Raw genomic sequence first — 47,272 nt, 5'->3', positions numbered from 1 at the left:
CAATGGGTCCTGAGCCTAGTTTCGAGGTGTGATGATGAAAATTGCTGTGCTTGATGATGATCCCGTCCAACTGCAAGCCATCGCACAGGTCGTAGAAAATGCCGGTTTTAGTTGTACCCAATTCTCTCGCGGCCAAGCTTTGATATCGGCACTGCGCCGCGACACATTTGATCTGTTGGTTGTCGACTGGAACCTGCCTGACAAATCCGGCCTCGAAATCCTGACGTGGGCGCGAAGCAACCTGACGCCGCCGCCGCCCATGTTGCTTGTGACCAGTCGGGCCGATGACGAGGACATTGTCGCGGGTCTCAATGCAGGTGCCGACGACTACCTGCCCAAACCTCTGTCCCCTGTGGTTCTGGAGGCCCGCATCCGTGCCTTGCTGCGCCGCGTCTATGATCAGAGCCAGTCCCAGAGCGATACCGAAACTATTGGCGATGTGGTGTTCAATGCCACCACTACGACTGTCATCCGCGATGGTCAGGCGATTCCCATGACGCCCAAGGAGTTCGCCTTGGCCCGCCTGTTGTTCCGGAATCTGCACCGTGCCCTGTCGCGCACCTATCTGCTGGAAAAGATCTGGGGCAACGATCCGGACCTGAACAGCCGCTCGCTGGACATGCACATCTCGCGGGTGCGCACCAAATTGTCACTTCGCCCGCAACAGGGTTATCGTCTGACACCGGTTTATAGCTACGGTTATCGTCTGGAACGCAGCTCTACACCGTCGGTGTCGAACGATATGGCTTCCGTGCAATCGGGAGCTATGGAGAACTAGGCTTATGACGAAGTCCCCCTGGCTTTATCGCAGCGCTCTGGGTGCAATGGCCGCGCTATGCCTTGCCCCGTCGGCCATGGCCCAATCGACAACCGTGGTCGAGCCGCCAATGACCTATGTCGTTCGCGCGGGGGACACCCTGATCGATCTGGCGCGCAAATATATGACGCGCCCGCAGGACCACCGCGCCTTGCAGCGCGAAAACCGCGTCGCCAATCCGCGCCGGTTGGCAACCGGCCGCACGCTCGACATTCCCGTTGACCTGCTCCGCACCCGCCCCGACACGGCAACGCTGGAATCCTATCGGGGGCAGGTCGAGGTCTTGCGTAACGGCCAAAGCCAGGCGCTGTCACGGGGGCTTATCCTGCAGGAAGGGGATCTGATCTCTACGGGCGGCAATGCCTTTGCGCGCATCAACCTTTCGGACGGCAGCCATGCGGTCGTGCCGTCCAACAGCCGCATCCAGCTTGAACGCCTGCGCCGGTTTGAAATCAATAATGAACCGGACCACCGCTTGACCGTGCAGGCTGGACGTCTGGAAAACAGCGTCAATCCGCGCCAGCGTCCCGGCACCTATCGTGTCACCAGCCCCGCAGCGGTTTCTGCCGTTCGTGGCACGCAGTTCCGTGTGGCCTATGACGAGGCCTCGGGCCTGGGCTCCACCGGTGTGCTGGAGGGCCAAGTGGCCATCGCCGCCTCCGCGGGCGGTGATGCCGCCTTGGCTGGCGCTGGCGAAGGCACCGTTGTCGATCGAAACACACCGGGCGTACGCGTGACCCCCCTGCCCGCCACCCCTACCCTTATCGCTCCGGAAACCATCCAGACCGGCACCAACGTCGTGTTTAAAGCCACCCTGCCTGCGGGGGCCAGTACCCTGCGCGGGCGTATCGGCAATGATACAGGCAGCACCGATCCGGTCGCCGAGGCCGAGGCGCGCGGCGATACCCTCACCTTCGAGGACATCGATGAAGGCCGCTGGTTCATCCGCCTGACAGCGGTCACCGCTGAAGGACTGGAGGGGCGCCCACGCACCTACGATTTCATCCGTGCCCGCAACGGTCTCGAGGGTTTGGCTCTGGCACAGGGTAACGAGGGCGATGTGCGCACCTATCGCTTTGGCTGGCGTGCCGTTGGCGAAGGCGAAGCCCGCTTCCGCTTCCAGCTTTGGCGGGTGGATGCCGAGGGTGAACAATCCGGTCCGTATCTGGTCGATCAGCCGGACCTCAGTGATCCTCATTATACGCTGACCGACCTTCCGCCCGGTGACTATGCGTGGCGCGTAGAAGGGGTGCGTCACCGCTTTGGTCAACGCCTGTCGGTCTGGTCCGAGCCCGAGCTGCTGACCCTGAGCCGCTAATCGCGCTTAGGTTGGGAGGGGCCGGATGACGAAGACCCATCGGAAAGGCCGCGCTGCCTTCGTTCTGCCGCGTAGCGATGTCGGCTCCCGCGTCGCTACGCGCGTGTTGGCCGAATGGGCGGTGACGGCCCTGATTTCCATGGCCGTTGTGATTTGGCTGTCGCTCGCCAATCTGACCGAACGCACCGACCACGTACTGTATGACACCTACAGTCGCATGGCTCCTGCAGATGCCACCGACCAGATTGTTGTCATCGGCATTGACGATCGCAGTTTGAATGCCATCGGCCCGTGGCCGTGGCCGCGTGATGTACATGCCCGACTGATACAGGCCCTCCACCACGCCGGATCCGGCCCCGTCGCCTATGATGTGCTTTTTATGGAGCCACGAGAGGGCGACGAGGCACTGGCCGCAGCCCTGGGCGAGGCCGGCAATGTGCATCTGCCTGCCCTGCTCAGTGCGCCCGGTTTCAATGGCGCGGCCTATCAACTGGATCGGCCCGTTGCACCTGTGGCTGCGGCAGCGGCAAGTCTGGGCCATGTCATGCTGACGCCCGATCAGGACGGAACGGTGCGGCACCTGCCGCTCTGGCTGACCGCAGGCGACCACAAGATTGGCCATCTGGTTCTCCCCTTGGCGCGTTCCGTACGCGGTGACGACGCCCTCACGCCTCCAGATACGCCCGCCGTCGATGCTCTAGAGGCGCGCGCGCCATTGCTGATCCGCTATCCGTCACCCGATGCGGGTTACAGGGTGGTGTCGTTTGTGGATGTGGTGAATGGCGAGATCGATCCGGCATTTCTGCGTGATCGACTGATCCTTGTCGGCGCAACCGCTCATGGCATGGGCGACCGCTTTGCCACCAGCCTCAGTCACGACAGCAGCCTCACGCCCGGCGTCGAGATTCAGGCCGCTCTGTTGCAGACCGTAGTCGAGCAATCGGCTCCGCGTCCGGTGCCGATGTGGCTGAGAACGACGCTGGCGCTTCTGCCGCTAACGCTCATGCTGTTCGGCTTTGTCACCTTGCGGCCCGGCGGAAACACGGTGCTGGGGGTCGGGTTGTTGCTGGCCACTCTGGTGGCCTCGGCCATGGCACTGAAAGCGGGCTGGTGGTGGCCGCCCATGTCAGCCATCTTCGGCGTTCTGATTGCCTGGCCGCTATGGAGCTGGCGCCGTCTGGCCGCCGCTTACGGCTATATGCAGGCCGAACTGGCCAATCTGCGCGATGACAGCGACAGCCGTCAGCTGGCTCCCCTGTCGTCCGCGCCCGTATGGAAGAGCGGTGATGAGGTCTCGCGTCAGGTACGGGCGCTCAGTACAGCTTTGAAACAGCTGAAAGACTTTAACCGCTTTATCACCCAGTCAGTCCGCTCTCTGCCCGACGCCGCCGTCATCGCCGATATGGATGACAAGGTGCTGGTCGCGAACGCCAGAGCCCGCAAACTGTTTGGCGAGGCCGTGTTGAAGGACGCCACCTTGGCCACCCTGTTCAACGCCCTCGGCCACAAGGACTGGCGACACCTGATGTCCGGCGAAGAGGGCCATGACGACATACAGCTGAACGACGGCCGCGCCCTTCAGGTGGCCACGGCTCCTCTGACCGATGTCGAGGGACAGTCGGCCGGTAATATTGTGCGCTTTGCGGATGTCACCCAGTTGCGTGCTTCCGAACGCCAGAGAGAGCGTACGCTGCAACTGCTGGGGCATGATATGCGCGCGCCTCAGGTGTCCATTCTCACCCTTCTGGACAACGCCAAAAGACCGGAGGACTTCGAAAACCGCATCCGCGCCAATGCCCAACAGACGCTGAGCTTGGCGGACGGCTATGTGCAACTGTCGCGCGCCGAAAGCCATATGCTGCGTTTCGAGGTGGTAGACTTGGGCCTGCTGTTGACCGAAGCCGCCGACATGATGTGGCCGCAAGCCGCCGCCAAGGGCGTCGATCTGTCCAGCCCCGAAGACGGATATGACTATCTGATCGAGGGCGATGCTTCTCTATTGCGCCGCGTGATGATCAATCTGATGGACAACGCCATTCGCCACACGCCCACTGGCGGACGGGTGCGCTGCGATCTGTTCCGTCGGGGTGATGACATCACCATGACCATTGCCGACGAAGGCCCCGGCTTCGATCCCGAAGCCAAGAGCCGCATGTTCCAGCCCTTTCAGGGTGGCAATATTGCGGGGTCGGGACTGGGTCTGGCGTTTGTGCACACGGTCATCCAGCGGCACGGCGGTCGCATCAGCCTTGATGCGCCAACGGGTTTACCTCAGGTGGAAACCGGCAGCTGCTTCTATATCACCCTGCCGTCCGCCCCGGGTGCCGAGGCATAGTCAGTCCGGCTGTTGGCCATGCATGACGGCGTCGGCGGCAGACGCGGCCAACTGGGCTAACAGCTCAGGCGATGTCACCGCATCATCATGGCGCGCGGAAACCTGCGCCGTCCGACGCTCTGCCCCCTCGATCTGGCTCATGACCACGGTCAGGGTATGCAAGTTTCTGCCGCGTCGGGCACCGCTGCGACGGGGGGCTTCTGTCCATTCCCCGGCATGGGCCTGCGCATCGCTAAAGCCGCCGACAGTGACCGGACGGACGGCCAAGGCCGCCTCGACCAGCCAGCCCGTCTCGGCCACGGAAGCCCCTTGAGCTTCCAGTGCCGTGCGCACAGCATCGACGGCTCGGGGGTCCGCATCCTCGGTCAGTATCTGGACCTGTTTGACATCCGTCGGCTGAAGCGGTGCCCGTTCCACAGTCAACTCCGGCTTGGACGCACAAGCAGAAAGCGCAACGGCCAAGCCGAACACTGAAACCAGGCAGAAATCGTTACGGTGAAGTCGGATCATAGAATGTATCAAACTATCAAATGGCAAAGCTGACAAGCGGCGCACGGTTATGCGTGACAAGTCATAAGGTTCCCGCGTTCACAGAAACGTGAAACAGGCCGAAGGTGACGACAGTTTTCGCCACAGATCGAACTTAATAGTAAAGAACTGAGACTATTTTCAGAACAAACACAGGAAAACGCGATTAATTCTCGTTAAAGATATCAACGATATATTCACAGCTAAGCTCACATTTTCGACCATCTTCGAAGTAGCTGACAGCATGATTTCTGTATCATCTAATGGCTTAGCTTGAAATCACCTGGTCACATCACCCATCAATAGGGCTGTTCCTGTTTGTCGAGGGTTTGGCGAATGAAGCTATCGCGACGCGGATTGATCCTTGGTGGTTCGGCTGTACTGGCGGGATGTGCCTCGGTGCCCCCTGCACTGGATCCCCGCCTTCAGGCCTATGCGGCCTATCCGAGTGCGACGCCTCCACCGCCTGCGCCAGTGACTGCCGTAGCGGCACGCGGGCCGGTGATCGACCCCTATCGCATCGTACGCCCGGACCTGATGGCCCGCGCCCGCGCCGCACTGGACACTCACGGTCACCGCATTCCCCTGCGCGATCGCATGTATCTGGTCGATTTCCAGAAGTTTTCCGGCGAAGAGCGACTTTATGAAGTCGACCTGCTGGGCGGTTGGGTGACGGCCTATCGTACCAGCCACGGGCGCGGTTCCGATCCGGCACACTCCGGCTATGCCGAGCGTTTCTCCAATGAGCCGGAAAGCTATATGTCGTCCATCGGAGCCTATGCGACCGCCGGCCCTTCATGGGGGCCGCAGCAAGGGCCGAACGTATTGCTGGATGGGCTGGAGTATTCCAACAATCTGGCCCGCCAACGCGCCATCATCATCCACGGCGCAGACTATGCCGAGCCCAGCTTCCTGCAAACCCAGGGCAAGCTGGGCCGCTCCTACGGCTGCTTCTCCTGCAGCCATGCCGACCTTCAGGCTCTGCGTGAACGCATGGGCGAAGGTCGCCTGCTGTTCGCGATGAACTAAAGAAAAAGGGGAAGGCCGAAACCTTCCCCCTTGATCCTATTCGCGACCAATGGCGCGCCAGCCGATGTCGGTGCGATTGAACCCGCCCGGCCAGTCGATCTTGGCAATCGCCTCATAGGCCCGCTCGCGCGCCTCGGTCACGTCCTTGCCATAGGCACAGACGTTCAGCACGCGGCCGCCAGCGGCGACAAGCTGGCCGTCATCGCGGCGCTTGGTGCCGGCGTGGAAGACTTGAACGTGCGGGCCAAAGTCCTGCTCGGCCCCACGGATGATCGACCCTTCCAGCGGGCTGTCCGGATAGCCCTTGGCGGCCATCACCACCGTGATCACCACACCCGGTTTGAACTGCGGAGCCGGAGCCTGCGACAGGTCGCCCTTGGCGCAGGCCAGCAACAGCGGAACGATGTCCCCGTCAAAGCGCATCATCAGCACCTGACATTCCGGATCGCCGAAGCGAGCGTTGAACTCGACCACCTTGGGGCCTTGTTCGGTCGCCATCAGACCAGCGTACAGTACGCCCTTATAGGGAGTGCCTTCCTCGGCCATCTTCTGGATGGTCGGCTGAACGATCAGATCGTTGGCCTTTTGCACAAAGTCCGGTGTGAACACAGGCGCGGGCGAATAGGCCCCCATGCCGCCGGTGTTCGGGCCCGCATCGCCATCGAAAGCGCGTTTGTGGTCTTGGGCACCGCCGAACAGAACGGCGCGCTTGCCATCAGACAGGGCAAACAGGCTGCCCTCTTCGCCGTCCATGAACTCTTCGATGACCACGCGCGAACCGGCGCTGCCGAAACGGCCACCCAGCATGCGCTCGATCTCGGCCTCGGCGTCCTGACGGTCGGGGCTGATCGCCACGCCCTTACCAGCCGCCAGACCATCGGCCTTGATCACATAGGGCGCGCTATAGTTTGCCAATGCCGCCTTGGCCTCGGCCACATCCTCATAGACGCCATAACCCGCGGTCGGGATGTTGTGACGGGCCAGAAACGCCTTGGAAAACGCCTTGGAGGTTTCCAGCTGCGCCGCCTTGGCCGACGGGCCAAAGCACGGGATGTTCAGACGAGCCAGTTGATCGGCCAGACCTTCAGCCAGCGCCGCCTCGGGGCCGACCACGACCAGATCGGCTTCGATCTCGCGCGCCAGAGCCACCAGCCCTGCCACATCGGTCGCCTTCACATCGGGATGCAGCTCCCCGAGGGCTTCCATGCCGGGGTTGCCCGGCGCGATGACAAGCCGCGACAGGCGCGGTGACTGGGAGATTTTCCAGGCCAGGGCGTGCTCGCGCCCCCCCGATCCGACGAGCAAGATTTTCATACTCGCCGAATGGCTGTCTCTGGTCCGTCAGTCAAGTCACCGCGCTCGGCCAAGACCGGATTAGCGCACCACCGCCTTGGGCAGGGCCACCAGTTCGGCGGATGTCAGATCGGTCTTCAGGTCCTGATCGGTGCTATTGGGCGCGGTGTAGGCCGTCACCTTGTCGATAGGCAGTTGCACCTTCACATCGTTCTGGCCTTCCAGCTCGACGATCAGATGGGTCACCTTGCCCTGCGCATCCATCAGCAGGCTCTCGACTTCGCCCAGTTGGACACCCGCACCCGACACCAGATCGGCATCCTCCAGCGCCTTGCGCGTCATACCCAGTGCGAGGGCAGTTTCCGCTGTCGCTGTATCAGCCTGTTGTTCGGTGACAGGTTGCGCCGCACCACCTGCGGCAGGCGCCTGCACCACGTCATCGGTGCGGTTGTCGCCGCAGGCTGCCAGAGCCAAAGCCGCCGTACTGGCCAGAATCAATGTCATGGATCGCATGGGTGAAGTCCTTGTTGTTTTCTGTTCCGCTTGCCCTGATCCAACGAAAGGGCCGCACACACCGTTCCCGTTCGCCTCGCATCAGGTTAGGCTAGGGCCATGAGCTCCGATGATTACGCCTTTGAGGGTGCCGCGCCGGTCGAGCAGCCGGTCGCGCGCGACAACAATCCGCCGCTGTCCATCTCGGAGCTGAGCTTTGCGCTGAAGCGCACGCTGGAAGACCGCTTTGGTCATGTGCGTATCCGGGGCGAAATCTCCAAGGTCACGCGTCACTCGTCCGGCCACGTCTATCTGACGCTGAAGGACGACAAGGCGGCGATTGACGGTGTGATCTGGAAGGGCGTGGTCCGCACGCTCTCGGCCCAGCCGGAAACCGGCCTTGAGGTCATCGTCACCGGCAAGATCACATCCTACCCTGCGCGATCCTCCTATCAGATCGTCATTGAAAGCATGGAGCCGGCGGGCGCAGGTGCGCTGCTGGCCCAGCTGGAGCGCATCAAGGCGCGCCTGCGTGAAGAGGGCCTGTTCGAGCCGTCGCGCAAAAAGGCCCTGCCCGCCTTTCCCGCCACTATCGGTGTGATCACCAGCCCGACCGGCGCGGTCATTCGCGATATCCTGCATCGTATCAGCGACCGCTGGCCGTGCCGCGTCATTGTCTGGCCGGTGATCGTTCAGGGCGAGGCGGCCGCCAAACAGGTGTCCAACGCCATTCGCGGCTTTGATGCCATGACAGCGGACGGAGCGATCCCGCGCCCCGATCTGCTGATCGTCGCGCGCGGCGGTGGCTCGGTGGAGGACCTGTGGGGCTTTAACGACGAGCAGTTGGCCCGAACCGTGGCCGAGGCCCGTATCCCCATCATCTCGGCTGTGGGGCACGAAACCGACACCACCCTGATCGACTTTGTCTCCGATCGCCGCGCGCCTACGCCGACGGGTGCCGCCGAAATGGCCACGCCTGTTCTGGCCGAACTGCAATGGGGCCTGTCAGACCTTGAGACTCGCCTGCGCCGTTCGGGCGCGCGCCTGCTGGATGATCGCCGCACGCGCCTGTTGTCCGTCGCGCGTGGCCTGCCCAGCCGCCCCGAAGACCTGCTGGCCCTGCCGCAGCAACGGCTTGATCTGGCCTCCAGCCGTCTGGGCTCTGCCCTGCATCGCAACGCCAGCGTCCACGAAAAGCGCCTGACACGGGTGTCCGCGCGACTGTCGCCCGCCTTGCTGCACCGCCCGATCGAGCGCCGCGATGATCGTCTGCAAGCGGTGGCCCAACGTCTGGGTGCCGCCCTGCAACGCAACGCCACCCATCACGAACACGCCCTGTCGCGCGTAGCCGGAAAACTCAGCCGCGCCTCGTTGGATCGCAAGATGGAATATGTGGGCGAGCGTCTGGGGGCCATCGACCTGCGCCTGCGCCCTGCGGTGGAGCGCCGTTTAAGCCGCGATCAGGATCGGCTGAACGCCCTCAGCCGCGCGCTGGCGGCTAATGACCCTGCCCGTCCCAAGCCCGGCTTTGCCCGCGTCGAGGATTCAGACGGCCAGTGGATCACCTCAGCCGCCAAACTGGCCGAGGGCCAGCAGGTGTCTCTGATATTCGGCGATGGCCAGCGACCGGCGGTGATCGGCACAGGCGGCACGGACACCGCGCCTCCCGCACCTCAAACTACGCCAAAACCAACCCCAAAGCCCGCCAAGCCCAAGCCTATCCCGCCGACCGAACAGGGCACCCTATTCTAACGGGCCGATAACGGACGGGCGCGATCCAGAATTTGCCGCACCTGTTCGCCGTCCAGCGCCTCGATCACGACCTCGCGGCCATTGACGACCGAGCGCACCGTCTCGGCTCGCAGCATGGAGTTGAGGATAGCCTCTTCGGTCGCCTCGGCCACGGCAACGAACAGCGGCGACATCCGGTCGTTTGGCCAGTCTTCATAATTGGCCAGCCCCTCGCGACGCTCGGGGGTACGGCGCACGCTCTCAGCCGTCGAAAAGGCGATGGCGTAGTCGCCCGAGCCATTGGAATAGGCCGCCCCCGTGCGCGCCAGTCCCGCAAAGGTTCGCTCGGCCAACCTCTCCAGATTGCGGTCCGACAAGGGCGCATCTGTCGCCACGATGATCATGATGGAACCGTCCGGCTTTTCGGCCTCCACAGCGTCCTTCAGATAATAGCGTCCGATTTCAGCCCCCACCGGCACGCCGTCGATGGTCAGCAGCCCGCCATAGTTGGACTGCACCAGCACCCCCACCGTATGCCCGCCAAGGCTGCGCGGCAGACGACGCGATGAGGTTCCGATCCCGCCCTTGAAGCCAAAGGCGATGGTGCCCGTACCAGCGCCCACCGCACCCTCGGCCACAGGGCCTGTGCGCGCCGTGGTGATCGCCTCGATCACGTGTGCAGGCGTGACATGCAGGCCGCGAATGTCGTTCAGACCGCCGTCATTGGTCTCGCCCACCACAGCGTTGACCGAGCGGATGTCCTCATGCCCCGGCTGGTCCAGCGTCCATCGGATGATGCCTTCCATGGCCGCCGCCACCGACAGGGTATTGGTCAGGACGATGGGGGTTTCCAGCTCGCCCAGTTCCCTGATCTGGGTAGCACCCGCCAGCTTGCCATAGCCATTGGCGACCTTCAGCGCCGCCGGAACGCGGTCGCGAAACACATCTCCGCCGTGCGGGATAATGGCGGTTACGCCGGTGCGCACGCCTGCACCGTGGTTCAGCGTCACCTGCCCCACGCGCACGCCCTCGACGTCGGTGATGGCATTCAAGGGACCTGTCGGCAGCACACCGGGCGCTCGGCCCCAGTCCCGGACCGACGGCTTAAGTCCCGCATCCTGCGCCATCGAGGGGCTCGTTGTGAGGACCGCGACTCCAGCCATCAGGCCTGCCCATGTTGAACGTTTCATCTGTCCCCTCCTGCACCTAGAGTGGCCTTTCGGATGACACCGATTCGTCATCCGTCCCTGCCCTCCCATACTCACCCCTCCATGACCCAAGTTTTCGCAAACGACAAAGCCGCCGTCCTGCATTTTGGCGATGGCGAGTTTCTGGTGATGTCTCCCGGCACCCATGTGCGCTGCGCCGTCACGGGTGAGGCGGTTCCGCTGTCGCGTCTGCGTTACTGGTCGGTCGAGGCGCAGGAAGCCTATCTGGGGCCATTGCAATATCTGCAGGCCAAGGGCGTTGTAACCGGATGACGGGGCTGGCCAATCTTCACGTGCTTGTGGTGGACGATAATCCGAACATGCGGACCATCGTCTCGACCATGCTTCGCGCTGTGGGCATTGGTCGTGTGTCAGAGGCCGAAAGCGGGCCGCAGGCTTTGTCGTGGTTGCGACAGTCTTCGGTCGATATCGCCATCGTCGATTTCCGGATGCCGCCGATGGACGGGGTGGCCCTGACGCGGCATTTGCGCCACGACGACGATAGCCCCAATCCCTATCTGCCAGTGATTATGATGACCGGCCATTCGGAGCGCAGCCGCGTCACTGGTGCGCGCGATGCGGGCGTCACTGAGTTTGTGGCCAAGCCGGTAGACAGCGTGTCTTTGTTCAAACGGATCGAGGCCGTGATCCTGCGCCCCCGCGCCTTTGTGCGGTCAGGTGACTATTTCGGGCCGGACCGGCGACGCCTCAACGCCGCAGACTATACTGGCCCCTTCCGCCGCACCACCGACACCGAAGTGGTTATCGACGCCTTGCCTTAAGGCTTTAAGCCCTAAGCCTTCTCCTCGGCGATCACGCGGTCATAGACCTTTTGCGGCCAGCGCTTGTGGACCCAGAACCAGTCCACCGGATTTTCCCGCACGCGGTCCTCGACAAAGCGGTTAGCCGCCTGAATGCCTTCCAGAATGTCGGCATTCTTGTCGCCGGAATCGGCAATGGCGATCGGCTCATGCGCCGTTACGCGGAAACGCGCGCCCTTCAGACGCACCACCGACAGCGGCAGCATAACGGTGCCGAATTTGCGGGCCAGACGCGCCGCGCCCGGCGAGGCGTTCACCGGCTCTCCGAAGAACTCGACCTCGGGGCCTTCATTGTATTTCTGGTCCACCAGCAGGGCGATGGAATCGCCGCGCTTCATACCCTGCACCAGCTCGCGCGTGCCGTCGCCCTTGGGCGCAAACAGGCGGATGCCATAGCGGGCGCGCGCCTCGCGGATCTTGGCATCCACGTAAGGGTTGTTGGCCGCGCGATAGGTCACCTGACACGGTACGCCCGCGTGCATGATGACCGCTGCCATGACTTCGAAATTAGCGATGTGGCCCGAAATCAGCACCACCGGCTTGCCGCTGTCACGCACCGCATGCAGCCGCTCCAGCCCCACCACTTCGACACGCCCGCTTTCAGGCGTCAGGCGGTCCATCACCGCCAGTTCGGCAAAGGTGCGGCCCGTCAGTTCCCACTGGTCGCGCGCCAGACGCTGGCGCTCGGCCTCCGGCATATTGGGGAAGGCGATCTTGAGATTACGCAGTACTGTCTTCTGGGTCCCCGTCAGAGGCCCCAGAACACGCAAGAGGCCACCGCCGAAGGCCGATGCACCATCGACCCCCAGCAGACGCAGCACGAAGAACAGACCCGAAAACGCGGCGGACTGAATCCGCCATATCAGGTCCTGACCGAAGGAAACTTCGGGCTTTTTATCACCAGGCAATCGTCAATCCGCCGTCCACGACAAGCGTCTGGCCTGTCACATAGGCCGACGCGGGACTGCACAAATAGACTGCCGTGCCGGCGATTTCATCCGGCATCCCTATTCTTTTCAAAGGTGCCGGTTCGGTGACCGACTTTAGGGTTTTCTCGTCTTCCCAAAGATATCGAGCAAAATCAGTCTTTACGAGGCCGGGCGCGATGCAGTTCACCCGCACATTGTGTGGCCCATATTCAACAGCCAAATTGCGCGCCAACTGCATATCGGCTGCCTTGGAGACGTTGTAGGCCCCGATCAGGGCGTTGCCACGCAGGCCGCCGATGGACGAAATGATCAGAATCGAGCCGTCCTTACGCTCCAGCATCTCGGGCGCGACCATCTGGATCAGCCAGTGGTTGGAGACGATGTTGTTCTGCAAAATCTTGCCGAACTGGTCGTCGGAAATACCTGCCATCGGACCGGCATAGGGGTTGGTGGCGGCGTTACAGACCAGAATGTCGATCTGGCCGAAGGCGGTGCGCGTGTCGTCCACCAGACGCTTCAACTCTTCCTTCGAGGCGATGTTGGCCGGAATGGCGATGGCGCGGCCTTCGCCGTATTTCTCATTGATGGCGACAGCCACCTCTTCGCACGGCCCCGCCTTGCGCGACGAGATCACCACCTTGGCCCCGTGTTCGGCCAGACGCTCGGCAATCGCCTTGCCGATGCCCTTCGACGAGCCGGTAATAATCGCGACCTTCCCCGACAGATCGAACAATTCCATAACGTATCCCTCCAAATACGGCTTAGCTTATTTGTTCCCACGTTTTCCTAGTGGTAAGCCATAGGCATTGGTTACCTTGTTTGTGGCCTGAATCCACCACGAAAGGCGCGCCCGGAACCGTTCATGCAGAAGATCACAGGCGGATTGCTGTTTTTCGGTTGCCTCTTCCTCTCCTGCGCCGTGGGGGTGGCGATCTGGCGCGCCGGATTGGGCGGCGGGGCGGGCCTTGCCGCCACACTGGGATCACTGGGCCTGCTGGCGGCCACCTGCGCGCTGGCTATCGGGGTCAATGACCGCCGCGCCCTGCGCCGCGAGATGGCCAAGGTGCGCGAGGCCCACCGCCTGCTAGCCGATGCCATGGAAAGCACCCAGGGCGCGCTGACCGAACTGGCCCAAGCCATCGAACAGGGCCCGCTGTCGCGTACCGATGCCCTGTCGGGCGAGGTGCGTATGCTGGAAGATCTGGTCCAGCAGATGAATGCCTCCATCGAAGAGCGCCTGTCGGTTGGTTCTGGGCTGGCCCGCCTGAACGGTCAGGCGGCCTCGCCGGTCAACACCCTGCTGGAGACCGTGCACGATGCGCTGAGCGAAAACCGCGTCGATCTGTACCTTCAGCCCATCGTCACCCTGCCCCAGCGCCGGACCGTCTTCTACGAAAGCTTCACCCGCCTGCGCGATGCGTCGGGACGTATCATGCTGCCGGCGGAATATATGTCAGTGGCCGAGGGCGAAGGTCTGCTGCCGGCGATTGACAATCTGCTGCTGTTCCGCTGCGCCCAGATCGTACGCCGTCTGGCCCGTCAGGATCGGAAGGTCGGCGTCTTCTGCAACATCTCTCTGGCCTCTCTGGGCGACGAAACCTTCTTCCCCCAATTCCTTGATTTCCTCAGCCAGAATCAGGACCTGAAGGAATCCCTGATCTTCGAACTGGGTCAGGCTGTGTTCGACGCGCGCGGCGCGGTCGAAGCCCGCAATATGGCCAAGCTGGCCGATTTGGGCTTCCGTTTCTCCATCGACAAGGTGCAGACGCTGGACCTCGACTTTGCCGACCTGCAACGCTCGGACGTGCGCTTCCTCAAGGTATCGGCGGACCTGCTGATCGAACAACTGCTGGACATGGACGGGGCCGTGCCCCTGCCGTCACAGCCGGATATTCAGGCGGCGGACTTCTCCCCGCTGGTGCGCCGCTATGGCCTCGAACTGATCGCCGAAAAGGTCGAGAGCGAGAAACAGGTGGTCGATATCCTCGACCTCGATGTGCCGATGGGTCAGGGCCACCTGTTCGGTGAGCCGCGCGCCATCAAAGAAACCGTGCTGGCCGAAACCGACCCGCCGTCGGACTTTGTGCGGGCCACCCTGACCACGGCCCAGCGCCGCGTGCGCCACTAGGTCTCGCCTTCCCTGCGCGGGGTTGCTACATGGCTGGCCATGACCTCCCCGATTTCACTGTCCCATCTGTCGGCTGTGGCCGATGACTATGACGTTCTGCTCTGCGACGTGTGGGGCGTGATCCATAACGGCCGTGAAAGCTGGCCCGCCGCCTGTGAAGCCCTGACCCGCTTCAATGAAAAGGGCGGCCATGTGGTGCTGATCTCCAACTCGCCGCGTCCGGCCAGCGATGTGATCGCTCAGCTGGATGGCCTGAACGTGCCGCGCTCCAGCTGGAAGGCCTTTGTGACCTCGGGCGATGCCACCCGCGCCGAACTGGCCAAGCGCGCCCCCGGCCCGGCGCTCGCCATCGGTCCCGCCCGCGATGCCACCACCTATGAAGGCACCGGCCTCGATCTGGCCGATAGCGCCAACGACGCCGCCTTTGTCTCGGTCACGGGACTGGTCGATGACGCCACCGAAACGCCCGAAGACTACCGCGACCTGCTGACCCCCGCCGCCCAGCGCGGACTGGAAATGATCTGCGCCAACCCCGACCGCGTGGTCCAAAAGGGCGACAAGCTGATCTATTGCGCAGGCGCGCTGGCCGACCTGTACGAAGAACTGGGTGGCAAGGTCACCATGGCGGGCAAGCCGTTCGCCCCCATCTATGACCTCGCCCTGATCGAGGCGGAAAAACTGCTGGGTCAGCCTGTGGATCGCCGCCGCGTGCTGTGCATCGGCGATGGCGTGATTACCGATGTCCTCGGTGCCCAATCACAAAATCTCGATTGCCTGTTCATTGCGCAGGGAATTCATGGCGATAAGGCCAAGGGCAGCGACGGTACGCTTGACCCGCAGGCCGCAAAAACCCTACTGAGCGCTGAAAATACAACCGCGCGTTACGCCGCTCTCGACCTCGCGTGGTAAGGCGCACCGGTCGCGCTCCTTCTTCAGACCATCCGGTCTCGCCATTTAAGTTCACCTGACGTAAAGCACCGCTTATGAGCAATCTGGTCCAAGGTCACCCGTCGGGCGGCTACATTCTCGAAGAGCTTCACGTCGGTATGTCCGCCGAGAAACTCGTTCCCGTCACCGAAGAGCGCATCCAGCTGTTTGCCGATGCTTCGGACGACTACAACCCCGTCCATCTGGACGAGGCTTTTGCCTCAAAGACCGCCTATCGCGGCCGCATTGCCCATGGCCTACTCAGCGCCTCGTTCGGCTCGGCTGTCGTCGGCACGGTGCTGCCGGGTGCGGGTTCGATCTACATCTCGCAATCGCTGGCCTTCCACTATCCGGTGCGCATCGGCGACACGGTTCGCATCGTGATCACGGTCATCGACGTGGACGCCGAGTCGGCCCGCGTGCAGCTGAACTGCGAAGGCTTTGTCGAGGACAAGCTGATCATGGACGGCATCGCCACTGTGCGCGTACCGCGTCGTCGCAAGCCGTCTGCACGCTAAGCGGAGCGTTCGGGCGTGACGATCGAGGTCATTCGCGACTGGCGCGGCCTGACGGAGGCCCAAAAGGGGGCCGCCGTGGCCGTGGGCGCTTTCGACGGTGTGCATCGCGGCCATCAGGCGGTCATCGCCGGTGCCCGCGAGGCGGCCCAGCGTCTGGGCGTGCCGCTGGGCGTGGTCAGCTTTCATCCGCACCCGCGCCGTCTGTTCCAGCCCGATGTCGCCCCGTTCGCCCTGATGACGCCGGACCAGATGGCCCGCGCACTGGACGAACTGGGCGTAGACCGCCTGTATCTGCTGCCGTTCGACCGCGACATGGCGGGACTGACTGACGAAGCCTTTGCCCGTCAGGTACTGGCCGAGGGTCTGGGCATCAAACACGCCGCCGTCGGCTTTGACTTCACCTTTGGTAAGGGCCGCTCCGGCTCGCCCGATCTGCTGACCCAATACGGCCAGTCGCTGGGCTTCACCGTCTCGGTGACCGAGCGCAAGGACGATAGCGACGGCTTGAAACTGTCTTCGTCTGCCGTTCGCGAGGCCTTGAAGGCCGGCGATATGGCGCGCGCCACCGCCATTCTGGGACGTCCGTTCGCCATTTCAGGCGAAGTAATCCATGGCGACAAGCGCGGCCGCACCATCGGCGTGCCGACCGCCAATATCGCCATGCCGAACTATATGCGTCCGGCCTATGGCGTGTACGCCACCCGCACCCGCCTGCCTGACGGGCGCGTGATCAATGGCGTGGCCAATCTGGGCGTACGCCCGATGTACGAAATCGAAGACCCGCTGCTAGAGGTGTGGCTTTTCGACTTCAACGAAAGCCTCTACGGCCAGACGGTCGAGACCGAACTGGTGGCCTTCCTGCGCGGCGAGATGAAGTTCGACGATCTTGACGCTCTAAAGGTCCAGATCGACGCCGACGCAAAGGCCGCCAAGGCCGCTCTGGTTTAACGCCTGCCCTTAACCCTGTGCCGCCAGCGCCGCTTCGCGGATACGCCCGACCATAGAGTTCAGCCCGTTGGCACGTTGACGCGTCAAGGCTGACGGCAGCCCCAGACGGTCCAGCGCCGCCTTAGCGTCAAAGCCCAGAATCTCGTCCGCCGTGCGGCCCGAATACAGGCGCAGCAGCAGGGCGATATTGCCTTTGGACAAGGCACTGTCGGAATCGGCATCAAAGAACAGCAGATCGCCCTCGCGGCGGCTGTTCAGCCAGACCTGAGCCGCACAGCCGGGCACCTTATTGGCCTCGATCCGCGCCTCTTCCGGCAGCGGGGCCAGATCCTTGCCCAAATCGATCACATATTCGATCCGTCCTTCCCAATCGCCCAGCAGATCGAACTCTTCGATCAGTTCATCAAGGACGGATTGGATGGAGGTGTCGGCAGCTTGGGTCATGGCCGTTCCCCTAAACCCCGCGCGGCGCGCACACAACGCCCCAAAAGCATGAAGACCGCTTCGCTTGCAGCGAGAGTGGATTTGGGCGCAAGGGCGCGCTCCGCTATTCTGCACTGCTGATTCCGGCGGTTTCGTCGGCATCGAACCCATTTCAGGTGATCCACCGCTTTGAACTCCCACCCGTCGCGCGTTTCTGTGGCCCAACAGGCCGTCAGCCAGTCGGCCAGCACCCAGTGGATGCGGGCCCGACAGCGCGTGCTGTGGCATGTGTTGTGGGGCGTGGGTTTCCTAGCGCTGGCGGCCATTTCGCTGGCTATGGGCGAGCCGTTGCGGATCACTCTGGGTCTGGCCGTCTCTGCGGTACCGGTACTGGCCGTGCTGGGCCTGCTCCACCTTAACGAAGGGGCCACACCGTGGCCCCAGCGCGCGCCCGGGCCACCCGCCTGGACATTGGTGCTGTGGATCGCCGCCCCCATTATCGCCTCGGCCCTGTCCGGCGGGCTCAGCGGACCGCTGGCGGGTATCAGCTTTGCCCCTCTGGTCGGCGGCTTGGCCCTGCGCAGCCAAGGGACCGAGCGCTCGGTGATAGGCGGTTTTATCGCCGTCATCGCCGCTATTATCGTCGGTGCGATCAGCGCCCTGTGGCGGGAGGTAACCACGCCCGACGCCTTCCTTGCGGCGGGTACGGGCGTAATGGTCGCCGCCTTTGCGCTGGTGGCGGCGCTCAATACCCGCAACACCGTGCCGGTCGTACCGCTGGCACTGGCGCGGATGGAATCGGCTCTGGCCGACCAGCCGGGGCTGACGCTGGTGCTGACTCCCAATGGCAAGGCGCTGGCGGCCTATGGCTCCGCCCCGCCCGCCATCGACATTGATGCCCTGTTCAAACAGGTCGATGCCCAAGGCGGGCTGATTGAATCCGTCCATCCGCCCGATCGCCCCGCCGTGCGCGCGGCCCTGTCCCGCGCTCAGGCCGGTCTGGCGGCGCAGGTGCGCTTCACCCCGCGCGGGGCTCTGGACCGCCGCGTCCTACTGATCGTGCGCCGTATGCAGGGCGACAGCCGCCGCCTCAGCGCCCTGATGCTGGACGCCACCTTGCAGCATGCCCGCGAGACCGAACTGGACGCCGCCCGTCAGGAAGCCGTCGCCTCTGCCGACAGCCGCGCCCGCTTCATCGCCCATATGAGCCATGAGCTGCGTACGCCGCTCAATGCCGTGCTGGGCTTTTCAGACGCCATGCGGCACCGGATTTTCGGCCCCCTGCCCGACCGCTATGCCGACTATGCCTCCTCGATCCATCAGGCCGGCAGTCACTTGCAGGACATGATCACCAATGTTCTGGACGTGTCGCGCATCGATGCCGACCGGTATGAGCTGGACCTGTCCGAGATCGACGCGCGCGATGTGGCCGACGCCGCCATGGCGCTGGTGCGGATTCAGGCCGAGGACAAGTCGATCCGCCTGATCGCCAACCTGCCTGAAGAGCCGCTGAAGCTGACGGCGGACGGCCGGGCGGTGAAACAGATACTGGTCAATCTGCTGGGTAATGCGGTGAAGTTCACGCGCGAACAGGGCCAGATCGTTCTGGATGCCGCCATCGCTGATGGCTGGCTGACCATCAGCGTCGCTGACGATGGCGTCGGCATTGCACCCGACGATCTGGCGCGTCTGGGCAAGCCCTTCGAGCAGGCGGGGGATGCCAAGCAAAAGGCGCTGGGCACCGGCCTTGGGTTGTCACTGGCGCGGGCGCTGTCCGAACTGCACGGCGGCACTCTGACACTGGACAGCACTCTGGGCGAAGGCACCACCGCGCGCCTTCGCCTGCCGGTCAAACCCGCTTAGTCGCGAGCGACCTGAAAGCCTGCAAACGACTGTTTCACCGGCATCAGTTCGATGCTGTTGATGTTCAGATGCGAAGGCAGGTTGGCCACCCAGAACAGGGTCTCGGCGATGTCCTCGCCGGTCATCGGATCGGCACCGGCATAGAGGGTATCGGACGCCGACTTGTCGCCGCCCGTGCGCACCAGCGTAAACTCGGTCTCGGCCATGCCCGGCTCGATCGAAGTCACGCGCACCCCCGTGCCGTGCAGGTCCGAGCGCAGGCCCAGCGAGAACTGGCGCACAAAGGCCTTGGTGCCCCCATAGGCGTTGCCGCCACGGTACGGATAGGTCGCCGCCACCGAGGAAATGTTGATGATCGCGCCCTTGCGTTCGATCAGGCGCGGCAACATCCGGTGGGTAATGGTCATCAGGCCGGTAATGTTGGTGTCCACCATCTGCTGCCATTGGGCCAGATCGGCCTCTTGCGCAGGCCCGGTACCCAGCGCCAGACCGGCATTGTTAATCAGCAGGTCAATATTCTGGAAAGCTTCGGGCAGACCATCCAGCGCCGCATCGATGGCGTCGGCGTCGCGGATATCAAAGGCGCACGGATGCACCACATCGGCCCCCAGTTCCGCCACCAGCGCTTCAAGGCGCTCGGCACGGCGGCCGGTGGCGATCACCTTCCAGCCATCCTTGGCAAAGCGGCGGGCGGCGGCCAAACCAAAGCCTGCGGTGGCACCGGTGATCAGAACTGTACGGCTCATGCGTCTGCCTCTTGCTGCTTGGCTTTCAGCGCGGCCAGACGCGCCTTTTCGCGCTCCTCGGCGGCGCGGATGCGGGCCTGTTCGGCGGCGATCTTGGCGTCTGTGCCGATGTGGGCACTGCCGCGCTGCCTGGCCAGTTCGATCTGGCGCTGGCGCTCTGCATAGGCGGCGCGACGTTCCTCGTCACGCTCGTCCCAGCAGCGCTCGCACGAAACGCCCTCGACGAATTTCGGCGACTTCAGCCCCTCGGGGCTGACCGGCATACGGCAGGCGCGGCACAGGGTGTGTTCACCCAGTTTCAGCCCTTGGCCCACCGAAACCCGCTCGTCAAAGACGAAGCACTCGCCTTCCCACAGGCTTTCCGGCTCGGGGATTTCCTCGAGGTATTTGAGAATACCGCCCTCGAGGTGGTGCACCTCGGGAATGCCTTCGGACTTCAGATAGGCCGTCGCCTTTTCACAGCGGATGCCGCCGGTGCAGAACATGGCCACCTTGGGCGGGTTCGGGCGGTTGACCAGATTACGGCCTTCCTTTTCGAACCAGTCGGCAAACTCGCGGAAGGTCTTGGTGTTCGGCTGGATCGCGCCCTTAAAGGTGCCGATCTCGAACTCATAGTCATTGCGCGTATCGATGATGACCGTGTCCGGATCGCTGATCAGGGCGTTCCAATCCGCAGGCTTCACATAGGCCCCGACGCCGTTGACCGGATCGAGATTGGGCAGGCCCATGGTCACGATCTCTTTCTTGATCCGCACCTTCATGCGGTAGAAAGGCATCTCGTTCGCGCCCGAATATTTCAGCTCCAGCCGGTCAAAGCCCGGCTCGGCATGGATGCCGTTGACCACGCGCAAAATCGCGTCGTGCGGTCCGGCAATCGTACCGTTGATACCTTCGTGCGCCACCAGCAGGGTGCCGCGCACCTCTTCACCGCACAGAGCAATCAGGCGCTCGCGCAGGGCGGCAGGGTCGGCCACCGGCGCAAAGCGGTACAGGGCGGCCACCAGAACGGGATAATCTTGGAAAGGGGTCTCAGTCACGCTGGCCTCTATAGTGCGTTTGCGCATTAAAACCCATCCCGCATGCCACCATGGCTTGCCTTCTTCGTTCAGTCGTTATCGATTAGCGGGATGATGGATTTGATGGCGCGCGATTTGAGTAGATTTCGGAAGGACGTTTCATGGTCGCAATGAAGTCCTCGCCCCTCGCGCCGCTCAAACTGCCACTGTTCCGGGCCATCTGGATCACCAGCCTGATCACCAATTTTGGTGGCCTGATCCAGTCGGTCGGCGCGTCATGGATGATGACCTCCATCGCCTCCACTCAAATGACGGCGCTGGTGCAGGCCTCGGTGGCCCTGCCCATCATGCTGCTGTCGTTGGTGGCCGGCGCATTGGCCGACACCATGGACCGGCGCAAGATCATGCTGGCGGCACAGACCTTTATGCTGCTGGTCTCGGCAGGTCTGGCTTTACTGACCTATATGGGCTGGATCACGCCGTGGGTTCTGTTGACCTTTACCTTCCTGATCGGCTGCGGCGTGGCCTTCAATGGTCCGGCATGGCAGGCCTCGGTCGGGGATATCGTGCCCCGCGAACAGTTGGCACAGGCCGTCACCCTGAACTCCATGGGCTTCAACATGGCCCGCAGTCTGGGGCCCGCGCTGGGCGGGGCGGTAGTGGCTATCGCCGGTGCCGCTGCCTCGTTTGCCGTTAATGCCGTATCCTACATCGGCCTGCTGGTGGTGCTGTTCCGTTGGAAGCCGGAACGCCCGCAACAGACCCTGCCGCGCGAGGGCCTGCTGCACGCCATGGCGGGCGGGGTGCGCTACGCCCTGCTGTCGCCGCGCATCGTGGCCGTGCAGGTGCGCGCCCTGATATTCGGCATAGGGGCCAGCGGTCTGCAGGCCCTGATGCCCGTCATTGCCCGCCACGAGGTCGGCGGCGGCCCGTTGGTCTACGGCATCCTGCTCGGCTCGTTCGGCATCGGTGCCGTGGGCGGGGCGCTGTTCGTGTCGGAAATCCGTGCCCGCTTTAAAGCCGAGACCGTGGTGCGGGTGTGGATTCTGGTTTTTGCCGCCGCGTCTTTGGGCGTCGCTTTTGCACCGACCATTTTCCTGACCGTTCCAGCCTTGCTGCTGGGGGGTGCGGCATGGGTGACGGTGCTTTCGACCTTTAACGTCACCGTGCAGATGTCGGCCCCGCGTTGGGTCGTGGCGCGGGCACTGGCGCTCTATCAGATGTGCGCCTTTGGTGGCATGGCCGTAGGCTCATGGCTGTGGGGCAGTCTGGCCCAGAACTATGACATCACCCTTGCGCTCAGCATTGCGGCAAGTGTGCTGCTGGTCTGCGCCCTTCTGGGACTGCGCGCGCCGCTGGCCAATGGCGAAGAGCTGAACCTGACGCCGCTGGATCGCTGGAAAGAACCCAGCACCGAACTGCAGATCGAACCGCGCAGTGGGCCGATTGTGGTGTCCATCGCCTATCGCATCCGCAATGAGGACGTGCCGCGCTTCTTGCAATTGATGGAAGAGCGCCGCCGCATCCGTCGCCGTGACGGAGCCTTCCAGTGGCGGCTGATGCGCGATCTTGGCGATCCCGAAATCTGGGTCGAAAAGTACCAGACCGACACCTGGATGGACTATGTGCGCCACAACCAGCGCATGACCCATGAGGATTCAGCCGTCGGTGTCGCCATCCGCGCGCTGCACCAGGGCGACAGCCCGCCCAGCGTGCACCGCCTGATCCAGCGCGCGACCGGCAGTGTCTCGACACATCTGCATGCCCAGAGCACCTATGGCGAGCCGCTGACCGACCCGACGCGTTCGAGCTGATGCAGCACACAACAAAAGGGCCGCGCTTCACCACTGGATGAAGTCGCGGCCCTCTAAAGCCGTGCGTCAGTCATATTGGGTTAGAGAAAACCGAACACGAAATGCACCGCTGTGGCGACGCCCACCAGGATGGCGAAGCCGCACAACAGGCCAACGGCCGGATGAAGAGGTTTGGATACTCGCGCGCCGCGTTCAAATGACAGGGCACGCGGCTTTCCGGGGTGTACCAGAGCCATGACGTTTCCTTTCCCTATGCGGCGATGACCATCGTGGGCCACCGTCTCGCTAGGAAAGCGTCGCCTAAAGACCTTTCGTTGCATAGGGGCATTCACACCATCGTGAACGGTGACTTTACGGGCCTTTTCCGCTAACCCCCGCGGTCAGAGGATTTTTCATGTCAAAATTGACCATTGCCGAAGAGGCTGGCCGCCGCCGGACCTTCGCCATCATCGCTCACCCGGACGCCGGTAAAACCACCCTGACCGAGCACATCCTGCTGGCCGGTGGCGCGCTGCGCGCCGCAGGGGCCGTCAAGGCACGCGGCGAGAACCGCCGCGCGCGCTCGGACTGGATGAAGATTGAAAAAGAGCGCGGCATCTCCGTGACCGCCTCGGTCATGACCTTCGAGCACGAAGGCAAGATGTTCAACCTGCTCGATACGCCGGGCCACGAAGACTTCTCGGAAGACACCTATCGCACCCTGACGGCTGCCGACTGCGCCATCATGGTGCTGGACGCCGCCAAGGGCATCGAGCCGCAGACGCTGAAGCTGTTCGAGGTTTGCCGCCTGCGCGACATTCCGATCATCACCTTCATCAACAAGCTGGACCGCGAGTCGCAGGACCCGATGGCTCTGCTGGACGAAATCGCCTCGCGCCTTCAGCTTGATCCGGCTCCGATCTGGTGGCCCGCAGGCTCGGGTAACCGTCTGCGCGGTCTGGTCGAGGTCGGCACCGGCCGCTTCCAGCCCTATGCCAAAAAGGCCGCCGGTTCGGACGAGGATCCCGAACATCCGCAAGCCCTGCCGCTGACCGAGGCCGCCCAGTATTTCGAACAGGGCGAGCACGAGGAAGTCACCGAAGCGCTCGAACTGGTCGAGGGCGGCTATCCGGCCTTTGATCGACAGTCCTTCCTCGAAGGCCATATGACCCCGATCTTGTGGGGCTCGGCATTGCGCCACTTCGGTATCGAAGACCTGCTGCGCGCCATCGGCGAATGGGCCCCTGCCCCCAAGATCATGCCAGCCCGCAAGGAAGCGCCGCCGGAAACCCGTAACGCGCCCGAACCCATCACCATCGAGGTCGATCCGGGCAAGACCGAGGTCACCGGCTTCGTCTTCAAGGTTCAGGCCAACATGGACCCGAACCACCGCGACCGTATCGCCATGTTCCGTATGGCGTCGGGCTCGTTCAAGCGCGGCATGAAGCTGAAGGTGCAGAACACCGGCAAGCAGTTGTCGGTCAACGCGCCGATGATGTTCTTCGCCTCCGACCGTGAACTGGCCGAAGAAGCCTATGCGGGCGACGTGATCGGCATCCCTAACCACGGCGTCCTGCGCGTGGGTGACAGCCTGTCGGAAAGCGGCCTCGTGCGCTTCGCGGGCTTGCCGAACTTCGCGCCGGAAATCCTGCAGCGCGTGCGCGTGAAAGACCCGCTCAAGGCCAAGCACCTGAAGAAGGCGCTGGAAGGTCTGGCCGAGGAAGGCGTGACCCAGCTGTTCCGTCCGGAAATCGGTGCGGACTTCATCGTCGGTGCCGTGGGCCAGCTTCAGTTCGAGGTTATGGCCGACCGTCTGGGTGCCGAATACAACCTCGATGTCATCTTCGAGCCGTCGCCCTATGCCGAAGCCCGCTGGGTCGTCGGCGAAAAGGCCGACCTTGAGGATTTCGCCTCCAAATACCGCCCGCAAATGGCGACCGACATCGACCAGAACCCTGTGTTCCTCGCCAAGTCGTCGTGGGAAACCGGCTATGTCGGAGAGCGCTTCCCGAAGGTGACCTTCTCCAAGACGCTGGAACGCGGTTGATCGCATCAGGGGAGGCTCCGGCCTCCCCTTTTTCGTGCGCGCGACAATAGACGCCCGAAAATCGGCGGCGCGGCATCGTGTATGGAGTACAACAGCGATATGTTGTTCGACCTGCCCAGCGATGATGTTCTGTATGACGCCCTTGTCGCCCGCGATGACCGGTATGACGGGCAGGCGTTTGTCTGCGTGCATTCGACGGGGATTTTCTGTCGGCTGACCTGTCCGGCGCGTAAGCCGCTGCGCGCGAACTGTACGTTCAGGGCGACCGTTGGCGAATGTATGGAGGCGGGCTTCCGGCCCTGCAAACGGTGTCACCCTGTCAAGGCTGCGGCGCAGAATGAGCCGGCCATCATCGACCTTCTGGCCCGTCTGGATGACCAGCCACAGCGGCGTTGGTCAGAGCAGGACGTGGCCGATCTGGGCTATGATCTGTCCACCGTGCGCCGGGCCTTCAAACGCCATTTCGGCATGACCTTTCTGGAGATGGCCAGACAGCGCCGTCTGCGTGAGGGCTTTGAAACCCTTGCTGTCGGAGGATCGGTGATGACGGCCCAACTGGATGCCAGTTTTGAATCACCCAGCGCCTTTCGCGCAGCCTTTGCCAAGCTGTTGGGATGTGCGCCGGCCGATCTGAAATCAGACGGAGCCATGCGGGCGACGTGGATCCCCACCGCCCTTGGCGACATGATCGCCATTAGCAGCGCCAGTCACCTGCACCTGCTGGAGTTTGTCGATTGCAAAGGCCTGCCCGCCGAACTTCGCAAAATGCAGGCCAATACGCCGGGCGGACTGGGCATCGGCCGCTTTGCGCCCGCCGAACAGGCCGAGGCCGAACTGACCGACTATTTCGCCGCCAAATCCGCGCGGTTCGAAACGCCGCTGTTCATGCACGGCACCGACTTCTTCAAGCGCGTCTGGACCGCATTACAAACCATTCCAGCAGGCGAGACCCGTTCGTACGGTGATATCGCCCGCCAGATCGGACAGCCGACCGCTGTGCGCGCCGTGGCCCGCGCCAATGGCTCAAACCAGATCGCCCTGATAATCCCCTGCCACCGCGTGATCGGGGCCGACGGCTCCCTCACCGGCTATGCGGGCGGTCTGTGGCGCAAGCAGCGATTGATCGAGATCGAGCGCGCCTTGAAGACCAAGGCCGCAGCCTAGGCTTTCGGACCGAGTGCCCACCATCTCTGGAAGAATGGCAGGAAGAACTGCACCAGAGGACCGATGCACAGGGCAAAGGCCACAGTGCCGACGCCGACCACGCCACCCAGCATCCAGCCGGACGCCAGCACGATAATCTCGACCAACAGACGCGATACGCGGATAGACCAGCCGAACTTCTGGTTCAGCCCCATCATCAGCCCGTCGCGCGGGCCCGTGCCCATACCCGCGCCGATATAGGCCGCCGATCCCAAACCGGTCAGCACCACACCCAGCATCAGTGCGCCGATACGCAAAGGCCAGCCATTCAGGTCCGGTATCACCGCCATAAAGGCGTCCAGCGACAGACCGATCATCAGGATGTTCAACAGGGTGCCCAGCCCCGGCCTCAAGCGCAGCGGCACCCACAACAGCATCACCACCACGCCGGAGAAGATGCTGATCACGCCGATGCTGAGGCCGGTCAGGTCCGACAGGCCTTGGTGGAACACATTCCACGGATCGAGCCCCAGATGGGCCCGCACCATCAGCGCCGCCCCTAGACCAAACGTCCACAGCCCGAGATTAAGCTGCACCAGCCGCAGCCACCATTGTTTCGTCTTCAACCCAATACTCCTACGCGGTGCCTAGACCGAAACAGAGGAAACCGGCGCGACCACATCCCGTCGCTCCAACCCCAGTGTCATAATCAGCATGACCAGACACAGACCCGAAGTGACACACAATCCCAGTGTCACCGAGACGTCCAGTCCCCTGGCGAACATCACAGGAGCCGCCGTAATAAAGCATGACCAATGCACAAGCGCAGGGTGAACAAATGTTACTGCCACCACCGGCCGTATCGGCAAATCTCTAGGCCGTGCTATACCAAGCTTAGCCAAGACGGCTTTTCACATGTCGCCGAACGTGTTGTGGTAAGGCGAACCGGTGCTGTTGTGCGTGGAGTTCCACATGTTAGCCGCCGTCGCGTCTGCCTTGCTTTTGATGTCTTCCCAGTCCGCGACCGGCGAAGGCAGGCCGGCCGCGCCTTTGGTTATCACCTATGAAACAGCCCTGCGGTGCGCGGGTCTGACCCAGGCCGCCAGCGAGCTGAGGGGCGGCGAGACAGCCGAGGGCCATGCCCTGTATGACGACGCGCTCTTTTGGTCGCTGACAACCATCCAGCTGGCCACAGCGCAAGGTCGCAGCCCCACCGCCACCGAAGACGATATGCAGAAGGCCCGCATCGGTGCCGTGCGTCGCCTGTCATCAGCGCATGACGACACGCTTCGCGACCTGCGCCGCTGTCGCCAACAGGCACCGTCCCTGAACGGTGGCACCCGCAGTCAGTAAAAAACCTGAGGTATTCCAAAATCGAACCCGAAGGCTGGCGCTGCGTTTGCTTAGCCATGGTGGAGGCCTGAGGACGGGTCTCGATCCGGGACAACGGATGCAATGTTCGAGTTTGGAAGAGATTTAAGGCGGCTGTTTGAAAAGGCCCGTGACAGCTATGACCTGGGATGGTTGGAGCTGGTCAGCGTCGGTCTGGTCGAAACAGAGGCCCGTCATCAAAGCACCGACGCGGGCCGCGTCTCGTGTTCGCGCCCGTATGAAGCGTGGATGCGTGCCGCCGCCCTGTGGCGTGAACACGCCCGCCGTACGGGATCCACAGACAGCCTTCGCCGCGCCGAGCAGGCCAGTCGTGATGCCGCCAAGGCCGCCCAGACCGAAGATCAGGCCATGCTTGCCGCGCTGGACGTGGGCCAGACGTCGCTTCTGGTATTTGACCTTTATGGCGCACCGCGTCGTCTGACGGGTCTGCTGTCCAGTCTGGAGCGCCTACCGCAAGCCCGTCGGGCCGATACTGCCGCCCAGATCGAAGCCCTGAAAGCACGCCTTAGCGCCCGTCAGGCCCGCCTCGCTTCCAGCCCGGAACAGATGGTTGAAGCAGCCAACCGCTTGGCAGAAGCGATGGATGGTCTGACACCCGAAATGGCTTTGGTGTGCGACGAGTTGAAACTGGAGCGCGCCTCCCTCTCGCTGGAAGCGGGCATACTGGCCCGCAATGCACGCCTGCTGGATCAGGCGGGCCGTGATCTGCGCCAACTGGTCGAGCAGGCCAAGCCGGATGAGCGCCCTGTCAGCCGCGCCCGCGCGCTGGCGCTGTGCGGCACAGGGATGGCGGCGCTGGCTTCCATCGCCGGCGACCATGAGGCCCGTTCGCAAGCCCACGCCTTGTTCGATGCTGCCGCCGATCAGTTCTCCTCGGACCACAGCCCTCTGGACTGGGCCGCGATCCAGCTTCTGCGCGCCGACCGCGGCCCGATGCCGGAACAGCAACTGAACGAGGCCTGTGCCCTGACCAATATGCCGGGATTGATCCTCGGAGCCCTTATACGCGAGCGGGCAATGGCGCATGCCATCAATCGGGCAGAAAGCCATGGAGACACGCCTACGCTTCAAGCCCTGCGGCTGGACACAGTGCAGCGGCTGGCGCTTACCATGGATGAGACCTTGCCGGTCGATTGGGCTGCAGACCAGATCACCCTGTCGCGCATTGCTCTGGCCCTGACCGCCCGCAATCCCTCAGGGGCGCGTGATCTGGGCATGGCCCTGTACGAGGCCGCCGATGCGGCGTCTTCGGTTGGCGCACCGGCGCTGGCGCAGCGCGCACGCGAACTGATGGTGCTGACCACCACGCATTAGGGGATGTTTCCCCGACGCTTGTGACAGGGTTTTCGCAGTGCACACCTTGACCCCGCCCTTACGGCTGCCTAGCTGACAGGCTTGCCGAAAGGGTAGCTCAAGTGACTGACCAAAACGCCGATCCCGTCCACGCCTTCATCGACTCCGCCGTGAAGGATCATGACGTCGTCCTGTTTATGAAAGGCACGCCGGATTCGCCGCGTTGCGGTTTCTCGTCTCTGGCTGTGCAGATCCTCGATCACGTGGGCGTCGCCTTCGTGGGCGTTGACGTGCTGCAGTCGGAATCCCTGCGCGAAGGCATCAAGACCTACACCGACTGGCCGACCATTCCGCAGCTTTATGTGAAGGGCGAGTTCGTCGGCGGTTCCGACATCGTCCGCGAAATGTTCCAGTCCGGCGAGCTTCAGGCCCTGATGGCCGAAAAGGGCATCGCCCGGGTCGAGGACTAAGCGATGGCACGGGCCGTACTGGAACCACGCGCAGACCGAGAGGTCTTTGTCGTCCCGCTGGACGTGCGGCCCGAGCACATTGACGAAAATGGCCACGTAAACAATGTGGTCTATGTCGGCTGGCTTCAGGATGTGGGCACCGCCCACTGGAACGCCCGCTTTGACGACCAAACGCGCGCCAAATGGTCGTGGGTCGCCCTGCGCCACGAGATCGACTACTTCCGTGGCATTCTGCCGGACGCCAAGGGCATTGTGGCCCGCACCTGGGTCGGTGACCCGCAGGGCCCGCGCTTTGCCCGCTATGTCCGTATCGAGGATGCCGAGGGCAAGGTCTGCGCTCAGGGCATTTCCGAATGGTGTCTTGTCGAGGCCAAGACCCTGCGCCCGACGCGTATTCAAGCCAACATGCTGGCACCGTTTTCGGCCTGAGGCGCTACAAAGCAGGGGGCGCGTCCCCGCGCCCTGACGTCTCGTAAAGCTATACAGAATGGCCAGCCTTAGCTGGAGCGGCCGCGTCCCTGCACAACCACGTCCTTAAGCCGGAACGGGTTGTTGACGGTCACCGCCGTGCCATGCGGCAAACCCAGCTCCTCGAAGGTCCACTGAACTTCCAGACCATCGGGCATGGGATTGTTGCACTGGTCCTCGTTGAGACGACGTACCGTCAGGATCGAGAAGTCGCGCGCACGGGTCAGATAAGGCACCAGATCCGACTTGGTGGTGCATCCGTTCGACGTCACACGGACAATGGCCAGATCGTCGGTAAAGGCCGCGCCGTGGATCGGTTCCAGCGTGCCGGGCATGGGCGCGATTTCAGACGACAGGGTCGCGCAGGCCGACAGGGCTGCAGTGCCACCGACGACCACCATCAGGCGCGCGGTGCGGGTCAGTGAGCGGAAGCTCAGTTTCGTCATATCGGCCTCCCTCCAGAACGCGCACGGCCAAGGTCAGAATGACCTCATTCGCACAAGAAAGGAACAGTGATTTTTTACAAAGAAAAGAAGGCCCCGCCGAAGCGGAGCCTTCTCCGAACGATTTTCCCGCCGAAACGGGATTTCGTTACTGATTACGACGAATAGTATTCGACGATCAGGTTCGGTTCCATCTTCACCGGATACGGCACGTCGGCCAGTTCCGGCACGCGCACGTAGCGCACCGAGAAACCGCGGTCACCCAGTTCCAGATAGTCCGGGATGTCACGCTCGCCCGACTGCTGGGCTTCCAGCACCAGAGCCATGTTGCGCGACTTTTCCTTGACCTCGACGACGTCGCCGGCCTTCACGCGGTAAGAAGCGATATCGACCTTCTTGCCGTTGACGGTGACGTGGCCGTGCGAGACGAACTGACGGGCAGCCCAAACGGTCGGCACGAATTTGGCGCGGTAGACGATAGCGTCCAGACGCGATTCCAGCAGGCCGATCAGGTTTTCCGAGGTGTTGCCCTTACGACGGTTGGCTTCAGCGTAGATCGCCGAGAATTGCTTCTCGGTGATGTTGCCGTAGTAACCCTTGAGCTTTTGCTTGGCCTTCAGTTGCAGACCAAAGTCCGAAACCTTCGACTTACGACGCTGGCCGTGTTGGCCCGGGCCGTACGAACGCTTGTTGACCGGCGACTTGGCGCGGCCCCACAGGTTTTCACCCATGGCGCGGTCGATTTTGTACTTGGCGCTATGACGCTTGGACATAGTCTACTCTCTTATATGACGCGGCCCGGTCCCTCCCCTATTGGAGGGACGATCTCAACGGCGGTTCACGCATCGTCCGTGTTCAAACGCACCTCGGGCGCAAACCCGTGATGTGAAGGGCGCGCTTATGACCCCGAACCCCTTCAGAGTCAATCTTTGCGGGCTTTTGAAGGCCACTACCGCCCTCAGCCGGCCTCGGCGAAAGCCGTAGTCGCATCTTTCAAAGGCCGCGCATCGCGCATCGGGCGGCCCAACAGGAAGCCCTGCACCTCGTCACAGCCTTGCTCTCGCAGGAAGTCCAGTTGATCGGGTGTCTCTACCCCTTCGGCCAATACCGGAATATTGAGACTTTCGCCGATGGTCAGGACGGCGCGGATGATGGCGCGGGACTGGGGGCTGCCGCCCAACTCGGTCATGAAGGCGCGATCAAGCTTGATCTTGTCGAACGGAAAAGCCCGCAGAGTCGACAAGGACGAATAGCCGGTACCGAAATCGTCCATCGCAATCGATACACCCAACGCCTTCAATTGGCGCAGAATGTGGGTAGAGCGGACCATGTCCGAAATCATGGCCGTCTCGGTGATCTCCAGTTCCAGTCGTGAGGGAGACAGCCCTGTTTCCAGCAAGATCTGCTGCACCAGACGCGGCAGATCGGCGTGCCCCAGCTGTACGGGCGACAGATTGACTGCCAGACGCAAGGGCTTGTCCCAGAGCATCGCTTCCTGACAGGCCCGGCGCAGTACCCATTCGCCTATCGGCAGGATCAGACCGGAATCCTCTGCAACGGGAATGAACTGGTCCGGAGGCACGAAGGAGCCGTCCGCCTGCGGCCAGCGCAGCAGAGCCTCATAGCCGGTGATGTCGCCACCCGACACGCTCACCTGTGGCTGGTAGTAGATTTGGAACTGCTCCTGCTCCAGCGCTTCGCGAAGCCCCTGGGTCACGCGGCGACGATGGCGGACAGCCTCGTCCATCGCTTTTTCATAAAAGCAGACCTTGTCATGCAGCGACGCCTTGGCGCGATACATGGCCAGATCGGCATTGTTGATAAGGATAGAGGCGTCCTCTGCATCGGTAGGCCAGACGGCGACCCCCACCGATGCGCCGCATCCGACGTCCGTATGCTCGCTTGACATCGGAATCTGGATCGCCTCGATCCAGCGCATGGCGGCGGCCCGGATATGGGCTTCGTCAGCCTCGGGCTTCAGCGGCACCAAGCCAATGAACTCGTCCCCGCCAAGACGGGCAATGAACTCGCCTTCTTGCGAGGCCCGTTTCAGATTGCCGGCAATGTGCACCAGCAGCTGATCGCCAACCGCATGGCCATACAGGTCATTGACGTCCTTGAACCGGTCCAGATCGATCGCGAACAGAGCGAAGCGACCGCCTCCAGCCAGCAGCTGCGTCATGCGCGCCATCTTTTCAAGGAAAGATGCCCTGTTGGGCAGACCGGTCAGACTGTCATTTCGGGCCAGGAAAGCGATGCGCCGCTCCTGCTCCAGACGCCGTCTAAGATCGCGCACAGCAAAAAGGCGCACCGCTACGCCGCCTTCACCGCGCTCGTGCCGGACAGTGACTTCGACGGGCACCTGTTCGCCGTCCACGGTCCGCAGCTGGCTCTGCACCACCGCCTGTCCAGTCATGGCCTCGGCGTCCTCGATCCAGCGCGCGATAGGCGTGCCGCGCAGATCGGCCGAGATCAGACCGCACAGCGATACAAAGGCCTCGTTGGCCGTTACGATATCGCCGTCGATTTCAATCACCATGCCGTCCGCAGCCCCGTCGATAAGGGCGTTCAGACGGCGGTGTTCGCGTTTTTGGGTTTGGTCTTGAAGGGCATAGGTAGCCAATGCCGAGCCCAGCAGCAGCATGCCGACACCGGCTACACCGAACGCCAGCAAACTATGGCTGACGCCCGACGTCTGAAGGGCGGCATCCATGGGCAGCACAGTGACAGCGGCCATGCCGGTAAAGTGCAGGCTGACGATCGCGCCCACCAGGGCAAGGCTTCCCAGAACATTTGCCTGAATGGCCTTGCGCCGGCTGGCGAGAGAAAAGGCCGCCATACCGAGGCCGATCGCCAAGACAACCGAGACGATGACATAGGTCGGATCGAACAAGAGGAAGGCGCGGTTTTCCAAACCGGCCATGCCCAGATAGTGCATAGCCGAGACTGAAAGCCCGAACAGGGCCCCACCGGCCAGCCTCGGCGCGGTACCTTTCAAGGAACCGATACCCAGCGCCAAGGCACACCCGGCAAGAGCGACCACAAGCGAAGCCGCCGTCGCGGCAGGTTCATAGGCGGTAACCATCGAAGGCGTCCACGCCAGCATGGCAATGAAGTGGGTACACCAGATGGCGGCACCGCCCGCGCCCGCGCCGGTCACCAGCCAGGTCGCGCGGGTCAAGCCGCTCGTTCCGTGCATCTTACGGAACAGGCTCATGGTGATCACCGACCCGATCACGCACACCAGAGCCGCCAAGGCCACCAGCATCCAGTTGTGGTCTTCGACCACACACGTCAACACGCGCATACTACGTTCCCAAACTCGTGGGCACGTTCTGGGCCCAGAAGCGTAACTAGCGTCCAAACGATAAGGGATAACAGGCCCTTAAACGGAAACAGGGAGCTGGTTGGACCAGCTCCCTGTGAATATCCCCTGAAATGTCAGGAAACGACGCTACAAATCAGCCCTTGATGGCTGCGGCGTACAGTTCGTTGACCTTGTTCCAGTTCACCACCGTCCAGAACGACTTCAGATAGTCGGCGCGGCGGTTCTGGTATTTCAGATAGTAGGCGTGCTCCCACACGTCGGCGCCGAGGACGACAGCGCCCTTTTCGTCGGCGACGTCCATAAGCGGGTTGTCCTGGTTCGGGGTCGAGGTGACCTTCAGCTTGCCGTTCTGCACGATCAGCCAAGCCCAGCCCGAGCCGAACTGGCCAGCGCCAGCGGCATTGAAGGCTTCCTTGAAGGCGTCCATGCCGCCCAGATCGGCGTCGATAGCGGCAGCCAGCTCAGCCGACGGCTCGCCAGCCTTGTCGGCCGGAGCCAGCAGTTCCCAGAACAGGGCGTGGTTCCAGTGGCCGCCACCGTTGTTGCGCACGGCCTTCGGCAGCGACGACATCTTGGCGAACATGTCTTCCAGCGACAGACCTTGCAGCGAAGCATCAGCCTCGACCGCCTTGTTCAGGTTGTCGACATAGGTCTGGTGGTGCTTGTCGTGGTGGAAGGTCATCGTCTCCTTATCGATGGCCGGTTCCAGCGCGTCATAGGCGTAGGGGAGCGGCGGAAGGGTAAAGGCCATGATGGGTCTCCTTGATTGAGTGATCCGATTCCACTTGCCCTCTATCTAGAGACGCTGGGCGCAAACCCAAGGCTCTACGGGCACTTTCACAGAAAATTTTTGGTTTTCGCCTTTTAAGGGAACACCGTTACGGCGAGCGCGTTTCAGAACGTTCTCCCCGCTTAAAGGTATGCTTATGTCTACGCATGCAGAGGCCCCCCTGTCTGACGCCGAGCTGGACATCCTCAAGACCCAGCTGCACTGCATCATGCCGCGTCTTAGCAAGCGCCAGATTTATGAGCTGGGCGATATGCTGTTCGATGAGGCCCGCCGTCGCCGCTATAATGTGGCTGATGAACCGCGCGGGTTCTCCGTCACCATCTGAGGGATCAGCCCTCGGCGTAGAGTTCCTGTTTAACCCGCTCGGCCAAGGTTTTGATGTCCAGCGGCTTGGGCAGGAAGCTGACGCCCACCTCGTCCTGCAACAGGTCCGAGAAGTCGCTTTCGGCATAGCCTGAAATAAACATGACCGGCGCATCGCCAAGGAAAGGCCGTGCCTTGCGCAGCAGTGACGGGCCATCCAGACCCGGCATGATGACGTCCGAAATCAGCATATCGATCTGACCGGCCCACTCTTCGGCCAGGATCAGGGCTTCCTCGCCATCCGAGGCTTCGATCACCTCATAGCCGCGCTGACGTAGCAGTCGGGCGGCGATGCCGCGCACAGCCGCCTCGTCTTCGACGAACAGAATGCGGCCCGCGCCCGACAGATCGCGCGGTGCCTTGACGACCTTTTCGGCCACCGGCACCTCGACCAGTTCCTCGGCAGAGGCCGCGGGCAGGAAGATACGGAAGGCCGCGCCCGCGCCATCGATATTGGTGACATTGATGTGGCCACCCGCCTGCTGGACGATCCCGTAAACGGTGGCCAGCCCCATGCCTGTGCCCTCATTGACCGCCTTGGTGGTAAAGAAGGGCTCGAAAATCTTGTCTAGCAGTTCGGTCGGCACGCCCGGGCCGGTGTCGGCCACCTCGATCAGCGCCACTTCTTCGGTCGCGTCGCGCCATCCCATATCGCGCGCCTCGGCCTGTGACAGGCTACGGGTGCGGATCGTCACGACGCCCGCCCCTGGCTCGACCACGCCGCGCATGGCATCGCGAGCATTCACCGCCAGATTCATCACCGCCGTTTCCAACTGCGACTTGTCAGCCAGCACCAGCGGCAGGTCGCGGCCATGGTCGGTTTCCAGCCGCACATCCTCGCGCAGCAGGCGGCGCAGCAGGACGGCAAACTCGCCCACCAGTTCGCCCAAATCGAGACGCTCGCGGCGCACAGTCGACTTGCGCGAGAAGGCCAGCAGCTTGCGCACCAGATCGGCCGCGCGGATGGCTGTCTGGCGGATTTCGTTCAGCCCCTCGTAAGACGGATCGCCTACGGGGTGACGCTCCAGCAAGCCTGACAGTTGCAGCTGGATAGCCGTCAGCAGATTGTTGAAGTCGTGCGCCACGCCGCCGGCCAGCTGGCCGACAGCCTGCATCTTCTGAGCCTGCGACAGCTGCAGCTCCATCGACTTCTGGCCCGTCACATCAAATAGCCAGATGCGACGGCCATCGCCCTCGGGCGCGACATAGAGGTGCAGACTGCGATCCGGGTGGGCGCGGGCGACCAGTTCAATCGGGCCGGACGACCCCGCCTCCAGTTTGGCGCGCGCCTCGGCCACGCCGGACGCATCGAACAGGTGGCCAAAGGCGGCATCCCCAGAGGCCGCAGGACCGGTCAGCACCGACAGGGCAGCATTGGGCTCGCTGACCTTGCCCGCAAACAGATCATCGCCACGGATGAGGGCCGAACCGAACGGCGCCCCCGCTGCCATGGCGCGGGCCTCGCCCTGCACGGTGGCGACAGGCGTGCCCTGAACCGGTGCTTCGGAGATCGGTAAGGCGGCATCGGGTGCGGCTCGGACCAGAAAACGCCCCTGCCCCGCATCGCCGATCAGAACTTCTTTTTCACGGCTGCCGATCTGGACAATGGCACGCCCCTGTTCGCCCTCGCGGGCCTGGGCAAAGGCCATGTAGAGAGCCCGCCCCGACTTGCCGCGCGGCAGGTTGGCCAGATCGCCATTCTCCTCGGCCCATGCGGCGTTGTAAGCCAGCACCTGACCGCTATCCCACACCAGAGCCGCGGGCTCCCCCATAGCGTCCAGCATTTCGACGGCAGTATCCCCCGTGGGGCGACGCTCGGCACGGCCAAACACATTGATGCCGACCACGGCAATCAGGCCCGCCGCGATGACAAGGATCAGGCTAGGGGCCGTGAACGCGTCAGCGCGAAACGCCGGATAGGCAATCGCCGCTACCGCCAGCGCAAACCCCACCGCCATCACCAGCAGCAACGGGTCCAGACGCCCGCGACGCAGCGCCTTGGCCTTCTTGCGAACCTGTGGGGTGGAAACTGTCATCTCGCCTCGCCTTCAGCGAATCATACGCCACGGATCGTAAGCTGGAAAAGCTTAACCCTATCCTGTCCCGATAAGGGACAATGGCGGGGTCACTTCTGGGTTAGCGCACGCCCTAGCGGGACTTGCGGCTCTGCATGACGAAGCCAATGACCTTGGCGGCAGCTTCGAAATGTTCGCGGGGGATGATCTCGTCCACCTCGACGCTGGCATACAGACCACGCGCCAGTGGCACGTTCTCGACCACCGGCACCCCGTTTTCGCGGGCGACCTCGCGGATGCGCAGGGCCAGAGCATCTACGCCCTTGGCCACGCAGACGGGCGCGGCGTCGCCCTCGTCGGGCTCATAGCGCAGGGCGACCGAGTAGTGGGTCGGGTTGGTGACCACGACGGTGGCGTTCGGCACGGCCTGCATCATACGCTGGCGGCTGCGCTGCATACGGATCTGGCGCAGTTTGGCTTTGACGTGCGGGTCACCTTCGGACTGTTTGAAGTCGTCCTTGAACTCCTGTTTGGTCATGCGCATCCGCTTGGCAAAGCGCATCCGCTGCCACAGGTAGTCCACCCCCGCCGTCAGCGCCAAAAACACCAGCGCCGCGATAAACAGGCGCATCGCCATATCCAGCGCATAGGGCAGGATGGCCAGCGGGCTCATGGCCGCCAGATTTTCGACCTCGCGGACGTGCGGCTTCAACACCCACCAACAAATCGCGCCGATCGCCACCAGTTTGAGGAAGGTCTTGAGGAATTGAACCAGTCCGTCGGGACCAAAAATGCGCTTGAACCCGCCCAGCGGGCTGATCGTCGACCACTTCGGCTTCAGCTTCTCGGCAGTGAGGATGAAGCCCTGCGACTGGGCCAGATTGCCCGCCATACTGCCTATGATCACCGCTAACATCAGCGCGCCCAGAAACGGCGTCACCGCCTTGAGCGCCTGCATGCCGATTTCGACGCCGCCACCCGCTTCCAGCCCGCCCAGCATGGCGTGAGGGCTGGCAATAAAAGGCACCAGGTCCTCGGCCATCTGCATGGAGAAATGGCTGCCGCCAATCAGCAGGACCGCCGCTGCCCCGCCCAGAGACAGGGTGGTGGCCACGTCTGGCGACTTGGCAAAGTCACCCTTCTTGCGCGCGTCCTGAAGTTTTCGCGGGGTGGCTTCTTCTGTTTTTGACTCTTGGTCGGCATCCTCAGCCAAGGGTCCCTCCCGCCATCACCCGCGCCAGTGCGCGGTAACGGTCAATGAACACAGTGCCCAGCACACCCAGGCTGAGCGCGAAAACCGAAAGCCCCAGCAGAACGCTCAAAGGCGCAGCGGCGAAATAGACCTGAAACGACGGCATCACCCGCGCCACCAGACCCGACGCCAGATTGAAGATCAAAGCAAACACCAAAACAGGTGCCGCCAACTGTACCCCAAGCAGAAAACTCTGCCCCAAAGTGCGCACGGCCAGAGTGCTGAAATCAGCGACGATCAGTGGCTTGGCCGGCGCGATCAGATCATAGCTGCTGACCAGCCCGCCGATGAACAGATGGTGGGTGTTGGTCGCAAAGATCAGGGTGATACCCAGCAGGGTCAGGAATGCCGATATGGTCGATCCGGGCGAGGCCTGCATGGGGTTGGCCGTCTGCGAAAAGCCCAGCGTCGTCTGCATGGAGACGATCTCGCCTGCCGTGACCATGGCAGTCATGAAACTGCGCAGTACCGCCCCGATGGCCAGCCCCACCAGAACCTCGCGGATGATCCAGCCCACCACACTGCCCAGCGTCGGCGGCAGGGCGGGCAAGGTGTGGCCGACAATCGGAAACAGAACCAGCGCGATCAGCAGCGCCAGCGACAGACGCACCCGCGCGGGCACATAGGATTCACCGATACCGGGCAGCAGCATGATGACCGCGCCCAGACGCGCGAACAAAAGGCCTGCGGCCCAGACCTGCTGTGCTGTGGCATAGGGCTCCATCGCCCGCTAGATGCCCGCGATCTTGACGGCGATCTCGCGCATGAAACTGCCCAGCAGCGCGCCCATCAGCGGCAGGAACAGCAGCAGCGAGATAAAGATGGCGATGATCTTGGGGGCATAGACCAGCGTCTGCTCCTGAATCTGGGTCAGGGCCTGAAACAGGCCGATCGCCACACCTACGACCAGAGCCACCACCAGCGCGGGCAGGCACAGCTGAATGGTCAGCCACAGGGCGTCACGACCCACATCCAGAACTTCCGCGCCGCTCATCGACCGCTCCAAGAAACTGGGCAATAAATGCCGACAACATGGTTAACGAGTTGATAACCACACGGCCAAGCTGTTCCTTAGGGTGCTTCGATGGGTTTGTAAGGTGCATATTGCGGGCGCAGTGATTGTGTGTGTCACCGCCTCTCCCCAAATGGATCGGTCTGTCCTAAAGAGACCCTATGTCTGATCACGATCACTCACCCGCCGTCTCTCAGGAAGAGGCCGAAGCCGCCGTCCGCACCCTGATCCGGTGGGCTGGCGACAATCCCCAGCGCGAAGGCCTGCTGGACACGCCCAAGCGCGTGGCCAAATCCTATCGCGAACTGTTTCAGGGCTATGACGTCGATCCGCGCGAATATCTCGAACGCACCTTCGAGGAAGTCGGCGGCTATGACGAACTAGTGGTTCTGAAGGACATCCGCTTTGTCTCGCATTGCGAGCACCACATGCTGCCGGTGATCGGGCGCGCCCACGTGGCCTATCTGCCGACCGACCGCGTGGTGGGTATCTCCAAACTGGCCCGCGTGGTTCAGGGCTTTGCCCGCCGCCTGCAGATTCAGGAAAAGATGACCTCGGAAATCGCCCACGCGATCATGGATGTGCTGAAGCCGCACGGCGTCGGCGTGGTGATCGAGGCCGAACACTCCTGCATGACCATGCGCGGCGTGAACCTGCCCCACTCCAGCCTGACCACCTCCTGCCTGCTGGGCACGGTGCGCGAAGACCACCGCACCCGCGAAGAGTTCCTTCGTCTGGTACGCGGCTAAGACGCTCGCACCCGGATACAAAAAGGGCGGCCTCGATTATCGGGGCCGCCCTTTTTAATGTCTGGTCGCGCAGCCAATTAGATCGGCATGCGCATGATTTCCTGATAGGCGGAAATCACCTGATCGCGGACAGCCAGAACAGTTTCCAGCGAGGCCTCGGCGGCGCTGATGGAGGTAACCACGTCGATCAGATTGCCCTGACCGTTGACGTTCTGGGTCATCTGCACCTCCGCGGCGCGGGTCTGGTCGGCGGTTTGCGACACCACCGATTTCAGCAGCTCGGCAAAACCGCCTGCTTCATTGGCCGGATTGGTCTGCGGCGTCGGGGCGGTCGGCATGGCCGTGCCCTGAACGGTCGAATACAGGCGTGCCGCCATCATCGGATTCATGGCCTAGCCTCTTAACGCTTGATGATGTCGAGGGTGCGCGATTCCATCACACGCGCCGTCTCGATGACATTGAGGTTGGCCTCATAGGCGCGCTGGGCCTCGCGCATATCCATGGCCTCGACCAGGGTGTCGACATTGGGACGGCGCACATAGCCCTGCTCGTCCGCTGCCGGATGCGACGGATCATATTCCAGTTTGAAGTCGCTCTGGTCAGGACGCACATCGGCCAGCACCACGCCGGTCGAGCCGTTCAGATTGCGGGCCTGAAACACCGGCATCTGGCGACGATACGGATCGCCACCGGCCACAGGCGCGGTCGAGTTGGCATTGGCGATATTCTCGGCAATCACCCGCATGCGCGACTGTTGCGCGCGCAGGGCCGAGGCGGCCACGCTCATGGCCGGATTGCGGGCCGTGGCAGGGCGTCCGTTGATCGGGTCAGCCATGGTCTATCCCTCTTAACCAGCGCCCGGCTTGCGCGCGGCCAGCCGGATCATCTGCATGGATTTCTGGTAGAAGCCGATGGCCGCATCATAGGCCATACGGCTCTCGGCCATTTTCAGCATCTGCTCTTCGACCACCACCGAGTTGCCATCCAGCGTGGTTTCGCTGTCGGGTGCACGGTTGACGGTGTGGCGGATGGTCGGCGTGTTCGGGGCGATGTGGGCGGCATGGGTAGTCATGACGCGAACATTGCGGTTGTTGTCCAAGGCCTTGGCGAAATCGGTCGGGACCTTGAGGTCGCGCGCGCCATAGCCGGGCGTGTCGGAGTTGGCGACGTTCTGGGCGATCACCCGCTGGCGGTCGTCCAGCCAGCCAAGGCGGCCCTTGATCTGGTTCAGCAGTGACAGGTCGGTTACGGACATGTCTCCCCCTCTTCCCCGATGGCCCAATCCGTTGATCGGCATAATTTGCCGCGTGCATGGTTAATATTCCCTATCTCTTAAAGGCGTATTAACCACGTTGCCGGAACCTTTGCCTTAAGAAGCGGCAAAGCTTGTTGGGCCACGGGCGTTATGAACCTCCTAGATCTTTTGCGGGCGGTCTTCGGACTGGCCATTACACTTGGCCTGATCGGGCTGGCCGCCTATGCGGTGCGGCGCTATGCGCCCGAGCTGATGGCCCGCCTGCAGACCGAAAGAAAGGTCCGCCGCCTCAAGGTGGTCGAGACACTGGTGCTGGACCCGTCACGCCGTCTGGTGCTGGTACGGGTGGACGATGAAGAGCGCCTGATCCTGCTGGGAGAAGGCCGCGAACTGATCGAGCCGCGCCTGCCCGCCGCGCCCGAACCGGCCCAAGCCCCTGCCCCCGCCGCAGAGCCATTCATCGAGCGTCCGCGTTCGCCCCTGCCGCGCGTTTCCTCGCTTCAGGAGCGTTTCTGATGGCTGGAAAACGACCCGCCCTTTTCGGCATGCCGTCCAAGGCCGAGTTCAAGCGTGCCGCCATCCTGTCGGCAGTGACCACGCTGGCCTGTCTGGTGTGGCCGGTTGCGGCCCTCGCGCAGTCGGCGATCAATATCGATCTGGGCACCGGCGCGGGCCTGTCCGAGCGCGTGGTGCAACTGGTCGCCCTGATGACGGTGCTGTCGCTGGCACCCTCTATCGTCATCATGACCACCAGCTTTGTGCGTATCGTGGTGGTGCTGTCGCTGCTGCGGACGGCACTGGGCCTGCAACAGTCGCCGCCCAATGCCGTGCTGGTATCCTTGGCACTGTTTCTGTCGGCCATCGTCATGGCTCCGACCTGGCAAGACGCCTATGATTCGGGCATCCGCCCCCTGATGGATCAGCAGATGGAGCTGCCCGAAGCCTTCGATGCAGCGTCAACTCCTGTAAAAACATTCATGCTCTCTCAGGTGGATCGGGACGACCTATCGTTGTTCACCCGGCTGTCGAAAATTGAAGCGCCCACGGACCTTGAGGAACTCCCCCTGCGGGTGGTCACTCCGGCCTTCATGATCAGCGAGCTCAAGAAGGCCTTCGAAATCGGATTTCTCCTTTTCGTTCCGTTCCTTGTGATCGATTTGGTCGTCGCCAGCGTGCTGATGTCCATGGGTATGATGATGCTGCCGCCCGTGGTTGTGTCCCTGCCGTTCAAGCTGATTTTCTTTGTGCTGGTTGATGGCTGGCGACTGGTCGCCGGAAGCCTCGTCGAGAGCTTCCAAAGAGCAGCTGGCGGGGGATAAATCCCCGCCCTCATTACATTTGCGCGGCAAGGGGGGTTGCCAAATCGCGCAAAACCATCGTTGATCCCTCATCTTCGCCCGACGTTCGCGGGCGACCACTTTGGGAACGACCCTCATGACCACTCAAGCCGAACTGATCGCTGCTGTCGCTAAGGACGCAGGTGTTTCGCAGGCTGACGCCGGCAAGGTGCTGACCGCCATCGTCGAAAACATCCACAAGTCGCTGAAAGCTGGCGGCGACGTGCGCATTTCGAACCTCGGCGTGTTCGACACCGCTGAGCGTGCAGAGCGCGAAGGCCGCAACCCGGCCACCGGCGCGACCATCAAGATCCCGGCCTCGAAGGCCGTGCGCTTCCGCGTGTCGAAGCCGCTCAAGGACGCTGTGAACAGCTAATCCTTCGTGATCGGGGCGGCGGCGCTTTTGGCACCGTCGCCCTTTTCACATCCCCTCCTGACTGATCGGGCATAGACCGGCAGGATCAAGGGGCCGCCAGACGAAACGTCAGGCCGCGCAATGCTCTTCATTCTGAAATCGATAGTGTCCTAGCCCGCGACCGCCGGTCGGGTGCAGCCGCCGGTGTCGCAGCAGGCGTGGCCGGTTTGGCCTCGCCTTGCGGGTTACGCTCGCGGAACTGGGCCTTGGTCTGGGCGATCCAGCCCGCATAGGTATCCGCCTGCGCCGACAGATTGGCAAAGTCCGCCACACCACCTGCCCCCACGCCGTCCAGACCCGCCAGAGAGATACGGATGGCACCCGAAGACCGCGCGCCTTCGGCAAAGCGGCCATAGCGCTGTGACAGGCGCGTCAGCGCGGCGCTATTGTTCGATAACGAATAGCCCACGCCCGCGCGGATCAGTTCGCTCTCCTCGACCGGCGTCAAAGGCGTGGTATCACGCCAGCGATCGCCCAGCCTCTGTTCATACAGCGCTGCCGCCTCGGCCCAGTTCTCCTGCTTCCACAGAATCTCGGCACGCACCTGACGCGCCTGAGGGGTGGCATCACGGCCCAGCACCTCCAGCGCGTGGTCATAGCGGCCCAATTCCATCAGGGCGCGGGCCTCCAGCGCGCGGCGCTCTTGAGCCACAGCAGTGGGCAACAGCGTATTGCGCGACGACCACAGCGCCTTAAGGGCCGGTTCGGCCTGACGGTTCATCAGATAAACGGCCGCCAGATTGGCCGACACCTGCGCCTTGGCCACGCCATCCAGACGGTTCTCGGCCTGATATTTCAGCAGCTCTGCGGCCTGATCCAGTAGGTCGACGTCGATCAGACGACGCGCCAGACGGCGCACCATCTCGTCGCCGTCTGCGCCCACTGGGGTCAGCTCGCGGAAGTCAAAGAACAGCGCCAGCGCCTGAACCGGTTGCAGTCCGTCTGCGGCCCCCTCAAGGAACAGCGCTCGGAAGGCGGCATCCAGATCGGTTTGCAGCTTGGTCCCGCCCGGCAGGCTGGTGATGCGCGGCCCTGCCGTCTTCAGCGCCGTCAGCGCCTCTCGGTACAGGCCTTGCGACAGATAAAGCTCGCCCAGCGTGCGGATGACCGCCAGTTCGGTGCCATCGCCGCGCCAGCGCCATTTCAACGCCTCGAGCTGGCGCGCGGCAGCGTCGGCCTTAAGCGTGCCCTTGGCCATTTCCAGCCGGATCACACCCAGCTTGCCCGGAGTAGCCACACCATCCATGGGCGTGCGCGCCACGGCCTTATAGACCTTGAGCGCCACATCGTTCTGGCCGTCCATCTCGAACAGCTTGGCCTGCACCAGACGGGCGGCCAGCTGATCCAGCGGAGGCACATCGTTCTGGCCGAACACATAGGCCAGCAGTTCGCGCGCACTTTCCTTGTCGCCAGCCTCCAGCGCGCCCATGGCGTGGGCGGTGCCAAAGCGGGCGCGCCATTCCACGGGAAAGCCGTCCACGGCCCCTGCGCCTTGAGCAAACAGGCGGCGCGCCGCCTCCCAGTCGCCCTGTTGGCTGGCGATATAGCCCTGCCACAGACGGGTCGAGACATCGCCCGCCAGCGCGCCGGACGAGAAATCCGCCTCGGCCTCGGCATAGCGACCGATGGCAGCGCGGGCCGCCCCGCGCAAACCGCGCACCTCGGCCACGCCCAGCATGGACGGGCTTTGTTTGATCAGATTGTTCAGCAAGCCGATGGCTTCGAAATGCAAACCCGATCCGACGAGGAACCGTGCATAGGCCATGCGGGCGGTGATAGGGGTGCGGGCATCCTCGACGGCGCGGCCGATTTCCAGCTCTGCCGCTTCGCGCAGTTGGGCATGGCGAGCGGTAAAGCCGCCCTGACCTGTGCCGCCCCATTCAGGCAGTATCTGCGCCGCATAGCGTGCCGCGCGCGGCGCATCGGCCAGCATAGGTCCTTGCGGCAAGGCTTCATCCGGAGAGGACAGTTTCAGTCCGCGCGTGCGCGTGATCGTCACGCGGTCGCCCGCGGTCTCGACCGAGAGATCATCCGCCACCGCCGCCACAGCCACGCCGTGCGCCGTCGGCAGCAGTTGTGCCTCTATGGTCCGCTTGCCCGTCTTTACCCCCTTGCCGGGGGCCAGAGCTGGGACCACGGCAAACCTGTCGCCCGACATGGGGTCGGTCATCCAGATGGTGCGGGTAGCACCGGCCATGCGGGCCGTCAGGCTGGCCTTGACCGTATCGTCGCGGGCGATCTCCACCCCGTCGCCACCGCCACCCCCGCCGACCGTCACAACCCAGGCCGAGCCCTCGGCGCGCGCCGAGACGCCCTGACCGGGCGCGACAGCGATACGAACGGCGGTAAAGTCCGGCCCTACAGCCCAGCGGATGCCTTCGCTGGAGCCATCCTTGATCTCCATGCGCGCGGCATGATCGAACACCGCCCAGACCGCCGTGCCCCGCCGGAACACAGCCGACGCCACCTGCCCGCCCCACTCGAAACGCAAGGTGGTGCGGCCATGGGCGCTTTCCACCCGCACCGGTACAACACCACCCGCAGGCACCGGCGACGGCTTGCCATCGGGACTGCGCGCGGCATTGGGGTGGATATTGACCCAGACCGCACCATCGGCACGGCCCGTGCCCATGCGCACCCCTTCGGCCAGCGTCAGCACCAGTTCGGTCGCACCCGTTACCGCGCGCGTCTCGACCTTTTCCACGCCCTTGGGCGGATCGACCCGCAGGCGGCTGATGTCAGGGGCTGCCGTGGCCCCCAGCCGCACGATGACCTGCTGGCCTTCCTGACGCACGCGGGCGCGGCTGCCGATGACGCCAGCGAGCTCTACGCGGGTAAAGGCATCATTGGCCCCGATGCGGATTTCAATCGGATCGGCCTGACGCGCGACCGCCATCGGAGCCATGGGCGCAAACACAAGCACCCCTGCTGCGGCGGCCGCAACAGAGGTCTTCAAGGCGCGTTTAGTGGCGATGGCCCCGGACATTTCGATCCATTGTGTCCCCCAACCGCTTTCATGGCCGTTAACGCCGATTAAGCAAAGCCATAAATGTCTTGGACAAAACGCTCACTTGAAACTGAGCGGTTAAAGGGCGAGATCAGGGGTATTCGTGAACCGTACCCGCCCCGGCGGAGTAAAGGATGTGCCGTGTCAGAACCCGAATACCCGCCGCTCAGCTCGCTGAAGACCGGTATCCGCTGCCGTTGCCCGCGCTGTGGCGAAGGGCCGATGCTGGAAGGCTATCTGACCATCCGCAAATCCTGCCCGAACTGCGGCCTCAGCTATGCGTTTGCCGATCCGGCCGACGGTCCGGCGTTCTTTGTCATGTCCGTGGTCGGCATCGTCGGCATGGCTCTGTTTATGGCGTTCGAGTTCACCGTGCATCCGCCGATCTGGGTGCACTTCGTCTTCACCTTCCCGCTGATTGCGGCCATGTGCCTGGGCATTCTGCGCCCGTTCAAGGGGTGGATGATCGCCTCCCAGTACCGCCACAAGGCACTGGAAGCACGCTTCTAAAATATAGACGGGCCTGAAGTCGCTTCAGGCCCTTGGCTTTTAGGCCCGCCCGCCCATCGGCCCATAGGCACACGGGGCGAAACTGCGACTGACACGCGATTGGGCCGCTCCGTCACGCCGATGCGCGCCGCCGCCCTTGGCCAGTGCATCCAGCCCTTCGGTGCGGCCTGCCTCGAATGCATCCATCACGGCCAGAATACGCTCGGCCTCGGCCAAGGTATTGGGGGACTGCGCCAACAGCCACGCTTCCACCCCTTCGAATTGAACACCCAGACCACTTTTCTGCGTGGCCTCACTGACGCGACGTTCGCACCAATCGTGCAAAACCTTGCGTGCCGCTTCGAGATCCCAGGCTTGCGCCATAACGCGCCCTCCCTGTTCAGTTGCGCTCAGCAATGACTACTGGAGTGACGCTAACGCCTATTATGGCCCCGTCGATCCCACAAAATCGTGAATAACGGCGTGTTTTTAGGCACTTATGACCCGAAGAGACCTTATTCAAATGTGGCGTAAATGTGGAAATATATGATCAATATGGCCTTTTATGGTATGGCAAATCGCCGATATTCAAGCTTTGCTTCAGGCAAAAAACATTGATTTCTTTTGGTCCGACGACGAACCAAAGATAGATCGTCTTGACTATTATCACTGGTCTTAAATTGACGACCTCTAACGGGTCGCCAGTTCTCCCCAACGCCAGCTTGGTGCCCCCAGAGCCAGACGCGGGGCCCCGGCGTCATCGCCTAGTGACAGAACCACCAGCCCACGCACCTGCTCCATGCGGCATTCCCGCGGGGCGAAGGCAATCTCTACCGCGATAGCCTGACGCACGCCTGCCAACCCGCGTCCGTCCTGACCGGTGCTCTGGATCCAGTCGCCATCCCACAGCTGGATCGCGCGCCGTCCGGCATTCAACTCCTGTTGCGCCCGCCGAACGGTCGATTGCACGCGCGCATCGCGTCGCACCATGGCCTGCAGGCGGCCCAGCATATCGCACCCCGTTCCTGTGCCGGAGCCGCCCGAACCACCGCCGCCCGAGCCGCCTTGCCCCGCACCTCCGCCAGCGCCCTGACCTGCGACCAAGGCCCCGGCCAGCTCGCCGTCACCCAGCAGTCGCATG

The 47,272-nt window shown here is 63.0% G+C and carries 49 protein-coding genes and 1 pseudogene; 25 read left to right on the top strand and 25 right to left on the bottom strand.

The features are described from left to right. Positions 1 to 31: 31 nt before the first annotated feature. Genes B3B04_RS07915 through B3B04_RS07905 form a run of 3 tightly spaced genes read left to right on the top strand, consistent with a single transcriptional unit; the run spans position 32 to position 4,470 of the window. The gene (locus B3B04_RS07915) at positions 32 to 778 is read left to right on the top strand and encodes a response regulator transcription factor (RefSeq protein ID WP_292041700.1); all 747 of its coding nucleotides are present in this window, start codon (positions 32 to 34) and stop codon (positions 776 to 778) included. 4 nt (positions 779 to 782) lie between these two features. Continuing rightward, a complete protein-coding gene (locus tag B3B04_RS07910; RefSeq protein ID WP_292041699.1) occupies positions 783 to 2,135 on the top strand; it encodes a FecR domain-containing protein in 1,353 nt (450 codons plus the stop codon). A 25-nt stretch (positions 2,136 to 2,160) separates the two neighbouring features. Continuing rightward, the gene (locus B3B04_RS07905) at positions 2,161 to 4,470 is read left to right on the top strand and encodes a CHASE2 domain-containing protein (protein WP_292041698.1); all 2,310 of its coding nucleotides are present in this window, start codon (positions 2,161 to 2,163) and stop codon (positions 4,468 to 4,470) included. On the opposite strand, the gene B3B04_RS07900 is transcribed toward B3B04_RS07905, so the two are convergent. Beyond that, on the bottom strand, positions 4,471 to 4,887 hold the full coding sequence (locus B3B04_RS07900; RefSeq protein WP_292041696.1) for a hypothetical protein: 417 nt from the start codon (positions 4,885 to 4,887) through the stop codon (positions 4,471 to 4,473). It abuts the gene before it with no gap. 447 nt (positions 4,888 to 5,334) lie between these two features. Between B3B04_RS07900 and B3B04_RS07895 the strand changes: the two genes are divergently transcribed. Beyond that, entirely contained in the window at positions 5,335 to 6,027 is a 693-nt protein-coding gene (locus B3B04_RS07895) for a murein L,D-transpeptidase catalytic domain-containing protein (RefSeq protein ID WP_292041695.1), read from the top strand. 36 nt (positions 6,028 to 6,063) lie between these two features. Here the strand turns inward: B3B04_RS07895 and purD are convergent, their stop codons facing one another. Both purD and B3B04_RS07885 read right to left on the bottom strand, forming a co-directional pair. Then, on the bottom strand, positions 6,064 to 7,341 hold the full coding sequence (gene purD / locus B3B04_RS07890; RefSeq protein WP_292041692.1) for a phosphoribosylamine--glycine ligase: 1,278 nt from the start codon (positions 7,339 to 7,341) through the stop codon (positions 6,064 to 6,066). 60 nt (positions 7,342 to 7,401) lie between these two features. After that, positions 7,402 to 7,824, bottom strand: a complete 423-nt coding sequence (locus tag B3B04_RS07885; RefSeq protein ID WP_292041690.1) for a hypothetical protein — start codon at positions 7,822 to 7,824, stop codon at positions 7,402 to 7,404. A gap of 108 nt (positions 7,825 to 7,932) precedes the next feature. Here B3B04_RS07885 and xseA point away from each other — a divergent pair, with 108 nt between their 5' ends. After that, the gene (gene xseA, locus B3B04_RS07880) at positions 7,933 to 9,564 is read left to right on the top strand and encodes an exodeoxyribonuclease VII large subunit (protein WP_292041687.1); all 1,632 of its coding nucleotides are present in this window, start codon (positions 7,933 to 7,935) and stop codon (positions 9,562 to 9,564) included. Here xseA and B3B04_RS07875 read toward each other — a convergent pair. Next, positions 9,561 to 10,733, bottom strand: a complete 1,173-nt coding sequence (locus B3B04_RS07875; RefSeq protein WP_292041685.1) for a P1 family peptidase — start codon at positions 10,731 to 10,733, stop codon at positions 9,561 to 9,563. The two genes, xseA and B3B04_RS07875, sit on opposite strands and share 4 nt — an antisense overlap. 81 nt (positions 10,734 to 10,814) lie before the next feature. On the opposite strand from B3B04_RS07875, the gene B3B04_RS07870 reads away from it, so the two are divergent. Further along, positions 10,815 to 11,024, top strand: coding sequence for a DUF2093 domain-containing protein (locus B3B04_RS07870; RefSeq protein ID WP_292041683.1), 210 nt, complete (start codon positions 10,815 to 10,817; stop codon positions 11,022 to 11,024). Beyond that, the gene (locus tag B3B04_RS07865; RefSeq protein ID WP_292041681.1) at positions 11,021 to 11,533 is read left to right on the top strand and encodes a response regulator; all 513 of its coding nucleotides are present in this window, start codon (positions 11,021 to 11,023) and stop codon (positions 11,531 to 11,533) included. The genes B3B04_RS07870 and B3B04_RS07865 overlap by 4 nt, the downstream gene beginning before the upstream one ends. 11 nt (positions 11,534 to 11,544) lie before the next feature. On the opposite strand, the gene B3B04_RS07860 is transcribed toward B3B04_RS07865, so the two are convergent. Together B3B04_RS07860 and B3B04_RS07855 are read right to left on the bottom strand one after the other, a co-directional pair. Then, complete coding sequence (locus B3B04_RS07860) at positions 11,545 to 12,480, bottom strand: lysophospholipid acyltransferase family protein (RefSeq protein WP_292041679.1); 936 nt, start codon at positions 12,478 to 12,480, stop codon at positions 11,545 to 11,547. Then, complete coding sequence (locus tag B3B04_RS07855) at positions 12,470 to 13,240, bottom strand: SDR family NAD(P)-dependent oxidoreductase (RefSeq protein ID WP_292041677.1); 771 nt, start codon at positions 13,238 to 13,240, stop codon at positions 12,470 to 12,472. Before B3B04_RS07855 ends, B3B04_RS07860 begins: the two co-directional genes overlap by 11 nt. A gap of 123 nt (positions 13,241 to 13,363) precedes the next feature. On the opposite strand from B3B04_RS07855, the gene B3B04_RS07850 reads away from it, so the two are divergent. The 4 genes from B3B04_RS07850 to B3B04_RS07835 all read left to right on the top strand — a co-directional run bounded on the left by B3B04_RS07850 (position 13,364) and on the right by B3B04_RS07835 (position 17,022). Continuing rightward, positions 13,364 to 14,629 (top strand): EAL domain-containing protein, encoded by a 1,266-nt coding sequence (locus B3B04_RS07850; protein WP_292041676.1) that lies wholly within the window; start codon positions 13,364 to 13,366, stop codon positions 14,627 to 14,629. A 39-nt stretch (positions 14,630 to 14,668) separates the two neighbouring features. Further along, positions 14,669 to 15,538: a TIGR01459 family HAD-type hydrolase gene (locus B3B04_RS07845; protein ID WP_292041674.1), complete on the top strand. Its 870-nt coding sequence runs from the start codon at positions 14,669 to 14,671 to the stop codon at positions 15,536 to 15,538. 74 nt (positions 15,539 to 15,612) lie between these two features. Beyond that, the gene (locus B3B04_RS07840) at positions 15,613 to 16,074 is read left to right on the top strand and encodes a MaoC family dehydratase (protein WP_292041672.1); all 462 of its coding nucleotides are present in this window, start codon (positions 15,613 to 15,615) and stop codon (positions 16,072 to 16,074) included. 15 nt (positions 16,075 to 16,089) lie between these two features. Further along, on the top strand, positions 16,090 to 17,022 hold the full coding sequence (locus tag B3B04_RS07835) for a bifunctional riboflavin kinase/FAD synthetase (RefSeq protein WP_292041671.1): 933 nt from the start codon (positions 16,090 to 16,092) through the stop codon (positions 17,020 to 17,022). 9 nt (positions 17,023 to 17,031) lie between these two features. On the opposite strand, the gene B3B04_RS07830 is transcribed toward B3B04_RS07835, so the two are convergent. Continuing rightward, positions 17,032 to 17,466, bottom strand: a complete 435-nt coding sequence (locus B3B04_RS07830; RefSeq protein ID WP_292041670.1) for a SufE family protein — start codon at positions 17,464 to 17,466, stop codon at positions 17,032 to 17,034. Between the two features lie 168 nt (positions 17,467 to 17,634). Between B3B04_RS07830 and B3B04_RS07825 the strand changes: the two genes are divergently transcribed. Further along, on the top strand, positions 17,635 to 19,308 hold the full coding sequence (locus B3B04_RS07825) for a sensor histidine kinase (RefSeq protein ID WP_292041669.1): 1,674 nt from the start codon (positions 17,635 to 17,637) through the stop codon (positions 19,306 to 19,308). On the opposite strand, the gene B3B04_RS07820 is transcribed toward B3B04_RS07825, so the two are convergent. Both B3B04_RS07820 and B3B04_RS07815 read right to left on the bottom strand, forming a co-directional pair. Next, entirely contained in the window at positions 19,305 to 20,054 is a 750-nt protein-coding gene (locus B3B04_RS07820; RefSeq protein ID WP_292041668.1) for an SDR family NAD(P)-dependent oxidoreductase, read from the bottom strand. The genes B3B04_RS07825 and B3B04_RS07820 overlap by 4 nt on opposite strands. Beyond that, positions 20,051 to 21,091: a rhodanese-related sulfurtransferase gene (locus tag B3B04_RS07815; protein ID WP_292041666.1), complete on the bottom strand. Its 1,041-nt coding sequence runs from the start codon at positions 21,089 to 21,091 to the stop codon at positions 20,051 to 20,053. Before B3B04_RS07815 ends, B3B04_RS07820 begins: the two co-directional genes overlap by 4 nt. A 140-nt stretch (positions 21,092 to 21,231) precedes the next feature. Between B3B04_RS07815 and B3B04_RS07810 the strand changes: the two genes are divergently transcribed. Further along, complete coding sequence (locus B3B04_RS07810; RefSeq protein WP_292041665.1) at positions 21,232 to 22,884, top strand: MFS transporter; 1,653 nt, start codon at positions 21,232 to 21,234, stop codon at positions 22,882 to 22,884. Between the two features lie 80 nt (positions 22,885 to 22,964). Here B3B04_RS07810 and B3B04_RS07805 read toward each other — a convergent pair whose 3' ends face one another. Then, a complete protein-coding gene (locus B3B04_RS07805) occupies positions 22,965 to 23,120 on the bottom strand; it encodes a hypothetical protein (RefSeq protein WP_292041664.1) in 156 nt (51 codons plus the stop codon). Between the two features lie 158 nt (positions 23,121 to 23,278). Between B3B04_RS07805 and B3B04_RS07800 the strand changes: the two genes are divergently transcribed. Together B3B04_RS07800 and B3B04_RS07795 are read left to right on the top strand one after the other, a co-directional pair. Continuing rightward, complete coding sequence (locus B3B04_RS07800; RefSeq protein WP_292041663.1) at positions 23,279 to 24,910, top strand: peptide chain release factor 3; 1,632 nt, start codon at positions 23,279 to 23,281, stop codon at positions 24,908 to 24,910. 99 nt (positions 24,911 to 25,009) lie between these two features. Next, positions 25,010 to 26,074: a bifunctional transcriptional activator/DNA repair enzyme AdaA gene (locus tag B3B04_RS07795; protein ID WP_292041662.1), complete on the top strand. Its 1,065-nt coding sequence runs from the start codon at positions 25,010 to 25,012 to the stop codon at positions 26,072 to 26,074. Here B3B04_RS07795 and B3B04_RS07790 read toward each other — a convergent pair. Next, entirely contained in the window at positions 26,071 to 26,679 is a 609-nt protein-coding gene (locus tag B3B04_RS07790) for a YczE/YyaS/YitT family protein (protein WP_292041660.1), read from the bottom strand. The genes B3B04_RS07795 and B3B04_RS07790 overlap by 4 nt on opposite strands. 346 nt (positions 26,680 to 27,025) lie before the next feature. On the opposite strand from B3B04_RS07790, the gene B3B04_RS07785 reads away from it, so the two are divergent. The 4 genes from B3B04_RS07785 to B3B04_RS07770 all read left to right on the top strand — a co-directional run bounded on the left by B3B04_RS07785 (position 27,026) and on the right by B3B04_RS07770 (position 29,637). Then, positions 27,026 to 27,406 carry a hypothetical protein gene (locus B3B04_RS07785; RefSeq protein WP_292041658.1) on the top strand — a complete coding sequence of 127 codons (381 nt, stop codon included), beginning with the start codon at positions 27,026 to 27,028 and terminating at the stop codon, positions 27,404 to 27,406. Positions 27,407 to 27,508: 102 nt separating this feature from the next. Beyond that, positions 27,509 to 28,759, top strand: a complete 1,251-nt coding sequence (locus tag B3B04_RS07780) for a hypothetical protein (RefSeq protein ID WP_292041657.1) — start codon at positions 27,509 to 27,511, stop codon at positions 28,757 to 28,759. Positions 28,760 to 28,860: 101 nt separating this feature from the next. Further along, positions 28,861 to 29,208, top strand: coding sequence for a Grx4 family monothiol glutaredoxin (grxD, locus tag B3B04_RS07775; protein ID WP_292041655.1), 348 nt, complete (start codon positions 28,861 to 28,863; stop codon positions 29,206 to 29,208). Positions 29,209 to 29,211: 3 nt separating this feature from the next. Further along, entirely contained in the window at positions 29,212 to 29,637 is a 426-nt protein-coding gene (locus B3B04_RS07770) for an acyl-CoA thioesterase (protein WP_292041654.1), read from the top strand. A 68-nt stretch (positions 29,638 to 29,705) separates the two neighbouring features. Here the strand turns inward: B3B04_RS07770 and B3B04_RS07765 are convergent, their stop codons facing one another. From B3B04_RS07765 to B3B04_RS07750, 4 genes are all read right to left on the bottom strand, one after another. Beyond that, positions 29,706 to 30,122: a hypothetical protein gene (locus B3B04_RS07765; protein ID WP_292041653.1), complete on the bottom strand. Its 417-nt coding sequence runs from the start codon at positions 30,120 to 30,122 to the stop codon at positions 29,706 to 29,708. 152 nt (positions 30,123 to 30,274) lie between these two features. After that, positions 30,275 to 30,892 (bottom strand): 30S ribosomal protein S4, encoded by a 618-nt coding sequence (rpsD, locus tag B3B04_RS07760; RefSeq protein WP_292041652.1) that lies wholly within the window; start codon positions 30,890 to 30,892, stop codon positions 30,275 to 30,277. A 185-nt stretch (positions 30,893 to 31,077) separates the two neighbouring features. Further along, entirely contained in the window at positions 31,078 to 33,426 is a 2,349-nt protein-coding gene (locus B3B04_RS07755; RefSeq protein WP_292041651.1) for a bifunctional diguanylate cyclase/phosphodiesterase, read from the bottom strand. 154 nt (positions 33,427 to 33,580) lie between these two features. Then, positions 33,581 to 34,198 (bottom strand): superoxide dismutase, encoded by a 618-nt coding sequence (locus B3B04_RS07750; RefSeq protein ID WP_292041650.1) that lies wholly within the window; start codon positions 34,196 to 34,198, stop codon positions 33,581 to 33,583. A 175-nt stretch (positions 34,199 to 34,373) separates the two neighbouring features. Between B3B04_RS07750 and B3B04_RS07745 the strand changes: the two genes are divergently transcribed. Continuing rightward, a complete protein-coding gene (locus tag B3B04_RS07745) occupies positions 34,374 to 34,562 on the top strand; it encodes a hypothetical protein (protein WP_292041648.1) in 189 nt (62 codons plus the stop codon). A gap of 4 nt (positions 34,563 to 34,566) precedes the next feature. Here the strand turns inward: B3B04_RS07745 and cckA are convergent, their stop codons facing one another. The 4 genes from cckA to fliQ all read right to left on the bottom strand — a co-directional run bounded on the left by cckA (position 34,567) and on the right by fliQ (position 38,861). After that, complete coding sequence (gene cckA / locus B3B04_RS07740; RefSeq protein ID WP_292041647.1) at positions 34,567 to 36,636, bottom strand: cell cycle histidine kinase CckA; 2,070 nt, start codon at positions 36,634 to 36,636, stop codon at positions 34,567 to 34,569. A gap of 112 nt (positions 36,637 to 36,748) precedes the next feature. Further along, complete coding sequence (gene flhB, locus B3B04_RS07735; RefSeq protein WP_292041646.1) at positions 36,749 to 37,828, bottom strand: flagellar biosynthesis protein FlhB; 1,080 nt, start codon at positions 37,826 to 37,828, stop codon at positions 36,749 to 36,751. Continuing rightward, entirely contained in the window at positions 37,821 to 38,591 is a 771-nt protein-coding gene (gene fliR / locus B3B04_RS07730) for a flagellar biosynthetic protein FliR (RefSeq protein ID WP_292041644.1), read from the bottom strand. Before fliR ends, flhB begins: the two co-directional genes overlap by 8 nt. A 6-nt stretch (positions 38,592 to 38,597) precedes the next feature. Then, positions 38,598 to 38,861 carry a flagellar biosynthesis protein FliQ gene (gene fliQ / locus B3B04_RS07725; RefSeq protein WP_292041643.1) on the bottom strand — a complete coding sequence of 88 codons (264 nt, stop codon included), beginning with the start codon at positions 38,859 to 38,861 and terminating at the stop codon, positions 38,598 to 38,600. A 179-nt stretch (positions 38,862 to 39,040) separates the two neighbouring features. Here fliQ and folE point away from each other — a divergent pair, with 179 nt between their 5' ends. Next, complete coding sequence (gene folE, locus B3B04_RS07720; protein ID WP_292041641.1) at positions 39,041 to 39,628, top strand: GTP cyclohydrolase I FolE; 588 nt, start codon at positions 39,041 to 39,043, stop codon at positions 39,626 to 39,628. A 77-nt stretch (positions 39,629 to 39,705) separates the two neighbouring features. Here the strand turns inward: folE and fliE are convergent, their stop codons facing one another. The 3 genes from fliE to flgB are packed head-to-tail and all read right to left on the bottom strand — an operon-like array spanning position 39,706 to position 40,883. Next, the gene (gene fliE, locus B3B04_RS07715; RefSeq protein WP_292041639.1) at positions 39,706 to 40,017 is read right to left on the bottom strand and encodes a flagellar hook-basal body complex protein FliE; all 312 of its coding nucleotides are present in this window, start codon (positions 40,015 to 40,017) and stop codon (positions 39,706 to 39,708) included. 11 nt (positions 40,018 to 40,028) lie between these two features. Beyond that, entirely contained in the window at positions 40,029 to 40,463 is a 435-nt protein-coding gene (gene flgC / locus B3B04_RS07710; protein ID WP_292041637.1) for a flagellar basal body rod protein FlgC, read from the bottom strand. Positions 40,464 to 40,475: 12 nt separating this feature from the next. Continuing rightward, positions 40,476 to 40,883 (bottom strand): flagellar basal body rod protein FlgB, encoded by a 408-nt coding sequence (flgB, locus tag B3B04_RS07705; RefSeq protein WP_292041635.1) that lies wholly within the window; start codon positions 40,881 to 40,883, stop codon positions 40,476 to 40,478. A 150-nt stretch (positions 40,884 to 41,033) separates the two neighbouring features. On the opposite strand from flgB, the gene B3B04_RS07700 reads away from it, so the two are divergent. From B3B04_RS07700 to B3B04_RS07690, 3 genes are all read left to right on the top strand, one after another. Next, on the top strand, positions 41,034 to 41,399 hold the full coding sequence (locus B3B04_RS07700) for a flagellar biosynthetic protein FliO (protein ID WP_292041633.1): 366 nt from the start codon (positions 41,034 to 41,036) through the stop codon (positions 41,397 to 41,399). Between the two features lie 29 nt (positions 41,400 to 41,428). Beyond that, complete coding sequence (fliP, locus tag B3B04_RS07695) at positions 41,429 to 42,202, top strand: flagellar type III secretion system pore protein FliP (protein ID WP_312127758.1); 774 nt, start codon at positions 41,429 to 41,431, stop codon at positions 42,200 to 42,202. A gap of 115 nt (positions 42,203 to 42,317) precedes the next feature. Beyond that, a complete protein-coding gene (locus tag B3B04_RS07690) occupies positions 42,318 to 42,596 on the top strand; it encodes an HU family DNA-binding protein (protein WP_167179016.1) in 279 nt (92 codons plus the stop codon). Between the two features lie 127 nt (positions 42,597 to 42,723). Here the strand turns inward: B3B04_RS07690 and B3B04_RS07685 are convergent, their stop codons facing one another. Then, positions 42,724 to 45,621: a tetratricopeptide repeat protein gene (locus B3B04_RS07685; protein WP_292041627.1), complete on the bottom strand. Its 2,898-nt coding sequence runs from the start codon at positions 45,619 to 45,621 to the stop codon at positions 42,724 to 42,726. A 243-nt stretch (positions 45,622 to 45,864) separates the two neighbouring features. Between B3B04_RS07685 and B3B04_RS07680 the strand changes: the two genes are divergently transcribed. Next, a complete protein-coding gene (locus B3B04_RS07680; protein WP_292041701.1) occupies positions 45,865 to 46,152 on the top strand; it encodes a DUF983 domain-containing protein in 288 nt (95 codons plus the stop codon). Positions 46,153 to 46,191: 39 nt separating this feature from the next. On the opposite strand, the gene B3B04_RS07675 is transcribed toward B3B04_RS07680, so the two are convergent. Beyond that, positions 46,192 to 46,515 (bottom strand): hypothetical protein, encoded by a 324-nt coding sequence (locus B3B04_RS07675; RefSeq protein ID WP_292041626.1) that lies wholly within the window; start codon positions 46,513 to 46,515, stop codon positions 46,192 to 46,194. A gap of 306 nt (positions 46,516 to 46,821) precedes the next feature. Next, a pseudogene (locus B3B04_RS07670) lies at positions 46,822 to 47,272 on the bottom strand (hypothetical protein); the annotation flags it as partial.

The sequence above is a fragment of the Brevundimonas sp. UBA5713 genome (genome assembly GCF_002419815.1).
In the GTDB taxonomy this organism is placed as follows: Bacteria; Pseudomonadota; Alphaproteobacteria; order Caulobacterales; family Caulobacteraceae; genus Brevundimonas.
The sequence above is the reverse complement of the archived record's forward strand: the minus strand, read 5'-3'. Positions and strand labels throughout refer to the sequence as shown.

Coding starts and splice junctions, on each gene's coding strand:
- B3B04_RS07875 (WP_292041685.1), bottom strand. CDS start 10,733: ATGAAACGTTCAACATGGGCAGGCCTGATGGCTGGAGTCGCGGTCCTC.
- B3B04_RS07850 (WP_292041676.1), top strand. CDS start 13,364: ATGCAGAAGATCACAGGCGGATTGCTGTTTTTCGGTTGCCTCTTCCTC.
- B3B04_RS07765 (WP_292041653.1), bottom strand. CDS start 30,122: ATGACGAAACTGAGCTTCCGCTCACTGACCCGCACCGCGCGCCTGATG.
- B3B04_RS07885 (WP_292041690.1), bottom strand. CDS start 7,824: ATGACATTGATTCTGGCCAGTACGGCGGCTTTGGCTCTGGCAGCCTGC.
- B3B04_RS07810 (WP_292041665.1), top strand. CDS start 21,232: ATGGTCGCAATGAAGTCCTCGCCCCTCGCGCCGCTCAAACTGCCACTG.
- B3B04_RS07700 (WP_292041633.1), top strand. CDS start 41,034: ATGAACCTCCTAGATCTTTTGCGGGCGGTCTTCGGACTGGCCATTACA.
- B3B04_RS07865 (WP_292041681.1), top strand. CDS start 11,021: ATGACGGGGCTGGCCAATCTTCACGTGCTTGTGGTGGACGATAATCCG.
- B3B04_RS07785 (WP_292041658.1), top strand. CDS start 27,026: ATGTTAGCCGCCGTCGCGTCTGCCTTGCTTTTGATGTCTTCCCAGTCC.
- flgC (WP_292041637.1), bottom strand. CDS start 40,463: ATGGCTGACCCGATCAACGGACGCCCTGCCACGGCCCGCAATCCGGCC.
- B3B04_RS07870 (WP_292041683.1), top strand. CDS start 10,815: ATGACCCAAGTTTTCGCAAACGACAAAGCCGCCGTCCTGCATTTTGGC.
- fliE (WP_292041639.1), bottom strand. CDS start 40,017: ATGAATCCGATGATGGCGGCACGCCTGTATTCGACCGTTCAGGGCACG.
- B3B04_RS07895 (WP_292041695.1), top strand. CDS start 5,335: ATGAAGCTATCGCGACGCGGATTGATCCTTGGTGGTTCGGCTGTACTG.
- B3B04_RS07755 (WP_292041651.1), bottom strand. CDS start 33,426: ATGCGCGTGTTGACGTGTGTGGTCGAAGACCACAACTGGATGCTGGTG.
- B3B04_RS07800 (WP_292041663.1), top strand. CDS start 23,279: ATGTCAAAATTGACCATTGCCGAAGAGGCTGGCCGCCGCCGGACCTTC.
- B3B04_RS07750 (WP_292041650.1), bottom strand. CDS start 34,198: ATGGCCTTTACCCTTCCGCCGCTCCCCTACGCCTATGACGCGCTGGAA.
- fliP (WP_312127758.1), top strand. CDS start 41,429: ATGCCGTCCAAGGCCGAGTTCAAGCGTGCCGCCATCCTGTCGGCAGTG.
- B3B04_RS07680 (WP_292041701.1), top strand. CDS start 45,865: ATGCTGGAAGGCTATCTGACCATCCGCAAATCCTGCCCGAACTGCGGC.
- B3B04_RS07685 (WP_292041627.1), bottom strand. CDS start 45,621: ATGTCCGGGGCCATCGCCACTAAACGCGCCTTGAAGACCTCTGTTGCG.
- B3B04_RS07910 (WP_292041699.1), top strand. CDS start 783: ATGACGAAGTCCCCCTGGCTTTATCGCAGCGCTCTGGGTGCAATGGCC.
- xseA (WP_292041687.1), top strand. CDS start 7,933: ATGAGCTCCGATGATTACGCCTTTGAGGGTGCCGCGCCGGTCGAGCAG.
- B3B04_RS07845 (WP_292041674.1), top strand. CDS start 14,669: ATGACCTCCCCGATTTCACTGTCCCATCTGTCGGCTGTGGCCGATGAC.
- fliQ (WP_292041643.1), bottom strand. CDS start 38,861: ATGAGCGGCGCGGAAGTTCTGGATGTGGGTCGTGACGCCCTGTGGCTG.
- purD (WP_292041692.1), bottom strand. CDS start 7,341: ATGAAAATCTTGCTCGTCGGATCGGGGGGGCGCGAGCACGCCCTGGCC.
- B3B04_RS07805 (WP_292041664.1), bottom strand. CDS start 23,120: ATGGCTCTGGTACACCCCGGAAAGCCGCGTGCCCTGTCATTTGAACGC.
- B3B04_RS07795 (WP_292041662.1), top strand. CDS start 25,010: ATGTTGTTCGACCTGCCCAGCGATGATGTTCTGTATGACGCCCTTGTC.
- B3B04_RS07915 (WP_292041700.1), top strand. CDS start 32: ATGATGAAAATTGCTGTGCTTGATGATGATCCCGTCCAACTGCAAGCC.
- rpsD (WP_292041652.1), bottom strand. CDS start 30,892: ATGTCCAAGCGTCATAGCGCCAAGTACAAAATCGACCGCGCCATGGGT.
- B3B04_RS07780 (WP_292041657.1), top strand. CDS start 27,509: ATGTTCGAGTTTGGAAGAGATTTAAGGCGGCTGTTTGAAAAGGCCCGT.
- fliR (WP_292041644.1), bottom strand. CDS start 38,591: ATGGAGCCCTATGCCACAGCACAGCAGGTCTGGGCCGCAGGCCTTTTG.
- B3B04_RS07690 (WP_167179016.1), top strand. CDS start 42,318: ATGACCACTCAAGCCGAACTGATCGCTGCTGTCGCTAAGGACGCAGGT.
- B3B04_RS07745 (WP_292041648.1), top strand. CDS start 34,374: ATGTCTACGCATGCAGAGGCCCCCCTGTCTGACGCCGAGCTGGACATC.
- B3B04_RS07840 (WP_292041672.1), top strand. CDS start 15,613: ATGAGCAATCTGGTCCAAGGTCACCCGTCGGGCGGCTACATTCTCGAA.
- B3B04_RS07770 (WP_292041654.1), top strand. CDS start 29,212: ATGGCACGGGCCGTACTGGAACCACGCGCAGACCGAGAGGTCTTTGTC.
- B3B04_RS07675 (WP_292041626.1), bottom strand. CDS start 46,515: ATGGCGCAAGCCTGGGATCTCGAAGCGGCACGCAAGGTTTTGCACGAT.
- folE (WP_292041641.1), top strand. CDS start 39,041: ATGTCTGATCACGATCACTCACCCGCCGTCTCTCAGGAAGAGGCCGAA.
- cckA (WP_292041647.1), bottom strand. CDS start 36,636: ATGACAGTTTCCACCCCACAGGTTCGCAAGAAGGCCAAGGCGCTGCGT.
- B3B04_RS07905 (WP_292041698.1), top strand. CDS start 2,161: ATGACGAAGACCCATCGGAAAGGCCGCGCTGCCTTCGTTCTGCCGCGT.
- flgB (WP_292041635.1), bottom strand. CDS start 40,883: ATGTCCGTAACCGACCTGTCACTGCTGAACCAGATCAAGGGCCGCCTT.
- B3B04_RS07820 (WP_292041668.1), bottom strand. CDS start 20,054: ATGAGCCGTACAGTTCTGATCACCGGTGCCACCGCAGGCTTTGGTTTG.
- B3B04_RS07830 (WP_292041670.1), bottom strand. CDS start 17,466: ATGACCCAAGCTGCCGACACCTCCATCCAATCCGTCCTTGATGAACTG.
- B3B04_RS07855 (WP_292041677.1), bottom strand. CDS start 13,240: ATGGAATTGTTCGATCTGTCGGGGAAGGTCGCGATTATTACCGGCTCG.